Source organism: Pyrinomonas methylaliphatogenes (assembly GCF_000820845.2).
Classification (GTDB): domain Bacteria; phylum Acidobacteriota; class Blastocatellia; order Pyrinomonadales; family Pyrinomonadaceae; genus Pyrinomonas; species Pyrinomonas methylaliphatogenes.
Map to the genome: position 1 here is coordinate 65,001 of NZ_CBXV010000008.1, position 57,671 is coordinate 122,671.

Annotated in this window: 47 protein-coding genes (2 of these 47 cut by a window edge); 12 read left to right on the forward strand and 35 right to left on the reverse strand. The window is 60.8% G+C overall.

Annotated elements, in window-relative coordinates; all coding sequences use genetic code 11:
* From secD to der, 4 genes are all read right to left on the reverse strand, one after another.
* On the reverse strand, nt 1–999 hold the 5' portion of the coding sequence (gene secD, locus PYK22_RS11495) for a protein translocase subunit SecD (RefSeq protein WP_041977473.1). It extends 675 nt beyond the left edge of the window; only the first 999 of its 1,674 coding nucleotides appear in the window; it begins with the start codon at nt 997–999; its stop codon lies beyond the left edge, outside the window.
* A gap of 28 nt (nt 1,000–1,027) precedes the next feature.
* Entirely contained in the window at nt 1,028–1,357 is a 330-nt protein-coding gene (gene yajC, locus PYK22_RS11500; protein WP_041977477.1) for a preprotein translocase subunit YajC, read from the reverse strand.
* Between the two features lie 60 nt (nt 1,358–1,417).
* Nucleotides 1,418–2,596: a tRNA guanosine(34) transglycosylase Tgt gene (gene tgt / locus PYK22_RS11505; RefSeq protein WP_041977479.1), complete on the reverse strand. Its 1,179-nt coding sequence runs from the start codon at nt 2,594–2,596 to the stop codon at nt 1,418–1,420.
* Nucleotides 2,597–2,754: 158 nt separating this feature from the next.
* Complete coding sequence (gene der / locus PYK22_RS11510) at nt 2,755–4,134, reverse strand: ribosome biogenesis GTPase Der (protein WP_041977481.1); 1,380 nt, start codon at nt 4,132–4,134, stop codon at nt 2,755–2,757.
* Between the two features lie 182 nt (nt 4,135–4,316).
* Between der and PYK22_RS11515 the strand changes: the two genes are divergently transcribed.
* Nucleotides 4,317–4,847, forward strand: a complete 531-nt coding sequence (locus PYK22_RS11515; protein ID WP_211197687.1) for a YraN family protein — start codon at nt 4,317–4,319, stop codon at nt 4,845–4,847.
* A gap of 78 nt (nt 4,848–4,925) precedes the next feature.
* Here the strand turns inward: PYK22_RS11515 and dtd are convergent, their stop codons facing one another.
* The 4 genes from dtd to PYK22_RS11535 all read right to left on the reverse strand — a co-directional run bounded on the left by dtd (nt 4,926) and on the right by PYK22_RS11535 (nt 8,793).
* Nucleotides 4,926–5,375, reverse strand: coding sequence for a D-aminoacyl-tRNA deacylase (gene dtd / locus PYK22_RS11520; RefSeq protein WP_041977483.1), 450 nt, complete (start codon nt 5,373–5,375; stop codon nt 4,926–4,928).
* A gap of 4 nt (nt 5,376–5,379) precedes the next feature.
* Nucleotides 5,380–6,099, reverse strand: a complete 720-nt coding sequence (locus PYK22_RS11525; RefSeq protein ID WP_041977485.1) for an SDR family oxidoreductase — start codon at nt 6,097–6,099, stop codon at nt 5,380–5,382.
* A 173-nt stretch (nt 6,100–6,272) separates the two neighbouring features.
* A complete protein-coding gene (gene gatB, locus PYK22_RS11530) occupies nt 6,273–7,748 on the reverse strand; it encodes an Asp-tRNA(Asn)/Glu-tRNA(Gln) amidotransferase subunit GatB (protein WP_041977487.1) in 1,476 nt (491 codons plus the stop codon).
* A gap of 55 nt (nt 7,749–7,803) precedes the next feature.
* A complete protein-coding gene (locus tag PYK22_RS11535) occupies nt 7,804–8,793 on the reverse strand; it encodes a DUF4670 domain-containing protein (RefSeq protein ID WP_157770842.1) in 990 nt (329 codons plus the stop codon).
* Between the two features lie 271 nt (nt 8,794–9,064).
* On the opposite strand from PYK22_RS11535, the gene PYK22_RS11540 reads away from it, so the two are divergent.
* Together PYK22_RS11540 and mtnA are read left to right on the forward strand one after the other, a co-directional pair.
* Nucleotides 9,065–9,493, forward strand: a complete 429-nt coding sequence (locus tag PYK22_RS11540) for a DUF4383 domain-containing protein (RefSeq protein WP_157770843.1) — start codon at nt 9,065–9,067, stop codon at nt 9,491–9,493.
* 168 nt (nt 9,494–9,661) lie between these two features.
* On the forward strand, nt 9,662–10,711 hold the full coding sequence (gene mtnA / locus PYK22_RS11545) for an S-methyl-5-thioribose-1-phosphate isomerase (RefSeq protein WP_041977489.1): 1,050 nt from the start codon (nt 9,662–9,664) through the stop codon (nt 10,709–10,711).
* Between the two features lie 123 nt (nt 10,712–10,834).
* On the opposite strand, the gene PYK22_RS16795 is transcribed toward mtnA, so the two are convergent.
* The 10 genes from PYK22_RS16795 to PYK22_RS16805 all read right to left on the reverse strand — a co-directional run bounded on the left by PYK22_RS16795 (nt 10,835) and on the right by PYK22_RS16805 (nt 25,781).
* The gene (locus PYK22_RS16795; protein ID WP_060635599.1) at nt 10,835–13,816 is read right to left on the reverse strand and encodes a TonB-dependent receptor; all 2,982 of its coding nucleotides are present in this window, start codon (nt 13,814–13,816) and stop codon (nt 10,835–10,837) included.
* A 73-nt stretch (nt 13,817–13,889) separates the two neighbouring features.
* A complete protein-coding gene (locus tag PYK22_RS11555; RefSeq protein ID WP_041977491.1) occupies nt 13,890–15,119 on the reverse strand; it encodes a hypothetical protein in 1,230 nt (409 codons plus the stop codon).
* 290 nt (nt 15,120–15,409) lie between these two features.
* Nucleotides 15,410–16,858 carry a leucyl aminopeptidase gene (locus PYK22_RS11560; protein WP_041978785.1) on the reverse strand — a complete coding sequence of 483 codons (1,449 nt, stop codon included), beginning with the start codon at nt 16,856–16,858 and terminating at the stop codon, nt 15,410–15,412.
* 411 nt (nt 16,859–17,269) lie between these two features.
* Nucleotides 17,270–18,340 (reverse strand): recombinase RecA, encoded by a 1,071-nt coding sequence (gene recA, locus PYK22_RS11565; protein ID WP_041978787.1) that lies wholly within the window; start codon nt 18,338–18,340, stop codon nt 17,270–17,272.
* A 191-nt stretch (nt 18,341–18,531) separates the two neighbouring features.
* Entirely contained in the window at nt 18,532–18,846 is a 315-nt protein-coding gene (locus PYK22_RS11570) for a hypothetical protein (RefSeq protein ID WP_041977493.1), read from the reverse strand.
* 36 nt (nt 18,847–18,882) lie between these two features.
* Nucleotides 18,883–19,686 (reverse strand): tryptophan synthase subunit alpha, encoded by an 804-nt coding sequence (trpA, locus tag PYK22_RS11575; protein ID WP_041978789.1) that lies wholly within the window; start codon nt 19,684–19,686, stop codon nt 18,883–18,885.
* 80 nt (nt 19,687–19,766) lie between these two features.
* On the reverse strand, nt 19,767–20,981 hold the full coding sequence (gene trpB, locus PYK22_RS11580) for a tryptophan synthase subunit beta (RefSeq protein WP_041977494.1): 1,215 nt from the start codon (nt 20,979–20,981) through the stop codon (nt 19,767–19,769).
* Nucleotides 20,982–21,191: 210 nt separating this feature from the next.
* Nucleotides 21,192–22,145, reverse strand: coding sequence for a GGDEF domain-containing protein (locus PYK22_RS16800; protein ID WP_083437809.1), 954 nt, complete (start codon nt 22,143–22,145; stop codon nt 21,192–21,194).
* Nucleotides 22,146–22,268: 123 nt separating this feature from the next.
* Nucleotides 22,269–22,931 carry a phosphoribosylanthranilate isomerase gene (locus tag PYK22_RS11590; protein ID WP_041977496.1) on the reverse strand — a complete coding sequence of 221 codons (663 nt, stop codon included), beginning with the start codon at nt 22,929–22,931 and terminating at the stop codon, nt 22,269–22,271.
* A 102-nt stretch (nt 22,932–23,033) separates the two neighbouring features.
* Nucleotides 23,034–25,781: an ATP-binding protein gene (locus tag PYK22_RS16805; protein ID WP_060635602.1), complete on the reverse strand. Its 2,748-nt coding sequence runs from the start codon at nt 25,779–25,781 to the stop codon at nt 23,034–23,036.
* A 216-nt stretch (nt 25,782–25,997) separates the two neighbouring features.
* Here PYK22_RS16805 and PYK22_RS16810 point away from each other — a divergent pair, with 216 nt between their 5' ends.
* Complete coding sequence (locus PYK22_RS16810) at nt 25,998–26,903, forward strand: hypothetical protein (protein ID WP_060635603.1); 906 nt, start codon at nt 25,998–26,000, stop codon at nt 26,901–26,903.
* A 161-nt stretch (nt 26,904–27,064) separates the two neighbouring features.
* On the forward strand, nt 27,065–28,318 hold the full coding sequence (locus PYK22_RS11605; RefSeq protein WP_060635604.1) for a M20/M25/M40 family metallo-hydrolase: 1,254 nt from the start codon (nt 27,065–27,067) through the stop codon (nt 28,316–28,318).
* A 261-nt stretch (nt 28,319–28,579) separates the two neighbouring features.
* Here PYK22_RS11605 and tsaD read toward each other — a convergent pair whose 3' ends face one another.
* From tsaD to PYK22_RS11630, 5 genes are all read right to left on the reverse strand, one after another.
* Nucleotides 28,580–29,653, reverse strand: coding sequence for a tRNA (adenosine(37)-N6)-threonylcarbamoyltransferase complex transferase subunit TsaD (gene tsaD, locus PYK22_RS11610; RefSeq protein ID WP_041977499.1), 1,074 nt, complete (start codon nt 29,651–29,653; stop codon nt 28,580–28,582).
* Between the two features lie 77 nt (nt 29,654–29,730).
* Nucleotides 29,731–30,288, reverse strand: a complete 558-nt coding sequence (gene rsmD / locus PYK22_RS11615; protein ID WP_041977502.1) for a 16S rRNA (guanine(966)-N(2))-methyltransferase RsmD — start codon at nt 30,286–30,288, stop codon at nt 29,731–29,733.
* Between the two features lie 55 nt (nt 30,289–30,343).
* A complete protein-coding gene (locus tag PYK22_RS11620) occupies nt 30,344–33,394 on the reverse strand; it encodes an AAA family ATPase (RefSeq protein WP_041977504.1) in 3,051 nt (1,016 codons plus the stop codon).
* 75 nt (nt 33,395–33,469) lie between these two features.
* Nucleotides 33,470–35,275, reverse strand: a complete 1,806-nt coding sequence (gene lepA, locus PYK22_RS11625) for a translation elongation factor 4 (protein ID WP_041977506.1) — start codon at nt 35,273–35,275, stop codon at nt 33,470–33,472.
* A gap of 132 nt (nt 35,276–35,407) precedes the next feature.
* The gene (locus PYK22_RS11630; protein WP_041977508.1) at nt 35,408–36,361 is read right to left on the reverse strand and encodes an ROK family protein; all 954 of its coding nucleotides are present in this window, start codon (nt 36,359–36,361) and stop codon (nt 35,408–35,410) included.
* A gap of 234 nt (nt 36,362–36,595) precedes the next feature.
* Between PYK22_RS11630 and PYK22_RS11635 the strand changes: the two genes are divergently transcribed.
* From PYK22_RS11635 to PYK22_RS11645, 3 genes are all read left to right on the forward strand, one after another.
* A complete protein-coding gene (locus PYK22_RS11635) occupies nt 36,596–37,048 on the forward strand; it encodes a universal stress protein (protein ID WP_041977510.1) in 453 nt (150 codons plus the stop codon).
* 85 nt (nt 37,049–37,133) lie between these two features.
* On the forward strand, nt 37,134–37,898 hold the full coding sequence (locus PYK22_RS11640) for a DedA family protein (RefSeq protein WP_041977511.1): 765 nt from the start codon (nt 37,134–37,136) through the stop codon (nt 37,896–37,898).
* A 105-nt stretch (nt 37,899–38,003) separates the two neighbouring features.
* Nucleotides 38,004–39,008 (forward strand): GHMP family kinase ATP-binding protein, encoded by a 1,005-nt coding sequence (locus PYK22_RS11645; protein ID WP_060635605.1) that lies wholly within the window; start codon nt 38,004–38,006, stop codon nt 39,006–39,008.
* A gap of 121 nt (nt 39,009–39,129) precedes the next feature.
* On the opposite strand, the gene PYK22_RS11650 is transcribed toward PYK22_RS11645, so the two are convergent.
* The 7 genes from PYK22_RS11650 to pstS all read right to left on the reverse strand — a co-directional run bounded on the left by PYK22_RS11650 (nt 39,130) and on the right by pstS (nt 46,006).
* Entirely contained in the window at nt 39,130–40,431 is a 1,302-nt protein-coding gene (locus tag PYK22_RS11650; RefSeq protein ID WP_162199846.1) for a sensor histidine kinase, read from the reverse strand.
* A gap of 59 nt (nt 40,432–40,490) precedes the next feature.
* A complete protein-coding gene (locus tag PYK22_RS11655) occupies nt 40,491–41,201 on the reverse strand; it encodes a response regulator transcription factor (protein ID WP_041977513.1) in 711 nt (236 codons plus the stop codon).
* A 178-nt stretch (nt 41,202–41,379) separates the two neighbouring features.
* Nucleotides 41,380–42,039: a phosphate signaling complex protein PhoU gene (gene phoU / locus PYK22_RS11660; RefSeq protein ID WP_041977515.1), complete on the reverse strand. Its 660-nt coding sequence runs from the start codon at nt 42,037–42,039 to the stop codon at nt 41,380–41,382.
* 20 nt (nt 42,040–42,059) lie between these two features.
* A complete protein-coding gene (pstB, locus tag PYK22_RS11665; RefSeq protein ID WP_083437811.1) occupies nt 42,060–42,893 on the reverse strand; it encodes a phosphate ABC transporter ATP-binding protein PstB in 834 nt (277 codons plus the stop codon).
* A 61-nt stretch (nt 42,894–42,954) separates the two neighbouring features.
* Nucleotides 42,955–43,806 (reverse strand): phosphate ABC transporter permease PstA, encoded by an 852-nt coding sequence (gene pstA / locus PYK22_RS11670; RefSeq protein ID WP_041978804.1) that lies wholly within the window; start codon nt 43,804–43,806, stop codon nt 42,955–42,957.
* 25 nt (nt 43,807–43,831) lie between these two features.
* Nucleotides 43,832–44,827, reverse strand: a complete 996-nt coding sequence (pstC, locus tag PYK22_RS11675; protein ID WP_211197689.1) for a phosphate ABC transporter permease subunit PstC — start codon at nt 44,825–44,827, stop codon at nt 43,832–43,834.
* A gap of 90 nt (nt 44,828–44,917) precedes the next feature.
* Nucleotides 44,918–46,006 carry a phosphate ABC transporter substrate-binding protein PstS gene (gene pstS / locus PYK22_RS11680; RefSeq protein ID WP_041978808.1) on the reverse strand — a complete coding sequence of 363 codons (1,089 nt, stop codon included), beginning with the start codon at nt 46,004–46,006 and terminating at the stop codon, nt 44,918–44,920.
* Between the two features lie 111 nt (nt 46,007–46,117).
* Between pstS and PYK22_RS11685 the strand changes: the two genes are divergently transcribed.
* Complete coding sequence (locus PYK22_RS11685) at nt 46,118–47,041, forward strand: hydroxypyruvate isomerase family protein (protein WP_211197690.1); 924 nt, start codon at nt 46,118–46,120, stop codon at nt 47,039–47,041.
* Between the two features lie 71 nt (nt 47,042–47,112).
* On the opposite strand, the gene PYK22_RS11690 is transcribed toward PYK22_RS11685, so the two are convergent.
* Complete coding sequence (locus PYK22_RS11690) at nt 47,113–50,508, reverse strand: TonB-dependent receptor (RefSeq protein ID WP_041977520.1); 3,396 nt, start codon at nt 50,506–50,508, stop codon at nt 47,113–47,115.
* 299 nt (nt 50,509–50,807) lie between these two features.
* Between PYK22_RS11690 and PYK22_RS11695 the strand changes: the two genes are divergently transcribed.
* Entirely contained in the window at nt 50,808–51,638 is an 831-nt protein-coding gene (locus PYK22_RS11695; RefSeq protein WP_041977523.1) for a zinc ribbon domain-containing protein, read from the forward strand.
* A 15-nt stretch (nt 51,639–51,653) separates the two neighbouring features.
* Here PYK22_RS11695 and PYK22_RS11700 read toward each other — a convergent pair whose 3' ends face one another.
* Both PYK22_RS11700 and PYK22_RS11705 read right to left on the reverse strand, forming a co-directional pair.
* Nucleotides 51,654–53,402: a putative porin gene (locus PYK22_RS11700; protein ID WP_041977526.1), complete on the reverse strand. Its 1,749-nt coding sequence runs from the start codon at nt 53,400–53,402 to the stop codon at nt 51,654–51,656.
* Between the two features lie 111 nt (nt 53,403–53,513).
* The gene (locus PYK22_RS11705; protein ID WP_041977528.1) at nt 53,514–53,732 is read right to left on the reverse strand and encodes a hypothetical protein; all 219 of its coding nucleotides are present in this window, start codon (nt 53,730–53,732) and stop codon (nt 53,514–53,516) included.
* Between the two features lie 343 nt (nt 53,733–54,075).
* Between PYK22_RS11705 and mreB the strand changes: the two genes are divergently transcribed.
* Both mreB and PYK22_RS11715 read left to right on the forward strand, forming a co-directional pair.
* Entirely contained in the window at nt 54,076–55,188 is a 1,113-nt protein-coding gene (mreB, locus tag PYK22_RS11710; protein WP_083437813.1) for a rod shape-determining protein, read from the forward strand.
* 110 nt (nt 55,189–55,298) lie between these two features.
* Nucleotides 55,299–56,453: a site-2 protease family protein gene (locus PYK22_RS11715; protein ID WP_060635609.1), complete on the forward strand. Its 1,155-nt coding sequence runs from the start codon at nt 55,299–55,301 to the stop codon at nt 56,451–56,453.
* 125 nt (nt 56,454–56,578) lie between these two features.
* Here the strand turns inward: PYK22_RS11715 and PYK22_RS11720 are convergent, their stop codons facing one another.
* Complete coding sequence (locus PYK22_RS11720; RefSeq protein ID WP_083437814.1) at nt 56,579–57,328, reverse strand: DUF4388 domain-containing protein; 750 nt, start codon at nt 57,326–57,328, stop codon at nt 56,579–56,581.
* Nucleotides 57,329–57,415: 87 nt separating this feature from the next.
* A protein-coding gene (locus PYK22_RS16815) for a sigma-54-dependent Fis family transcriptional regulator (protein ID WP_162199847.1) crosses the window boundary here: on the reverse strand, nt 57,416–57,671 show its 3' end. 1,868 nt of this gene lie beyond the right edge of the window; 256 of the gene's 2,124 nt are visible here — the last part of the coding sequence; its start codon lies beyond the right edge, outside the window; its stop codon occupies nt 57,416–57,418.

The window sequence follows — 57,671 nt, forward strand, 5'->3', positions numbered from 1 at the left end:
GACTTCACCGTTCAGCACGACAGCCAGATACTGGTTGATATTCGCGCCGGTCCAGCGCGCGAACTTCTCCGCGCCTGAAGGTTTGAGAGTGAAAGCGACTTGGTAATCGTCGCTTCTCCCGGTGCGTGAAACGGCCTCGGCGTTACGCAACTCGCTCCCATCGATGATCGCCGGGGTTTCGACGATCACCCAACGTTGCGCCCGCTTCTCTCCCGTCGCAGTTGGCTCCTCGCGCTCGGTGTAAGGGAGGACCTGACGATTCGATGGGACCGTGCCGCCGAGCGCCTGAATCGCCTCCTCCTTGGTCGCGTATGTCTGTACGGGCGAAGGATTCGGCGGACTGATGACATGCATCAATTCCAGGCGCGATTCGCCGACCAAGATCGCCTTGATCCGCTCCGGGTCCTGCACGCCCGGCATCTGCAGAAGTATCTGGTGCGATTCGGGGGCGCCGTGCCGTTGCAGCGTCGGCTCGGTCACGCCGAGCAAGTTGATGCGGCTCTCGATGATGCGCAGCGCCTGTTCGACCGCTTGGTCGCTGAGCGTCCTTTTAGCCGCCGCCGTCAGCGTCCAAGTTACGGTGTTGCCGGAGACGGAAGCGGTCCAACCGTTCAAGTCGACCTTCCTCTCGATCTGCGAACGCGCATCGCTCGCCTTCGACGCATCCTCCAGTTCGAGCACGACGCGATAATCGTCGCCGTTCACCTCGGGGCGCACCTGTCGCACGCCGATGCCGGCATCCTTAGCGGCGTTCTGCACGCCGATCGCCGTGTTCTCGGTCAGACGCTTCAGATACTCCTCGGTCTTGACCTGCATGACGAGATGCGAGCCGCCGCGCAGGTCCAACCCGAGATGGATGTTCTCCGCCAGATTCTGCCTGATGCCCGCCAACGTGAAATCGCGCCACGTCGGACGATGGTGCGGGCCGAAGACGACGTAGATGGCGATGACGGTGATGATGGCGATGATGACGACGCGCTGTGTCAAATCCTTCCTCATGGCGAGAAGCGTACCTCGAGATGAACGATCACGATCGAGCTCTCTCTTCGTCGTTATGCAATCCGGCAACGGCTGAACGAGATATCTCCAGAATAGACTTCTCCGCCGTGCGCACGAGGAGCGTTTTATCGCGCACAGCGGTCACCGTGCCGATGATCCCGCCGGTCGTGACGATGCGATCGCCGACCTTCAGATTCGCGATGAGCTGTTGCAGCTCGCGGTATCGACGGCGCTGCGGCAAGATGATCAGCACGTAGAAGATGCCGAGGATGATGAAGAACGGGAGCAGCGAGATGAGGAAACCGCCCAGCCCGGGCTGTTGTCCTTGCTGCAAAAACAGAGCGAGATATGAGCTCATCAGAGTATGACCTTCTTCCGAACGGAATTCATCGCGACGAGTCAAGCGGCGGACGCGCCTTCAGTCCAGTCCCGCATTGAAGCGCTCTAGAAATTCTTGGCGAAAACGAGAGAAACAGCCTGATCGGATAGATTGCCTTACGCGCCGCATGGTGTCAAGGAAGAAGAACAGGTTGTGATGCGTCAAGAGGATCGCGGCGAGCATCTCGCCCGCAAGATAAAGATGCCGCAAATAAGCGCGCGAATGGCGACGACAGACTGCACATGCGCACTCTTCGTCAAGCGGCTTGGTGTCGCGCGCCCAACGCGCGTTCTTAACATTCAAGCGCCCGCGCGAAGTCCAAGCCAAACCGTTCCGTGCGGTGCGCGTCGGCAGGACGCAATCGAACATGTCGATGCCATGCGCTACGGCTTCCAATAGATCTTCGGGCGTCCCGACGCCCATCAAATAGCGCGGCCTATCCGCTGGCATGAGCGGCGCGATCTCAGCTAGCACTTCGTACATGGCGCCCTTCTCCTCGCCGACGCTCAATCCGCCGAGCGCGTACCCCTCGAATCCGATCTCGACCGTGCGCGCTAAGCTCTCGCGTCGCAGATCAAGATGGATGGCGCCCTGCACGATGCCGAACTGCGCTTGCGCCCCGCTCAAAAGATCTTGTTCTTGCGTGCGCCCCGCATCGGCCCCCTCGCGCTGCAATTCGAGGAAACGACGGCGCGAACGCTGCGCCCAACGCAGCGTCAACTCCATGCTGCGCCGCGCTTCTTCGAGGGAAGACTTGCCGGGCGGACACTCATCGAACGCCATGACGATCTCCGCGCCCAATGCCGCCTGCGCTTCCATCGCGATCTCGGGCGAAAGGAAACACTGGCTCCCATCGATGTGCGAACGGAATTCGACGCCCTCTTCCGTCACGCGGCGCAGCCCGCTCAGGCTCCAGACTTGAAAACCGCCGGAATCGGTCAGCATGGCGCGCTCCCAACCGATGAAGCGATGCAACCCGCCGCAAGCGCGGATCAATTCGACGCCGGGGCGCAAGTAAAGGTGATAGGTGTTGGCGAGGATGATGCGCGCATCGAGTTCCGTTTCGAGCGCCTCGAAACGGACGCCCTTGACCGAACCGAGCGTGCCGACGGGCATGAAGACGGGCGTCTCGATGGTCGCGCGGCGCGTTCGTAAGATGCCAGCGCGCGCGCCTTCATCCTGCGCCAACGTCTGCCAGATTATCGGTTGCGCGCTCATCTTGCGAAACACCGGTTGACGATCATGGGCCCGATCTCGTCAAACGCTTCAACTCGCGTTTGGAGATCCTCTATGCGCAGACTAGATCTGCCTTTTCGCCGAGCTCGTCAAACGCTTCAACCTCGCCAAAGTCGGATCGGCACGGTCCCGCGCAAGCCTCATCTTCTCTTCTTTCGCGCGCTGCGGTGGCGTTCGACGATGCGAATCGGCGTCGCGAAGAACTCCCACTCTTCGCGGATGCGGTTTTCGAGGTAACGTTCGTAGGAGAAGTGCAGACCGGGCCGTCCGCCTGCCGTGAAGACGACGAAGGTCGGCGGATTGACGCTCGCCTGCGTCACATACTGCACGCGCAGCCGACCGCCGCCACGCCCGCGCACGTCCGCGCCGAACGGCGCGATGTTGCGCTCGAAGAACTCGTTCAGTTGCGAGGTCGGGATGCGGAAGTGGCGCGCCTGCCACGCCCTTTCGGCCAAGGCCAAAAGACGTTCGACGCGTTGCCCCGTCAGAGCCGAAACCGTCACGACCGGCGCCCAATCGAGAAACTTCAGCCGCTCGCGCACGGCGCGTTCGAACTCCGCGGCTGTGCGCTCGGTTTTGTTCGGCACAGCATCCCATTTGTTGACGGCGATGATGATCGAGCAGCCGGATTCGTAGGCGTAACCGGCGATGTTGGCATCGAGCGCGACCGGCCCTTCCGTGGCATCTATGACTAGCACGGCGACATCGGCCCGTTCCAAACTCTTGCGCGCCATGATGACCGCAAGCGTTTCGGCCATCTCTTCGGTCTTTCCCTTCCGTCGTATGCCCGCCGTATCGATCAAACGAAAGCGCTGGCCATCGCGCTCGAGAAGCGTGTCTACAGCATCGCGCGTCGTCCCCGGCACGGGCGAGACGATGACGCGCTCTTCGCCGAGCAGGCGATTCAACAAAGAGGACTTACCGACATTGGGCCGCCCGATGATCGCCAAACGGATCTCTCTTCCGCGATCGCCCTCTTCCTCAGCCACAACCGCGAAGTCGAGCCGCGCGATCAGCGCATCGAGCAGTTCGCCCGTGCCCAACCCCTGCTCCGCCGAGACGGGGAAGACCTGCTCGAATCCGAAGCGCGTAAACTCCAGCGCTTCTGCATCGACCCGTTGCGCATCGGCCTTGTTGGCGGCGACGAAGACCGGTTTACCGGTCGCGCGCAACAGACGCGCCAGCTCCTCATCAAGCGGCGTGACGCCAGCGCGCACATCCACCACCCAGACGAGCGCATCGGCCTCGTTGATCGCCACATCCGCCTGCTTGAAGATGTTCGCCGGGATCACCGCATCGTCATCGGGCACGATGCCGCCCGTATCGACGACGGCGAACCGACGACCGGCCCACTCCGCTTCACCATAGATGCGGTCGCGCGTGATGCCGGGTTCGTCGCCGACGATGGCCCGCCGTTGACCGATCAAGCGATTAAAGAGCGTCGATTTCCCGACGTTCGGGCGCCCGATGATGGCGACAAGCGGCAACCCCCGACGCTCGATCTGCGTTTTCGCCGTCATCTTCCCAAAACACGGAAGTTTAGCCTGCCAAAAGAAGAAGAGACAAGGCGCGCGCTCTCGTTCCGATCCCGGCCATCCGCGAATCGGCTAAAATGAATAGCCGAATTAGAGCGAGCGAAACGATGAAACCTCGGCCCCCACAAAAGTCGGGATCGAATGCGTGGATCGCGCAAGTCATGAATATGCTGCGACGGATCTTGCAGCGCTCGCCGATGGAACGGAGGAGAATCGACGCGGAACCTTCCGACAAAGGACCGAACGAAAGGGCCGATCTCGGTCATTTGGACATCGGACGACGCGGCGAAGAGCTCGCCGCCGCGTATCTTGAGCGCATCGGCTACAGGCTCGTCGCTTCGAACTTCAAGCTCCCGGTCGGACGGAACAGGCGCGGCGCGCTCATCCACAACGAAATAGACCTCGTCGCTTACGACGGCAATACGCTCTGCTTCGTCGAAGTCAAAACGCGCGTCTCGGATCGCTTCGCCCCGCCCGAGGTGAACGTCGATCTGCGCAAAAGGCGACAGATCACGCGCGCGGCGCGCGTCTATCGAAGGCTGTTCGGCCTACAAGAAGCTAGCTACCGTTACGATGTCGTAACCGTCGTCTTGCGACCGGAAGGTTCCGCCGCGCCGCGCATCGAACTGCGCCGCGGTTTCTGGACCGAAGAGAGCCTACGCAAGAAGCGTTGGACCAGCGATGAGATGATCTGCTGATCGAGACCCGCGCGGAATATCGGTGACAGGTCGTTTGGAAGCGCCGCCCCCGCGGAGACGTGCCTGACCTTCAAGCGATCAGAAGAGCTTTCGGCTATCGAGCAGGATCGTCACGGGCCCATCGTTGACGAGTTCGACTTCCATCATCTGTCGGAAGCTCCCCGTCTCGACTCGCGGCAGGATCTTTCGCGCTTCGCTGACGAACCTTTCGTACAGCGGCTCGGCGATCTCGGGCGGCGCTGCTTCGCTCCACGAAGGGCGCTTGCCGCGGCGCACATCGCCATAGAGCGTAAATTGCGAGACGACCAAGAGCGCGCCGCCCGTCTCTTTGACCGAAAGATTCATGCGCCCTTCCGCATCATCGAAGATGCGCAGACCGATGATCTTTTCGACCATGTAATTGACGTCCGCTTCCGCGTCATCGCGCGCGACGGCCAGCAAGACGAGTAGACCTTGGCCGATCTCTCCGACTGTTCTCTCGCGGACGCGCACCGACGCGCGCTTGACGCGCTGGACCACCGCTCGCATACGGCTACTTCTTCGGCGGGCGGCTCGGGCGGATCTCGATTGCGCTCGGCAAGCTCCTTTCGTCGTGATGGAGCAGATCGATGACGACGCGCGCGATGTCTTCAGGCTGAAGCTGCCAGCTCTTCTCCGCGCTCGGCTGATCGCCGCCGAAATAGGTGTTGACCGAACCGGGCATGATGTAGCTCACTTTGATGCCATCGTGCCGTACCTCTTGCATCAAAGCTTCGCTGAATCCGTTTAGCCCGAACTTCGAAGCGTTGTATGTGGCCATCTGCGGATGCGCGTTCTTGCCCGCAAGCGACGAGATGTTGATGATGTAGCCGCCGCCGCGCCGCTTCATGTGCGGGATCGCTTCGCGGCAGCAGTAGAAAACGCCGAAGAGGTTCGTCTCCAAAACGGCGCGAAAATCCTCGGGCGAGGTCTCTTCGACGCGCGCGAAGTGCCCGATGCCAGCGTTGTTCACCAAGATATCGAGCCCGCCGAACTCTTCCACCGCGTGTGCGATCAAGGCTTTCACTTCTTCGTAGTCACGCACATCGCAAACGGCGCCGGTCACTCGCGCTTCTCCCATCTCGCTCAACTCGGCGACCGCGCGCTCGACCTCGTCGCCGTGCCGCGCGCTGACGCAGACGTTCACGCCCTCGCGCACCAACGCCTCGGCGATGGCGCGCCCGATTCCCTTAGTGCTTCCCGTGACGATTGCCGATTTACCCTGCAAACCCATGCTAGCCCCTTTCCCCCATAAAGCGTTAAATGCTCATTTGCGACTGAAATCGCTGCCCTTCAAACCGGCAGATGCTTGAAAGGTTGAGAGAACCGACGAACGAAGTCAACTGTGAGCAGGCGAATCCGTCCGATCCGTCGCCCACTGACTTAGCATCCGCCCCGGCGAAAGGATCATCCATTCAGCTTCGCGCGCAAAAGCTCGTTGACGATCTTGGGATTGGCTCTGCCCTGCGAAGCCTTCATCACTTGGCCGACGAAGAAACCGAGCAACCCCTCTTTGCCGGCACGGTACTGTTCGACCTGTTTCGGGTTGGCGGCGATGGCCTGCTCGACCAATCGTTCGATCTCGGCCACATCGCTCACCTGTTCGAGGCCGCGCTGGCGCACGATCTCTTCAGCCGATTTGCCGGTGGCGAACATCTCGGCGAAGACCTCTTTGCCCTGCTTGCCGCTGATACGCCCTTGGTCGATCAGACGGATGAGCGCGCCCAAGTTTTCGGGCGTGATCGGGCAGCTTTCGACCTCCGTCTTCGAAGCTTCGAGTTCGCGCAGCAGTTCCGTGCGCACCCAATTGGCCGCCGCGCGCGCGTTGTTTGCCGCTTGCGCCGCGCGCTCGAAGTAATCGGCCAGCGCGCGATCAGTCGTCAATTGCGCGGCATCGTTGAACGCAAGCCCATACTGGTCCATGAACCGCTGTCGGCGCGCGCTCGGCAGTTCCGGCATCTCGGCGCGCACGCGCGCGATGAACTCATCGGTAACGACGAGCGGCGGAAGATCCGGCTCCGGGAAGTAGCGGTAATCGTGCGCTTCTTCTTTCGAGCGCATCGGGCGCGTCTCGCCCGCGCGATCATCCCACAGTCGCGTTTCTTGTACGACACTGCCGCCACTTTCGAGCACGCCGATCTGCCGTTCGATCTCATACTCGATGGCGCGCTGCATGAAACGAACGGAGTTCAGGTTCTTCAACTCGACTTTGGTCCCGAACCGCTCTTCGCCTTTGCGCCTGACAGAGACGTTCGCTTCGCATCGCAGGTTGCCCTTCTCCATGTCGGCATCCGACGCCCCGATCCAGCGCAAGGTCTGGCGCACATGATTGACGTAATCGTAAGCCTCCCAAGAAGAGCGAAAATCGGGTTCGGTGACGATCTCGATGAGCGGCGTGCCCGCGCGATTCAAGTCAACGTAAGAGTAACGATCCGTGTCGGGCAAACCCTCGTGCATGTTCTTGCCCGCATCCTCTTCCAGATGAAGGCGCGTGATGCGAATCTTCTTGGGCCGCCATTCGCGCGCGTGCCCCTCGGCGTCGCGCACGGCGGTCATGATCTCAAGCTCGCCGTGCTCGGAGAAAGGCTGATCATACTGCGAAATCTGGTAGCCTTTCGGAAGATCCGGATAAAAGTAGTTCTTGCGCGCGAAGATGGACCGGCGATTGATCCGCAACCCGAGCGCGAGCGCCGCGCGCGCCGCCAACTCCACCGCCCGCCGGTTCAGCACGGGGAGCGCGCCCGGCAAGCCCAAGCAGACCGGGCACGTGTTCGCGTTCGGCTCGTCGCCGAAGCGCGTCGAACAACCGCAGAAGATCTTCGATTCGGTGCTAAGCTGCGCGTGAACCTCTAAACCGATGACCGCTTCCCAATCGTTTCTCACTTCTCACACCACCAAATTTCAATAAGGATCATTCCTCATGTCGAGCGCGATGACTTCAGCGCAGTGCGCCGGGCGGCACGCCAGCGCGCCGCGCCTCATCTTCGAGCACACGCCATTGCGCCGTCAACGCCGCGCGCATCGCCTCGAGCTGTTGAATGCGTGCGATGATGCTGGCGCGATCATAGTAGAAGGATTGATTGAAAGGCGCAACGACGGAGATGAAGGTTGGCACGATGATTCGATGCGCCGGAAACCTTATGAGCGGCGCGCCGAGCACGGGACTTATGGGCGTCAGAGACGGCGCTTGGGGAATGATCGCACGAGGCGGCGAAGGCGGGGCGGGGGCGATCGCTGGTCCAGTAGCGAAGCGAGGCATCGATGGACGTGGGGGCGTCACCGCTCCGCCGACGACCGGGAAAAGCGGGATCAAGGGGACGCCGACGACCGTCGTGACGCTGCCGATGATGCCTGAAGGGAGCGCCGGCAGTCCGTTCAAAAGCTCGATCCAGTAGCTGAGCTCCCCATCGATCGCCGCGATCTGTTCGCGTAGAGCGCGGGCGCGTTCGCGCCAGTACGCTTCCTGTTGCGCGCGCTCCTGATCGCGCCGCTCCGCTTCGGCCAACAAACGGCGCGCCTCAGCTTCGTTCTCTCGCTCTACATCCGAAAGCTGGGCCTCACTCCTTTCGATCGGCGCCTGTCCACGCGCTCGTCTGGCGCGATCGATCTCCTCATTGGTCAAAGTCTTCGCCGCACGCTGCGCGACCTTTGACGTTGATGACCCGCTCGATCTCGCGCGATGCAACAAGCTTCCAGCAGGCTCGCCGTTAGCTCGCTCCGTCGCCTCGATGTCGATGCTTGAAAGGAGCACGGTGACCTGAATGCCGGGACCAGCCTCATAGGTCAAAGCCGTCGCGGTGACGACGAAGCGGTCCGGGATCTCGATCCTTCGCCCATCGCGCATCACAATGGTGTAGGCTGCCGCGGTCGAGCAAAGGCTCACGCATAAAGTGAGCGACAGGGCCCATCTCAGCGCCGATCGAAACATGGCTCTCCCCTCTCCGATCACGCACATCGTTGTGAAAATTATAGCACCACCCATCTTGAGGCCAAATGAATTTGCCCGGGTAGCAGATCACCGTTTTGGTGCTAGAATGTAGCCGACCCCGTAAAGCGCCGTTTGACTTTCTGCCGCCTTCCTTGCGGAGGCTGGCAGCGAGAATCCGAACCGCAGTGCATCTACGTAATCTTTGAACGATGCACCGCATGCTGGCGATCCAGAAGCAGTAACAATCCCGTTACTGAGGAGGCTAAAACCTATGGCAAAGACGATCTCAAAGGTTCTCGGTGTGGTGTTCATCCTTGTCGGGCTGATCGGATTCGTCTCGCATGGATTTCTCGGCACACACCTGAGCCTAGCGCACAATCTCATCCACATCATCTCAGGCGCCATCGCCCTCTATTTCGGCTTCGGTGGGACGCTTTCGGGCGCACGGCTCTTCTGCCTCATCTTCGGGGCCATCTACTTGCTGCTCGGGCTGATAGGTTTCGCCTTGGGTGGTCCAGGCGTGCCGACGATCTCAGCGATGGCCGGCATGGGCCAAGATGCGCGCTTGTGGCGCGTTCTACCGGGCACGCTCGAACTCGGGGTGATGGACCATGTGGTCCACATCTTGCTTGGCATAGTCTTCCTGATCGGCGGTTTTTTAACCAAAGCTGAAGTGGGCCGCACGGCGGAAACGACATGAAGAATCAGACCGATTATTGGGCGAGCTGCGGCTCGCCCAATAATCGTCGCCTCTCTCCCCTTCTTCAAGAGGATCTCGCCCAAACCGTCGCCGCCTTCGATTTGCCCGCGCTTCGCGATTTTCGTTAAGATCGTAGCGCTCTGAACCTTCGTCCCGCGAGGAGTTGGAATGATCAAACCCGTCGAATGGGCAGCGGATGGCATCATCATGCTCGACCAGCGTCTGCTGCCCGCCGAAGAGAGATATCTGAAGCTTCGCTCTTACGAAGAAGTGGCCGATGCCATCCGTCAAATGGTCGTGCGCGGTGCGCCAGCGATCGGCATCGCAGCAGCGATGGGGATCGCGCTTGGTTTGAAACAATCGATCGGCACATCGGTCGCGGACCTGGAAGAGGATTTCGAGTATATCTGCGAAACCATGAGCAGAACGCGACCGACGGCAGTCAATCTCTTCTGGGCCATCGAGCGGATGCGCGCAGCGTTTCAAAAAGCCAAGAGCGAAACTTCCGATGTTGAAGAGATCAAACAGCGCCTGATCGCCGAAGCTCGCGCCATTCACGAAGAGGATCTGGCGGCCAATCGCGCCATCGGGCGTTTCGGGGCCGAGTTGATCCCCGATGGCGCTACCGTCCTCACACATTGCAACGCTGGAGCGCTAGCGACAGGTGGAGATTACGGGACGGCGCTCGGCGTGGTTCGCGGCGCGCGCGATGCGGGCAAGCGAGTCGCCGTCATCGCCGATGAGACGCGCCCCTTCTTGCAAGGAGCGCGCCTTACGGCTTGGGAACTGGCTAAAGATGGCATCCCCGTCACGCTCATCACGGATAACATGGCCGGCCACGTGATGAAACAGGGCAAGGTGAGCGCAGTCGTCGTTGGCGCCGATCGCATCGCGGCTAATGGCGACACGGCGAACAAGATCGGCACCTACATGGTCGCGGTGCTAGCCAAAGAGCACAACATCCCTTTCTACGTCGCCGCGCCCATCTCGACAATAGATCTATCGATCCCTTCGGGCGATCAGATCCCCATCGAAGAGCGCGACCCGAGCGAGGTCACACAACTGCGCGATCAACGAATCGCGCCCGAAGGGATCGACGTTTACAATCCGGCCTTTGACGTCACGCCGAATGAGCTTATAACCGCCATCATCACCGACAAAGGGGTGGCGCGCCCGCCTTACACGCAATCGCTGCGCGCCCTGGTCCAGGGAGCTTGACTGTCTCGAAAGGCGAGCCGACAACAAAAAGGCGCATCCCTCATGAGGGATGCGCCAAATTGAATAGCGATGAGCGTCGAGGCTGAGGATGCGCTCGCTCAAACGACGATGGGAGGTAGAGCGTCAGAAACTGAATCTCACTTGTAACTCCACGCGACGCGCGCCGCCCGGCCCACCGCCCGGACCGAATCCGAACCCGCCAGCGGAAGAGTTGGATTGCCCGAAAAGCGGCGAACTCAAGTTGCCGATCGGCGTCCCCTTATTGTTCGTGTTAAGGAGATTGCTTATAAAGACCGAGAAGGTTAAATTGTAACGCTTCTCTGTGCCTTCACCGCCAAAGACGCCACCCATGCCGCCGAACGGTCCGCCGAAGCGGCCCCCTCCGCGCCCGCCGCCACCACGCCGTTCACCGCCGCGCGGCTCGCCTCCCTGCCCCGCTCCGTTCTGCGCCGTTTCAGGCGCGGAGCCGAAGCCGAAGGTTTTGCTCAAGCGCAGATTGACCGTATAGAAAGCCGGCCCTTCGCCATAATTGCGTGGGATGATCGGTTGCCCCGGCAAAGGATCCAAATCGAACGCCCCATACGGCGTGATCCGCACGCTCGGACGCGATAGATCCGTCGCAAAAGCTGGGCGCTCCGTAAACAGTGTGTCGCCGTTCGTGTCCCGTCCGGTCGTGATGTTGAACGGCAAACCGGAACGTATGATGACGAACGGGCTGACGCGCACGTTCCACGGCAAGGTGAAATTCCCGAAGAACCTGAACTGATGACGGATGTCGAAACTCGCCCGCCCATACTCGCCGCTCAGATCATACTGATTCGCGGGAAACGAACCAGCCCCATCCGTGTCGCTCATCGCTTTGCCGAAGATGTATGAGGCGAAGAAGCTCACGCTGCGGCTGAAACGTTTCTGCAGATTGACGAACAACTGGTTCTGATTAAGCCGCCCGCTCGATTCATACTCGAAGATGTTCCCAACATCCCCAAAGGGCCGCAGGCCGCTTCCCGGCAACGGCGCGTTGATGTTCCGCGCCCGCAGCAAGTGCAGCGTTCGCGTCCCGATGTAGTTGACAACCAGCGTCAAACTATTCGTCAACTGCCGTTCAACGCCGATCGCCGCCTGCATCGTGTAAGGCGCTTCGATGTCATCCGCCACACGCCACACCGCCGTCTGCACGCGCGCTGACGTCAAATCGGTTATGGGCGGCACATTCGGATAGAAATCCGGATTGCGCACGATGTACTGTTGCTGGTTCACCCCGTTGAACCGCCGCGCCTGCAACACCAGATTCTCGCCGATCCGATCGTAGAAGATGCCGAACCCGCCGCGAATCACCGTCCGCGCGCGCCCGCTTTGATTCGCCCCAGGCGCCCACGCAAACGAAAACCGCGGCGCAAAATTCAAATTGTCATGGATGTTCGTCTGATTCTCGTAACGCAACCCGAAGCTCAACGTCAGATCGGGCCGCACCCGCCAGTCGTCCTGAATGAAAGCTCCAAGCGTCGTCTGGCTGACGCTCGCTTCGGGATTGCCAGCTGACAAAGTGAACTGCGACGCGCCGCCGCCGAGCGCCCGTATCTGCGCTGGCGTGTAACCCAAACGCTGGAACAGAAGGGTCCGCCGATACTGCTCAAGCGACGAGATCGGGACGATGACCGGTTGACCGTCCGGCCCAAGCACGATTTGATTGTTGGCATCGAGCTCAGGGCCGAAGCCGCCCGTGAAGGTGAAGGTCCCGCCGAAATTCTGCGGCGATATATCATCGATCATCACATGGCGGATCTGTGCTCCGGCCTTGAGCGCATGACGTCCCCAAGCCCACGAGGTGTAGTTTTGCAATTCCCATCTATTCTGAACGTTAGAGGCTTGGCCGACCTGCGATCCGCCGCCGATGAATGATCCCAACACATTGATCGTCGGAACGGAGTTATCTCCCAATTGTCGTTGGTCTTCGCGGATGAACTGGAAACGTGTCTCATTGACCACCTTCTGATTGATGACCGCCGTTTCGGTTAGCTGCAGCGTATGCTCGGTGTTCTCCGAAGTGAAGGCGCGCGAAGGGAGGCTGAATCCCCCGATGCCTCGGTTCTTACTGCTCGCTTGTTCGAAAGTGTAGCGCGCGACGAGAGTGTTCGATTGATTCAACTGGTAATCGATCCGCGGGCTGAAGGTCGTCCGCCGTTGCGGAGCCAATAAACTCTGCGCGAAGAGCGTTGGCGCGAGCGTCGTCGGATCGAGCACGGTCGCGTTGATGACCTCATTGTCATCGATCTCGCGCCGCTCGAAATCGAAGAAGTAGGAAGCTCTCTTGGCGATGAGCGGCCCGCTGACGTTCCCGCCATACTGACGCCGTTGATACGGCGGGCGATTCTGCGCGAACGGATTGCGCGCGTTCAAACTCTCGTCGTTGAAGTTGAAGAAGGCTTGCCCGCGGAGATGATCGGTCCCCGGTTTCGTCAAGATCTCTATCCGCCCGAACCCGAGGCGATCGAACTCGGCGGAGAATGGGTTCTGATTGATCCTGATCTCGCGGATCGATTCTTTGGGAGGCAAGCGCCCGCCCAAGAAGCCATCGACGAATATTTGCCCGCCATTCGGCCCCGCGGCTGGACCAGCGAGCGCTTGCAGCGCTTCGGCCAGCTCATCCGGATCATCCGGCAACGACTCTAGGTCTTGCCCCCGCAAGACGATCGCGCCCGCGTTATTCTCCGGCTCAGTGCTGATCGGAGCCTCTGCCGTGACGTTGACCTGCTGCTGCGCGAGCGAGACGCTCAACTTCACGTTCAGCTCCACGCGCTGGCCCGGCCCGATCTCAACGGCATCGTTCTGATATGGGTTGAAACCCTGTGCTATCACCATCACCGTGTACCGCCCTGGGGGCAACCCAGCGACGGTATACTGCCCTTCATCGTTAGTCGTCGCCGTCTTGATCGCGCCGTTGGCATCCGTCACTGTCACGGTGGCGCCGACGATCACGGCGCCGAGTTCATCTAGCACCTGACCGTGCAACGCGCCCGTCCGTTGCTGCGCGAAGACGAGAGGTTGAAAGAGCAAGGATAAGACTAGGATTAAAACGACTCGCTGAGACAAAACCGAACGATACATGATGACCTAACTCTCAAAAAAGTATTTCCGCAAGATTTTTAATTGACGAGGTTCGATGACCCGACACCTGCCGCTACGGCAAGCCGATGCCGAAATCCAACAATCCGCCCGGCAGACCGAGATCCATTCCGGATCCGAGCCTTCCGGACGCAGCCCGATTCTGCAAAGTAGGCAACAGGGCATCCAATCCGGCGACGACCGTCACCGCCGTCAGCCGCGATGGATCGTTCCCCTTAGTGCTCGAAACGACGATCAGATCGCCCGGTTTCAACTCCGAAACTTCGAGCGCGGGCAAACGCTCGAGCATGTCTTGGATGTCCATCCCCCCGCGCATCATGCGAGGGCCACCGCCTGGCCCGCCTTGCCCGCCCTGTTGCGGTGGACCAGCCATGCCCTCGCGCGGCGGGCGCGCGCCCTCAGGTCTATTCCGCCACTGGCCCATCCCACCGCCAGCTTGACCGTTGGCGCGCTGCGCGAGGAAATTAGCGAACTCGGGCGGGATGCGCCGCAACAAAGCGTCTTTGCTCGTCACGACCGTCAGGACCTGCTGCGACTGTAGATCCTTGATCTTGATCTCCTTGCTCGTCTGATCTACGGAGACGACCGTTCCGAACACCGTGCGGAAAGAGCCCGTAACGACCTCTTCAGCTTTGAATCGCGTTCCATCGGGACTGCGGTCGCCCTTGGCGCGCAATTGATCGCCGACTTGGATCTCTTCAAACGCGCTCGGTTTGGCATCGTCGAACTTCACCGAATCGGGGGCGTACCGGCGGAACTTCACCGTTGGTCCAGCTTCGATGACCACCGTCTGCGGACCACCGAAGGATCGCGCTTGAATCGTGATCTCGCGCTTGGCCGGATCGATCGCCGTCACAGTCCCGACGATCCCTCGCTGGCGCCACTCGGCACGTTCCCGCTCCCTCTTCTCCGCGATATCGGCTTTGGTCATGACGATGACGGCACGCGCCGGAACCGATTTGCGATCATCCGCGACGCGCCCACGCGCCCAGACGCGATCGCCGATGCTGATATCGGCCAATGTGATCGCGGTCGCCCCTTCGAGCGTCGTCGCGCCGGGCCGCGTGCGCACAAATCTCGTCGCATCATCGAGCAAGACTGTGACCAATTCCCCTGTCCCATCGGCGCGCACGATCAGTTTCTTGCCGACAGCATCCACCGCTTGCACCTCGCCGATGACGCCGTTAGGCGTGATGCCGCTGACGACCTTCGGCTGCGCCTGCTGTGCCCAAGCCGCACTCACAAGCGCGGATAAAGCCAAAACGATGGCGAACGTTCGTCTCATCGCCTCCCTCGCCCCCGAATCGCGGTCAAAGAATACCCCTCGTTGAATAGTTTTCCGATCAGCGATCTTGAAAGTTCCACCTTTTAGGACCCTCTCGCCGTAAGCTCACTGGATTAAGACGCGCCGCGAGCTTCGCCGGTTACAGAAAAAAGTCTTGACCGCCAATCGAGCGAATCAGGATGCAAAGCGGTCTAGATCGAGTTGCCCCAGAGAACCTCAACTCGAACCGCCACTCTTTAAAAACGAATTAAAAGCGAAGTTAACTCTGTAGCGATGCAGGCAGGAAGATGCTAACTGTCCGCAGATTGGGCCGCCAACTCGACTAACGTGCGCACCCCGGCGCCGGTCGCTCCCTTCGAGGCGAAAGGTTCGTCCTCATCGAGCCAAGCCGTCCCCGCAATATCCAAATGCGCCCACGGCGTTCGGTCGGCGAATCTGCTCAGCAGCAGCGCCGCCACCGTCGCATCAGGACGTCCGCCGTAGTTCTTGAAGTCGGCGATGCTGCTCTCGAGCCTCTTTTTGTAGTCTTCATCCAAAGGCATTCTCCAGACCGGTTCGCCAGCTCTTTCCGCCGCCTCCGCGATCTCCCTTGCCCAGTCATCATCGTTGCTGAACAATCCGGCGCGCACATCGCCCAAAGCGACGATGATCGAACCGGTGAGCGTCGCAAGATCGATGATGCGATGCGCGCCGAGCTGCCGCGCATGGGCGATCGCGTCGGCGAGGATCAGCCTCCCTTCCGCATCCGTGTCGGTGACTTCGATGGTGTAACCAGCTAGCGTCTTGATGACATCGCCCGGCTTCAGCGCGCGTCCCGAAGGCATGTTCTCCGCCGCAGGGATGATTCCGACGATGCGGCGCGGCAGGCGAAGTCGCGCGATGGCGCACAACGCACCCAGAACCGCGGCACCGCCAGCCATGTCAGCTTTCATCTCTTCCATCCCCTGCCAAGGCTTAAGGCAGATGCCCCCAGCGTCGAAAGTCATCCCCTTCCCGACAAAGGCCCATAATTCACCGGAAACCTCTTCAGGTTCGTAACGAACGACGATCAGCGCGGGCGGCTCATCAGATCCTTTGCCGACGCTCCACAAACCGCCCCATCCACGCGCCCTGATCTCCTCGCCCAGCCAAACCTCGACGCGCAGACCGACCGCTGCGCACATCTCCACCGCGCGGCGCGCGAACTCCCGCGGCGGCAGAAGATTGGCCGGCTCATCGGCCAACGCACGCGCCCAATTCGTCGCTTCGGCGATCACCCGCCCGCGTTCGACCTCAGCCTCTAAGTCCTCGCCGCCGCGTGAAACGGCGATCCGCAAACGCTCCACACCGTTGCGCCCATCTTCGTCCCGACGATAGAAGCGGTTCTCATAGCGCCCCAACAAGGCGCCTTCGACGGCCTGACGCACGCTTCTTCGCCGATCATCAGGCAGTAGCAATCGCAAAGCGCGCCATCCCCTTTCGCGCGCCCGACGCATGGCAACAGCGGACGCCCGCCGTAGCACTTCGTCGGCGAACTCAGCGCGCTTCCCGAGACCGACCAGAAGCGCCGACCTTATCCCTTCGCGAGTCGCCACGTAGCCCGATGAAGTTTCGTAACGCTCGGCTTTGAAGGATTCGCCGATCGGCCCCAATAGTTCAGCGAACTGCCGATCCGATCGTTCCTCATCGGCGAAGATGAACTGGACCAGCGCCTCGCCCTCGGCGAGCGCGTCGTCAACGGCGACAAGTTCGATCTTCAAAGCCGATCTCGAATCCATGCCAACGACGGACGATATTAAAGGCGCTGTTAGTTAAAATTCTTACAGATTCGTTGACAACTTTCGGCAGAGGGATATAATTTCAGTCGCTCGAAGGCGCTGCTGCTCCTAAGGCAGCAGTCCCACAATAGCCTTGAGATTGCCCGCCCGTGCCGGCTCGGATGCCGATACTGTCCCCCAGCGTCGCTCCACCCGAGCCGGCATCAAACTTTCCGATGCGGTCCACACGAGCGCCCCAAAGGTCATCCCCATCGGGCTTCAACCTTCGCTAAGATGGCGCAATATCTCAACGCCCCACGCCGCGTAACCTCCCGTAACCTCCGCAGAGGCCTTCCGCTAGGATGCAACATCCCTTCGGGGCCGTTTGGCAAAGCGCTTACGTGTTGCGCCGCCTCATCTTTTGCTCTCAGCCTTGGCAGAACCTTTTTCCGCGCCCCTGTCGTTTTTGGCTTCCGTCTCGTGCGCAGGCAGTTTGAGCGCGGCGCGCACGTCCATCTCGATCCTATGCAGCAGTTCGGAGTTCTCCTTAAGCATCTGTTTGACGTTCTCGCGCCCTTGCCCGAGACGCTCGCCCTTGTATGAGAACCAGGCTCCGCTCTTTTCGATGATCTTGTTCGCAACGGCGAGATCGATTACGTCGCCAATGCGCGAAATGCCTTCATTGTAGATGATGTCGAACTCGCACTCGCGAAACGGCGGAGCGACCTTGTTCTTGACGATCTTGACCTTGGTGCGGCTGCCGATGGTCCGCTCGCCATCCTTGACCGATCCGATGCGACGGATCTCTATGCGCAAACTGGCGTAGAATTTGAGGGCGCGTCCGCCAGTCGTGGTCTCCGGCGAGCCGAACATGACGCCGATCTTCTCGCGTATCTGGTTGATGAAGATCAAACATGTGTTAGTAGAAGCGACGATCCCAGTCAGCTTGCGCAAAGCTTGCGACATCAAGCGCGCCTGCAGCCCGACATGCGAATCTCCCATCTCGCCATCGAGTTCAGCGCGCGGCACGAGCGCGGCTACGGAATCGACGACGATGACGTCGACGCCATTTGACCGGACCAGCGCCTCGACGATCTCCAACGCCTGTTCGCCCGAATCCGGCTGCGAGACCAGAAGATCATTCACGTTGACGCCGAGCAATGCGGCGTACTCTGGATCGAGCGCGTGTTCGGCGTCGATGTAAGCGGCCACGCCACCTTGCCGCTGCGCTTCGGCGACGATGTGCAGCGCGAGCGTCGTCTTACCGGAGCTTTCGGGCCCGAAGATCTCCGTGATGCGCCCGCGCGGGATGCCGCCGACGCCGATGGCCGCATCCAAACTGAGCGAGGTCGTCGAGATGACCTTGACATCGCCCAACGGGCGCTCGCCCAAACGCATGATCGCGCCTTTGCCGAACCGCTTCTCGATATTGAGCAGGGCGGCCTCGATCGCTTTGCTTCGCTCGTTCGATTTCGTCTCTGCCATTGCCATCACCACCTTATCGCCGTCTCCCTTCCGTCATGCCTCGATTTCGATCCGGTGAGAGTCTACCACATCTTGGCGCAGAAGAGAAACGGAGTTTTATACATGAAACACAAGCCCCCTTGCCGCTTCAGCCGCGCGCGTGAGGCTTCTCGATTCTTTCGATCCCATCGTCACCGTTCCTTTCCAGAGAGTCACTGCCCTTCGTCGCCGAGGAACTCACGGACGCTTCTTCCGACGCTGGCTTCGAACCGTTCGGTGAGCGAAGGCACGTCGCCCGAGCGTTCATCATGCAGAATGCGCTCGACGCGCCAGAGCGGGAAGAAGACATCGGTGAAACCGAGAAAAGGTTCGTTCGACCGAAGCGCTTTCAACCAATCGTCGAAAGCCGTGAGATCTATTCCACGCAAATGTACACCAGCGGCACTTATTCGGTCGAGCCGTCCCCAGCACTTTTCGCGCGGGCTGTGAAGCACGACGATGACCATCTCGCCACGTTTGATTCCCATCGCATCCCCTTCGCCATCCCGAACGGGTTTTCAATCTCATCTCGGTAGTTCGCTAGTCGGCAAGAGAGAGCGCGCGAAGGCTCCGACGCGGCGCACCAGATCCGGCGCACCCGTTAGACGCGCGATCTCGGCGACGACCGAGGAGCCAACCACGGCAGCATCCGCATACTGCCAAACTTCGGCGACGTGCTCGGCGCGCGAGATGCCGAAGCCGACGGCGATCGGAAGGTCCGTAAGACGGCGAAGTCGCGCGACGAGGCGCGCGGCCTGCGCGCTCACTTCAGCGCGTTCGCCCGTCACTCCGGTGCGCGAGACGGCGTAGATGAAACCGCTCGTTTTCGCGGCGATCAAGCGCAATCGTTCATCGGTCGAGGTCGGCGCGGCGAGGAAGATCGAGTCGAGTTCGTGCGCGTGCAGCACTTCGATCCACTCGGCAGCCTCTTCGGGCACGAGGTCGGTGACGAGCACGCCGTCGATGCCGGCGGCGCGCGCGTCTTGGGCCAATCGCTCGAGGCCGTATTGTAACAAAGGGTTGTAATAACTGAAGAGCACGATCGGGAGATCAGTCTCTTTTCGCGCCCGCGCTACGGCTTGCAGAACCTCGTCAACGCCCACGCCTTGAGCGAGCGCGCGTTCCGAAGCGCGTTGGATGACCGGACCATCGGCGACCGGGTCGCTAAACGGCACGCCCAGTTCAATGCAGGTCGCGCCAGCGCGCGCGAGTTCGACGATCAATTCGCCGGTCGTCCCGATGTCTGGATCGCCGGCGGTAATGAACGGGATGAAACCGCGCCTTCTCTCGCGCCGTAATCGCGCGAAGCTTTCTGCGATGCGAGTCACGCTCTCTTTCTGCGCTCCCGAAATGAATGCTTCGATCGACCCTTCGCCTCGGGACTTTAAAGGGGCCATCCGGCGAAGGATCAGGCTATTTTCTGGCCCAGCTCGTGGGCCACCGTATGCACATCCTTGTCGCCGCGTCCCGAAAGGTTGACGATGATGATGCGATCGCGTCCCATCTCGCGCGCCAGCTTGAGCGCATGAGCGATGGCGTGCGCCGATTCGAGCGCTGGCAGGATGCCTTCCAATTTGGAGAGAAGCTGAAAAGCTTCGAGCGCTTCCGCATCCGAAGCCGAGACGTATTCGACGCGCCCCGCATCATGAAGGTAAGCGTGTTCGGGGCCGATCGCCGGATAATCCAGTCCCGCCGAGATCGAATGGGTCGAGGCTATCTGTCCGCGCTCATCCTGCAACACATAACTCATCGTCCCTTGCAAAACGCCCGGCCTTCCTCCGCCCTTCGCGTTGAAGCGCGCCGCATGCTGGCCCAGTTCATCGCCACGCCCGCCCGCCTCGACGCCGACCATGCGCACGCGCTCATCGTTCAGGAATGGGTGGAAGAGGCCGATCGAATTCGATCCGCCGCCGACGCAAGCGATCAAGCAATCCGGCAAACGCCCCTCCCGTTCGAGGATCTGCGCGCGCGCCTCGCGTCCGATGATGCTTTGGAACTCGCGCACGATCAACGGATATGGATGCGGCCCGAGCGCGCTTCCGAGCAGGTAGTATGTATCTTCGACGTTCGTCACCCAATCGCGCAATGCTTCGTTGATCGCCTCTTTCAAGGTGCGCGAACCGAGATCGACTTCGCGCACTTCGGCGCCGAGCAAACGCATACGAAAGACGTTCAATGCCTGTCGGCGCATATCCTCGGCGCCCATGTAGATGACACAAGCGAAACCGAAGAGCGCGCAGACGGTCGCCGTCGCCACGCCGTGCTGTCCGGCTCCGGTTTCGGCGATGATGCGTCGTTTGCCCATCCGGCGCGCGAGCAGAGCCTGTCCGATGGCATTATTGATCTTGTGCGAACCAGTATGCGAGAGGTCTTCGCGTTTCAAGTAGATGCGCGCGCCGCCAACGTACTCGGTTAAACGCGCGGCGTAAAAGAGCGGCGTAGGGCGTCCCGAGTAATCGCGAAGCAGCGATTCGAACTCGCGCTGAAAAGATGGATCGCGCCGCGCTCGATCGTAAGCTTGCGTCAACTCTTCGAGCGGGGCCATGAGCGTTTCGGGGACGAAGCGCCCGCCGTAACGCCCCCAATGACCTCTGACATCCGGTTGGACCGATCCTTTGATCATACCGTAAAAGCGAGCGCCTCAGCGCGCCGAAGACGGCGCCTTGGCAGAGGCATCGCAGAGAGTTTCGCCCATTGTACACTAACACGCGCAAGGCTCGCACGGCGTTGCTCACGGGTTTTCCTATGATCACGTGTAACTACACCCGTCGTTCTCCACGCCAGCGAAAATCTCATCGCCCGTGTAACCAGCGCGAAGCTCGCACTCTCCACTTCATCCATGCGCTTTCGCATCTCGCGCTGCGGCCTTTTCAGCCAAACAGACGCGATTGCGACCAGCGTTCTTGGCGCGGTAGAGAGCGCCATCGGCAGCGGCGTAAAGCTCGCGTTCCGATTGCGCATGTGCGGGGCAGGAGGCGACGCCGACGCTTACGGTCGCGGCACCGACTTTTTCGATCGCGACCGAAGCGATCGCGTTGCGCAATCGTTCGGCGACGATCCACGCCTTCTCGTCGCCCGTGCCCGCCAGCAAGAGGGCGAACTCTTCGCCACCGAGCCGCGCCGCCGTATCGTTGTCGCGCGAGAAGTCCTTGAGCGTGCGCGCGACGTGACGGATCACGACATCGCCGCCCGAATGCCCATGCGTATCGTTGATCGTTTTCAGATGGTCGATATCGAGCAGAAGCAAGGAGCACGGGATGCCGTAGCGACGCCAGCGTTCGACCTCATGCCCGAGCGCGACGCGAAAGCGGCGCCGATTCGCCAGCCCGGTCAAATAGTCCTTATCCGCTTCGGCGCGCAATTTATCGATCGTCAATTGAATTTGCGCCAACTGCCTCACCCGCGCCACGAACAACGAGAGTTCGGCAGGCAAACTGAAATAATCGAAAGCGCCGAGCGCGAGAGCTCCGCCCCTTCGCTCAAGCGTCGCCTCATCGGTTCCGACGAAGATCAACGGGAGCCCCTCTTGCAAACGCGCGAGCGCGCGCGTCAACTCTGCCGCCTTGAGATCGGTTAGATCATTCGCGGCAACGACGATATGTGGCCGCTCGCGTTGCAGAGAGACGATAGCCGCCATGCCACACGAAGCGCTCGCGACATAGATATCGACCTCTTCGAGCGCTCGGCGACAGAGTTCGCCCAGCGCGCCGTTCATCACCAGAAGAACGCGACCGCGATCGCGCTCGCCTATTCTTCGCTTGTCCACCGCAAGAGATGTAAGGCCCATCGCTTCGACCTCGATCGATGCCAGACTGGTTGTGAGGATCTCTTCCGGCGAGGAGATCGAGAATTCACATTGGCGGAGAGGATAACCGATCCCACGCCTTCAGCTCAAGAAGAATCGTCCGACTCAGATCAAACGCTCCCGCCCTTCCACCATCCGCACCGCCCGCACGAAGGCTTCCAAAGCCTGGCGATCCTTCTTCCCGGGCGCGCTCTCCAAAGAGCTACAGACATCCACCCAATCCGGCTGGACCTGTGCGATCGCGCGCCCGACGGATGCGGGGGTTAACCCTCCGGCCAGAAAGAGTTCACGCACGAATCTCTTGGCGCGCCGCGCCACATCCCAATCGAACGAGCGCCCCGTTCCGCCATAAGCTTCGGGCGAAGCCGCATCCAACAAGATCGCATCCGCGCGATAATGCGCGATCTGATCCGGATGAAAGCCATCGCCCACGCGCAACGCTTTGATGAGCTTAACCGGTCTGCCGCTGTCCGACGAGTTCACCCGAAGCGCCGCGCAATATTCCGGCGTCTCGTCGCCATGCAACTGCACGGCTTGCAATCTAGCTTCGGAGACGATCTCCCAAACGCGCGCGATATCTTCGTTGACGAAGACCCCAACGCGCAAGACCCTGTCCGGAAGGGCTTGCGCGATGCGCTGCGCCTCTTCCGGCTCGATGTAGCGCGGACTTTTCGGATAGAAATTGAACCCGATCGCATCGGCGCCAATGCGCGCGGCGGCGAGCGCATCATCGATGTTGGTGATGCCGCAGATCTTGATGCGCACCATCTCTAATCATGCTAGCACGGCGAGGTTTCGCTTCCCAACTGCGAGGCCGAACGCAAGCCCTCAAGCTCGTGGTCCCGAAGCGCCCTCACGCCGCCGCAACTCTCATTGCCCTTGTAGCTTAAGCATCAAGCTCCGGATCGCTCTGACCAGATCTTCAGGAGAGACGGGCTTGGCGATATGAGCCTGAAAGCCAGATGCGAGCGCCTGATCGCGATCCGCTTCGCGCACATAAGCCGTCAAAGCCACTGCCGGAATGCCGAGGCCGCGCTCGTGCAGCCGCCTGATCAGATCGTAACCATCCTCTTCCGGCATCCCTATATCGCTGATGATCAGATCGACCGGTTGCCAATCGACGGCGCGCAAAGCTTCGGCTGCCGTGGCGACCGTTTCCACGCGAGCGCCATATCGCCCGAGCACCTCGGCGATCATCTCGCGCGTATCTTGATCATCGTCGATGACCAAGATGCGAACGCCATCGAGCGATAGATCATCCCCCTGCGGCTCTCCCGGCCCATTTTCGCGCTCGACCGATCGCCAGCGCTCTCCTTTGCTCACTTGCAACGCCAGCAACGGCAACTGGATGAAGAAGGTCGCGCCCCGACCTTTGCCTTGGCTCTCGGCGCCGACTCTGCCGCCGTGCAATTCGACGATGTGGCGCACGATCGACAGGCCGATCCCTAAACCGCCATGCGTTCTCCGCGTCGAACTATCGGCCTGTCGCAAGCGCTCGAAGACGAAGGGGAGGAACTCCGGGCTGATGCCTTCTCCGGTGTCGCTGATGCGGATTTCGACGTGCGAATCGACGCGCCGCAATTCGACCGTAACACGCCCGCCGCGTGGGGTGAATTTCACCGCATTCGACAGGAGGTTCCAGATGGCCTGTCGCAACCGGTCCGGATTCCCCATGACCGGTCCAGCCGATTCATCGAGCCTAGTCTCGATGTCGATCCGCTTCGCCTCAGCGGCGGGCTTGATCGAATCGAGCGCCGATTCGATGACCGGCACGAGACCGATCGGCATCACTTCAAACTGGAATTTGCCCGTGATGATGCGCGAGATGTCGAGCAGATCTTCGATCAAGCGCATCTGCGCTTGCGCGTTGCGATAGATGGCATCGAGCGCGCGCGACGTCGCCGCTTCGTCCAATTTGCCTTCGCGCAACAGGTGCATCCATCCGAGGATCGCCGTCATCGGCGTGCGCAGTTCGTGCGATAGCGTGGCGAGGAACTCATCCTTCAAACGATTGTTCTCTTCCGAAAGCTGATACAGACGATGGTTCTCGATGGCGACCGAAGCGATCTGGGCGATCTGCATGAGCAACGCTTCGTCCTCTGCGGTGAACTCGCCCTCGTACTTATCCGAAAGTTGAATCAACCCGAGGTTCTGGCCGTTGCGCCCGATGAGCGGCGCGGCGAGCCAGCCGCGCAGAGGCGGATGTTTGCCCGCTTCTTTGCCGAACCCGCGCCACGCCGGATGACGTTCCAGCTCTTCTTGCGTCAAACGCATCGGCTGATTCGTCCGACAGACCAGCGAATAGATCCCCGAACCATCGGGTTGCGCATCGTAGTCACGCCATGCCGCATATTTATCCGAAAGCGAGACGGCGTTGATCGCCTGCGCCCAGTTGTCATCAATCGTCAGACTGGCGACGGCTTGATGCGCGCCGATGATCGCGCGCGCGCGTTCGGTGAGAGTTTTCAGCATCTCATCGAGCGAGCGACTGACGTTGATAAGGACGGAGAGATCCGCCAGTTGACGAAGTTGCTCGACTCTTCTCTCCTCATACGCCAAGCGCAATGCGCGCTCCTCTTCGGCGCGAAGCTGGGCCGTCGCATCGCGCGTCAATTTGACGTAACCGCGCAACTTCCCGTCGGGATCGCGCACCGGCGTGACCACGCCGGTGGCCCAGAATCGGCTTCCATCTTTGCGCACGCGCCATCCGGTATGCTCCGCGTAACCATCGTTAGCTGCGCGCTGCAGCTCCGCGTGGGGAACTCGCTGCGCGACATCCTCGGGCGTGAACAGAAGCGAGAAATGCTTGCCGACGATCTCTTCCGCGCCGTAACCGAAGAGCCGTTCGGCGCCGCGATTCCAGCTCGCCACGCGCCCATCCGCGTCGAGCATGTAGATGGCGTAATCTCGCGCCTCTTCGACCAGCAGGCGATACCGCTCCTCCACCTCGCGCGAAGAGGCGAGCGCCGCGGCGTAACTGCGCGAAATGGCCAACAATTCGCGTCGCGTGAAGATGGCCAAGATCCCCGCCCACAAGAGCATCAAGGCGACCGCGCTGAAGATGACCGACTGGCCCGTGCCTCTCAATTCCTCAAGCCTCGCACGCCGCGCCGCGCTCTCGCTTTCGACGAGCGACAAGAGGCGCTCGCGCACGCTATCGACTATCGCCTTTCCCTGGATCAACGCTCGATCTAAATCCGCACCTCTGCCTTCCTCTCGAAGCGCGATCAGTTGGGCGGCTAGATCGTGCCAGCGCTTCTCCGCATCGCGCACGTCGTCGACCTGTCGCTCGCGCTCGGGATCGACGGCGACCAAACGGGCCAATTCTTCGATCTCTTGATCGATCATGGCTTCGGCGCGCGTGTATGGCTCTAAGAATTCCGGCGAGCCGGTGATGAGATACCCGCGCACTCCGGTCTCCATATCGACGACGAGCCGTTCGACATAGCGCGCCTGGGCCACTATCTGATTAGAGTGGTCCACCCATCTCATGTCGGCGTTCAGGCGCTCGATCTGCCACACGAGCACGACCGCCAGGAAAGCCATCGAAAGGAAAGGGATGATTACGGCCCAGGTGAGCGTGCGTTTTAACCTTCTCTCATCTATCTTGCCGCCCATCTTCCCACCACCGCCGGTCGTGAGGTCGCGCCTTATGCCGGGCTGTTTTGCCTGAGATTTTAACCCGAGGGCGCGCACGCGCGAAACGTTTTTTGAACCGCCCTCGACCTCACCTCAAATCAGAATGATCGCTCTCGCCGGCATCTAAGTTAAAATCGGACTTTCACGAACGGCACGAGAGCGACCGAAGCCTTATGCCATTTCAGGAGGAAGGCGATGCGAACACAACCGACCTTCGGATCGGATCGGTTTCCGGCCCACGGCTACGTTGGTTTATTCATCATCTCCTTCGCCGAAGCCTCGCTTTTCGCTGGCAATGATCTCATCGGGAGATGGTTCACGCCCATCGTCTGGACCGGTTACGTGCTCTTCGCCGACGCTTGGGTCTTTCATCTGAAGAGACGCTCGCCGCTCGTCTCAGACCGGCTAGCGTTTCTCGTCATCATCATCACTTCGATCCTCACCTGGTGGATGTTCGAGTTCTACAATGCGCCGCGCTTCTGGCGCTCCGATCTCGAACTCTGGTGGCACTATCACAACCTCGAACCGAACCCGTTCTTGCGCCGCGTCGGATACGATTGGGCTTTCGCCACGATCTTCCCCGGGCTCTTCTTGACGGCGGAGATCTTCAGCGCGACCGTCTTTCGGCAGTCGCCGCGCACGCGCCCGATGCAGATCTCGCGTGCGGCGATGATCGGTTGCCTCATCATCGGGGCGGCGCTGGCGTCTCTACCGCTAGCGATCGTCTCGGCGTGGTTTGCACCGCTCGTCTGGCTCGCCTTCATCCTTTTGGTCGATCCGCTCAACGCTCTGCGCGGCTGGCCTTCGATCTGCGGCGACCTTGCGCGCGGCGATTGGCGTCGCCTCTGTTCGCTGCTGGCGAGCGGCCTGGTCTGCGGCGTGCTGTGGGAGTTCTGGAACTACTGGGCCATCTCGCGCTGGACCTACACGGTCCCCTACTTCGGCGACATAAAGATCTTCGAGATGCCGGTGCTCGGTTACCTTGGCTTCCCGCCTTTCGCCGTCGAATGCTGGGCCATTTATATCTTCTGTCGCTCGCTCCTCGCGCCGCCTAGCCGGATGGATGAAACCGATATCTGGATGCGAACGCGCGACGATTGACTCTAAACGAGCGAGGACAGTTAAAATGTCTTGCGCGTGCGCCTTCGACAAGCGAACGATCGAGCAAACGGGCGAGAACGGTTAAAGCGCCATCCCGGCTTCGCCATCGCTCGCGACGCGAAGCGACCGATCCTTATAAGATCGTTGAGAACGGTTGAAGAATGAGGAAGCTACTTCTCGCGCTGACGCTACTGAACGCCCTCGCGCCGCTTGTGCGCGCTGGCGATGACGCGCGCGCTCGACTTCTGGCCGAAATCAAAGCCTTGCTTGCGCGCCCTTCGCTCAACGCTGCCTTCAACTACATCGATCGCAGTCGCGATGCGATCTTGCGCGAGTGGATCGCCATCACTGAAATCAACGCGCCCTCGGGCAAAGAGCGCGAACGCGCCGAATTCGTCAAACGGCTGCTGAGCGGATACAAACTCGATCAAGTCTACTATGACCGCACGGGCAATCTCGTCGCCGTGCGCAAAGGCACGGGCGGTGGACCGACGGTCGTCATCGACGCGCATCTCGATACGGTCTTTCAAGAAGGCTTGAAGATCAAGGCCGAAGTGCGCGATGGGCGCGTCTATGCGCCCGGCATCGGCGACGATACGCGCAACATCGAAGCGATGCTCGCCGCGCTGCGCGCGCTCGATGCGGCCAACGTCAGGACCAAAGGTGATCTCATCTTTCTCTTCACGGTCGAAGAGGAGACGGCGCTTCGCGGCGCGCGCGAATTTATCAAAGACAACAAAGAGAGGATCAACTACTACATCGCGCTCGATGGCGGTTACGAGGGGTTCACCTATGGCGGCATCGGCATCAAGTGGTTCCGCCATCACTTCATCGGACCGGGCGGGCATACGCGCTCGCGCACGCCGCCCTATTCGGCGACGCTGCCGCTAGCGCGCGCCGTGGCGCGCATCTATGAACTTCCGCTTCCGTCCGATCCGCCGACCCATCTGAATATCGGCATGCTCGGCGGATCCGAAGTCGTCAACGCGAAGGCCGCCGATGCATGGTTTACGGTCGATCTGCGCTCGACGAGCAATGAGGTGATCGCCGATCTCGAACGGAAGATCGCGGCGATCATCGCGGAAGAAGCGCAACGCGCCGCGATGCAGGCCCGAACTGAACTCCTATCGAACACGCCCGCCGCGCAGATTCCGGGGATGAGGCAATCGCCGCTCGTCTTGACGGCAGAAGCGGTCCATCTCGCGCTAGGGTTCGAAAATCCGCCGATCACGCCGACCGCATCGAATAACTCGAATGCTGCGCTCTTGGCCGGGTTGCCAGCGATCTCCACGGGCGCGGCGCCGTGCGGCGACGCTCACGCGCTGACCGAATGGTGCGAGATCGAGCCGATCTACAAGGGGATCAAGAAGGTGATCGCGCTGGCGGTGGCGCTGGCCCAGTTGGATGAAAGGTGAACTCCCTCGTCAAGGAAGGGACCAAGAAGATGCTCGCGCTAGTGGCAGCCTAGTGCGAAATCGCTCGCCCCTATTATCATCGCCATCGATCATCGTCATAGTGGTAGCCTAGTGCGAAATCGCTCGCCCTCGTTCCGCGCGCTTTCCGGTGGCACGGGTGCGAGCCCGACGAACATCTCGCTCCCGTTCCGAGCCTGCCGCGAGATGTCGGGTGCGAACGCCGCTCGCCTTTGCCGCTTGCGTGCCGGTCGCTCCGTCCCGTCACAAGCGGTATCGCACGCGGCGGCGCAGTTCGTCGTCTTCGACCTCGATGTTCTGTAAACGCAATGAAACGTCGGCGTTCAGGTCCAGCCCGGCGCGCTCTCCAGCGGCCAGCTTGACGCTGCCGGCAGCGGCGATCATCGCCGCGTTGTCGGTCGAAAGGTGGCGCGACGGGAAATAGACGGGGATGCCCAAGCGTTCCGCCATCGCGCTCATCGCCTCGCGCAGGGCCATGTTGCACGCCACGCCGCCGGCGACGATCAGCGTCTTCGGTTGATGCTCCGCGGCGACGCGCTCGGTGGTCGAAACGAGCGAACGGATGACGACATCCTGAAAGCTCGCGGCCAGATCTTTGATCGCCTGCGATGGGGTTTCGCCTTCCTTTACGGGCTGCAATCCGGTCTCGCGCACGTATTTCGAGACGGCGGTCTTCAATCCGCTGAAGCTGAAATCGGGCCGCCGATCGCTGATCTTCGGCAGACTGAAGCGCACGGCGCGCGGATCGCCCTCGCGCGCGAGCCGCTCGATGATCGGGCCGCCCGGATAACCGAGGCCGAGCATCTTCGCCACCTTATCGTAAGCTTCGCCGGCGGCGTCATCGCGCGTGCGCGCGACAATCTTGTACTGGCCCGGTCGCGGCACGTAGAACATGTGCGTGTGGCCGCCCGAAACGATCAAGGCGAGCGCCGGATGTTCGACGGGCGGATTGTCGAAGACGACCGAATAGATGTGACCTTCGAGATGGTTGACGCCGACGATCGGTCTTCCGAGCGCGTAAGCCAATCCCTTTGCGTAACAGAGCCCGACTAGAAGCGAGCCGATCAATCCAGGCCCGACCGTGACGGCGATACCGTCTATTTCGTCGAAGCCGACTTGCGCCCGGCCCATTGCCTCTTCGACGATCGGTTCAATCCTTTCGAGATGTTCGCGCGAAGCCAGCTCCGGCACCACGCCGCCGAAACGTTTATGGACATCCGTTTGCGACGAGATGACGGAAGAGACCAACTCCTTGCAGTCGCGCACGACCGCCGCCGCCGTTTCATCGCACGAAGTTTCGATGCCGAGAACGAGCATGATCCTGCCTTTCGATCAAGCTAGATTTTTCCCACAGATCAATTTACTCGAATCTTCATCCGAAACCAAGGGGAGGTCTAATCGCGCTGGTAGAAGCTCAGCGCGGCATCGCCCTGCCGCAGGAGGCGCCAGCGGCGAAGCGTGCCGACCGCATCGGGGAGGCTCTTCTTGTGATGGTGTTCGACGATGATGACGCCGTCTGCGCACAACAGCGACTCGTGCTCGCCGAGCAGATTGAGCACCGGCAAGTAATCATCCGCATACGGCGGGTCGAAGAAGATCACATCCCAACACCTGTAACCGTTCGCGACGGCGCGGCGCAAAAATTCAGCCGCCTCGCTCATGAAGACCTCCGTCTCGTCCTCCGGCACGCCGCATAGATCGAGATTCGTCTCGATCAACGCGCACATGCGACGCGACCGGTCGACGAACGTGGCGAAGGCGGCGCCGCGCGAGAGGGCCTCGATGCCGACCGCGCCCGAGCCGGCGCACAGGTCAAGGAAGCGTACACCCTCGATGCGCGGCGCGAGCACATTGAAAAGCGTTTCACGCAACCGATCTGATGTTGGACGCGCGCGCAATGAAGGAGGGCTTTTCAAACGCCGCCCGCGATATATCCCGCCGATGACTCTCAACGTAATCCCACACCTCCCTCGTTACCGGACTCCTGGCGACCGGAACACGACGAAATCACTCGCCGTTTTGCCCTTCGACCATCACGACGTGATCGACCGTCTGCTCGAAGGTATCATCGTGCGAGATGACGAAGAGTTGATCGAAGTGGCGCACTTGACCGATGATTTGCGCCAAACGCTCACGCCGCTCCGCGTCCATGTTCACCGTCGGCTCATCGAAGAAGGCGAGGCGAATATCTGAGAGCTCCTTGAGCAACGCCAGACGCACGGCCAACGCTGCCGCCATCTGTTCGCCTCCGGAGAGGTTCTGGAATGAACGCTCGTGACCATCTTCTTCGAGAATGATCTCGTAATCGCGCGACCATCGCAGCGATTGATCGGGATTGCCGATCATCTCGCGGAAGAGATGGTTGGCTTCGAGCGAGACGTTGCAAAGATAGCTTTCGGCTACGAGCGGGCCGGCCTCGCGCAACTTATCGCGGATAAACTCTATAGCTTCATCCAAACGGCTCAAACGCTCCCGTTGCTGAAGCTCGCGTTCCATCTGGCGTCTTACGTCATCGAGTTGGTCCAACTCGCGTTTCAACGAGGAGGCGCGCTCTCGCTGCCATTCGAGCTGCGCGCGGATCGCCGCGACCCGCTCGCGAGATGCGAACAACTGTGAACGCGCCCTCTCATGAGCGGCGGCATCATAAGCTGCTACCGCCCGCTCGTGCTGTCGTCGCGCTTCGTCGAGCGCGCGTTGCGCTTCAGCCGCTTCGCTTTCGGCCCGCTCCAGCTCCTTCAGGCGATCCGGCAGCCGCTCGGCGATGCCCGAACAGGCGAGATATTCGCGGTAAGATTCTGCCGTTCGATCGCGCTCGGCGATAGCCTCAGACAAGCGCGTTTCAAGCGTCGCGAAGTCGCGCAGACGCGCTTTCAATTCCTGCGACCTGCGCATCAGGTCGAGGTGACGGTTCCGCTTCTCTTCGAATTCGCGCTTGAGAGCCTCTTCCTGTTCAGCTTCGGCGCGCAACGCTTTAGCGCGACCGCGCGGATCGTTCAAGTCGGCCAACTCCTTCTCCGTTCTCGTCAGATCCTCTCGAACCGATGGCAAACTATTGGCGATCGCTTCTGCTTCCACACGCTCCTCACTCAGACGTTTGCCGTTCTCTTCGATCTCGCGCAACCGCGCTTTCCAACTATCGAGTTCGGCAAATCGCATCGCTTCGCGTTGTTTCAGCTTCAGCTCGGCATCCAGCCCGACCAACTGCGCCTGCAAGTCTTTGACTCGTTGTGCGTCGGCGTGCGCGAATTTGCCGATCTCAGCATTCAATTGGGCGAGCGATGTGCGCTTCTTACTCAGCGCCATCTCCTCGTGCGCCACCTGCTGTCGGACCTTCTCGAGTTGCGCGGCGGCGAGTTGCGCTTCGTGCGCCAGATGCAGTCTGGCGCTCAACTGTACCAACTCATTTTGGAGCGCTTCGAGCCGCGCGCGGTTTAGGTCGAGATTCTTTCTGAAATAGCCTTCGAGCGTCTCGCCCTCCTTCAGATTCAAGCATCGCTCGGACAAGATCGGGCACAGACCGCCTTTGACCTCGCGCTCCATCCGCTCGTCCCGTTCGATCGAAGCGCGCAACCTCATGATCTCATCCTTTATGCTGGCGACTTTCGCCTCGAGCGCGGGAAGCTCCGCGGCGGCGATAGCGCGCGCTTCGAGCCGTCGGACTTCCGCGCGCAGCTCATTCAACAAGGATTCGATCTGTTCGATCTCGCGCTGCTCCTCGCGCCATCGCCCTTCAAGTAGTTGCCGCGCGCTGAGCGCTTCGCGCAACGCCGCCAGTTCGTTTTCGACTCCGATCCTCTCGCTCTCGATCTCCCGGACGCGATCTTGCGCGCGGCGCGCCGCTTCCGCCTGACGGATGCGTTCGCGCGTCTCGACGTGCTGCGCGCGCAAGCGCTGAAGCTCTTGGTCCAATTTGGGCAGCTTCCCGCGCGCCATCTCGGCCTGAGTCTGCAAATCGCGCAGCCGATCGCGCTCGCGCTCCAGCGCCTCCTGCCGTTCGATCTCGGGTTGGATCTCGACGAGCTGCTCGCGCGCCCGCGACGCAGAGCGCACCCTCTCTTCGAGCAGCCGCATCTCGCCTTCGACGCGCAGGGATTCGCGGGTGAGCTTTTCGCTCTCGTCCCTTATCCGATCGCGCTCTCGACGCTCAGCCTCCAAAGCGCTGATCGTTTCGAGGGCGCGCTTGTGCGCCTTGTAATCCTCTTCGGTCTCCCGCTGCCGCCTGACGGCCCGCTCGGTTTCGACCAATCTCTGCCGCGCCTCGGCGAGTCTGGCTCCAGCGTTTTCGTGGATCGCGAGCCGCTGCTGCAGGATCATCTGCGTCTCGGCCTTCGCCCGCTCGGCGCGCTCCCAATAGGCGACGCGCTCTTCGGCGGCGGCAGCCTCCCTTTCCGCCTCACCGAGGGCGCCTTCTAGCTCCTCGACGCGGCGCGCCGTCTCGGTCGCCTCGCGTTGCAGATCGGCGTATCCGGCCAATCTTCCCCGCGCGTGCTCGATCCGTTTATCGAATTCGACCAAACGATCGCGGACCAGTTTCGCCGTATCGAGCAGACGGTCGCTGCTCTCACGATACTCTTCGACCTTCAACAGGCGATCGAAAGCCGCTTTACGTTGCGCTGGCGCCAGCAGAAACTCCGTTGTGAAAGCCCCTTGCGGCACGCCGATGGCTGAACGGAACAGTGCTTTGATATCGGTGCCGGGTTCGATGCCCAAGTGCTGACGGATGAAGGCGAGGACATCAGCCCGCTTCTCGACGACGCGCACGTTCAAGAGCGGATCGTAGACGTAGTAGGTCTGCCCCGTGTCGCGGTAGACGACGTACTGTCGCTGGTCCAGATCGCTCTCGAAGACGACGCGCACCCAGCCCTTTTTTGCGCCGCGCCGCAAGAAATCTTCTCTCTTGTATTCGAGCACATCGAAGAGCGCCCACGCGATCGCTTCGAGGATGGTCGTCTTCCCTGCGCCATTGCGCCCGACGATCGCCGTCGTCCCGCGTTCAAACGTGAAAGAGGCCCGCGCGTAGGATTTGATGTTCTCCAGTTCGACCTGTCTGATCTGCATGCGCACGCTCCGCAAAAGGGATCTACCGCATCAGCAATGATGCGGCAAGGCGCTACCAGCGCGCAGCGCGAATGCTCACTTCGACTCGCCGACTTTGAGCACGGCGAGGAAAGCTTCTTGCGGGATTTCGACGCGCCCGACCTTTTTCATACGTTTTTTCCCTTCCTTCTGCTTCTCGAGGAGCTTGCGTTTGCGCGTCACATCGCCGCCATAGCACTTTGCCAGCACGTTCTTGCCCATCGCGCGGATGGTCTCGCGCGCGATGACGCGGCTCCCGATCGCCGCTTGGATCGGCACTTCGAAAAGCTGCCGCGGGATCAATTCCTTCATCTTCTCGACGAGCGCGCGCCCGCGCGCTTGCGCGTTGCTGCGGTGAACGATCAGCGAGAGCGCATCCACGGGTTCGCCTGCGACCAGAATGTCCAGTTTGACGAGATCGCTTTCACGATACCCGGCGAAATGATAATCGAGCGACGCATAGCCGCGCGAGACCGACTTCAAACGGTCATAGAATTCGAGCACAACTTCGTTGAGCGGCAGCTCATAGGTGAGCATCACGCGCCCCGGGCCGATGTATTCGAAACCGCGCTGCTCGCCGCGCTTCTCTTCAAGAAGTGACAGGATGCCGCCCAAGTATTCGTCCGGAGTTAGGATCGTCGCCGTGATGACCGGTTCCTCGATCTTTTCGATCTTGCCCGGATCGGGCATCTTCGCCGGAGAGTCGACTTCGATCACTTCGCCGTTGGTCAACGTCACGCGATAGCGAACGCTCGGCGCGGTCGTGATCAGATCGAGATTGAATTCGCGCTCTAATCTCTCCTGCACGATCTCCATGTGAAGCAGACCGAGGAAACCGCAGCGGAAGCCGAAGCCGAGCGCGACCGATGTCTCCGGCTCGTAGAAGAGCGATGCGTCGTTCAAACGGAGCTTATCGAGCGCGTCGCGCAGCTCCTCGTACTGGCTCGCATCGACCGGATAGAGTCCGGCAAAGACCATCGGCTTGATCTGTTGGAAGCCCGGAAAAGGTTCGGCGGTCGGACGTGCCGCCTCGGTGATCGTATCGCCGATCTGCACATCGGCGACCGTTTTGATCGAAGCGGTCAAGAATCCGACTTCGCCGACGCTCAGCTCATCTATAGGCGTCGGGCGCGGACGATTGACGCCGAGGGTTTCAACCGTGTATTCGCGCCCGGTGTTGAAGAAACGGATCTTCAGGCCGGGCCGCACCGTCCCTTCGATGACGCGGAAGAGCACGACGACGCCGCGGTACGGATCGTACCATGAATCGAAGATCAAGGCTTTGAGCGGCGCTTCCGGATCGCCTTTGGGCGGCGGGATGTCGCGCACGATCGCCTCTAGCACCTCTTCGACGTTCTGCCCGGTCTTGGCGCTCACCATCAGCGCGTTGTGCGTCGGAAGACCGATGATGTGTTCGATCTGCTCGAGCACCTTTTCCGGCTCCGCGCCGGGAAGGTCTATCTTGTTGATGACCGGGATCAGTTCGAGATTGTGTTCGATGGCGAGATAGGTGTTCGCTAGCGTCTGCGCTTCGACGCCTTGTGACGCATCGACGACGAGAAGCGCCCCTTCGCACGCCGAGAGCGAACGCGAGACTTCGTAAGAGAAGTCCACGTGACCGGGCGTATCGATCAAGTTGAGCACGTACTCATGCCCATCGCGCGCGCGATAGTTGAGCCGCACGGCGTGCGCTTTGATCGTGATGCCGCGCTCGCGCTCCAAATCCATCGCGTCGAGCACCTGCTCGGTCATCTCGCGCTCGCTCAAAGCGCCGGTCAGTTCGAGCAAGCGATCGGCCAAGGTCGATTTGCCGTGATCGATATGTGCGATGATGGAAAAGTTTCTGATCCGTTCAGGGTTCATTTCGACTTCGTTAGAATCCCGATCGAGCGGGCTAAAGGTTCCGATTTTACCCCACGACCAAACTGACGGAAAGCCGCACTTATGCGAGACGCCGCTTGATGAAGCGCTTAATCGTCGTTCGACGTAGGTGATCTAGGCTCCAGCTTTTTGTGCGGCGAGCAGGGCGGCACCGATGAGGACGCTATCGAGCCCCAATTGTGCGGCGACGATCTGGGTCGTCTCAAAACAGGGTTGGAATGAGCGTCGGCGCGCTTCGCGGATGATCGGATCGAGCAGCAGTTCGCCCGCTTCCATGACGATGCCGCCCAAGATGATCCGCTCGACGTTGAGCAGATTGATGATCGCGGCGATCGCCGTGCCGATGTAACGCCCGGTGCGCTCGATCATGAGGAGCGCAAAATCGTCGCCGTTGCGCGCTTCGCGCGTGATGTCGCTCACGGTGAAGTCGCGATTGACGGCCAATTTTGAGAGCGAAGAGGTGCTATCGCGGAACAATCTCTCGTGCGTGCGTCGGACGATGTTCGGTGCAGAGGCGACCGTCTCCAGACAACCGACATTGCCGCAAGCGCATTGAATGCCGTCGGGATCGATCGTGATATGCCCGAATTCGCCGGCGAAGCCGGAAGCTCCGCGCCAGATCTGACCATCGAAGATGAGCGCGCCGCCGATGCCGTAACCGAGCATGACGTAGAAGATGCTCTGACTAGCGCGCCCGGCTCCCAAAACGTACTCACCATAAGCCGCCGCGTTAGCGTCGTTCTCAAGCAAAAGCGGAAGCCCGGTCGCGCCCGCTAGATCGGCGTAGAACTCCTCTCGCAAGGGGAGATCGGTCGAAAAGTGCACGCGCCCGGTGCGCGGATCGACCAACCCGGGCAATCCCACTCCGAGCGCTTCTACGCTGGTCCCACCGCGAAGATCGGCGACGACGCGCGCGATCTGCTCGACCAATTGCTCGCGCTCCAGCGGCGCTTCGAGCACGCGCGCCACTTCTCCAGCGGCGGAGACGAGCGCGGCGCGCAGCGTCGGCCCCGATAGATCGACTCCGATGTAACTTTTTTCCGCTTGATTCGGGCCATCTGCCTGCATCGTTACGGCCCTCCAACGGGAGATCTCAACGGTGCGCACATGCGGGAGCAGGATGCTGCGAACTTTAACAGAGCCCGCCAAAGGCTGTCAAACTTCCTTTCCGAAGTGTAGAATGAGCGGCAAGATCGAGATGGCAGGGCGATAAGGTCAGCTTGAGTCGCGCCGTTCGACCGCCTCTACGTCGCTCCTCCTCGTACTCGGCGGCGGTCATCGAACGGCGAAGCGAGGGCATAAATGAAGATCGAGACGCTATTGCTGCCGACGGACTTCAGTGAATGCGCTGAACATGCGCTTCCCTACGCCGCATGGTTGGCGCATCTTACAGGCGCGCGCGTCATCTGCCTGCACGTCATCGAACCCGTCGTGCCAGTCACGGGCTACACGGGCCTGATCGAATCGGCACCGCTCACCGATCTGAGCGAACAACTCGAAGAATCGGCCGCACGCGAACTGCCGAAGATCGCCGAGCGCGAGGAGTTCGCTGGACTCGAGACGGAAGAGATGATCGTTTACGGCGAAGCGGCGACCGAGATCGTGCGTGTGGCCAAAGAGCGGCAGGTCGATATGATCGTCATCTCATCGCATGGGCGCACGGGACTCGGGCGCATCATCTTCGGCTCGACCGCGGAATCGGTCGCGCGTCATGCGCCGTGTCCGGTGCTCATCGTCAAACCGCGAGCGGGATGATGCGGCGAACAGCCGAGCCCATTTTGCATTTGCCGCGTTCGCCGTTAAAATCGCGCGTCGTTCGCTGAAGGCGAGAGCGTTTCGCATGGATAGCCAATTCTTCTACGACCTGGTGGGCCTTTACGGCCTTTACGCGATCTTCCTCCTCACGATGATCGAGGGGGATATCACGCTGTTATTGGCGGGCGTGCTAGCCCACACGGGTTTCTTTGGCGAATACGGCTTCGCCAAAGTGCTGCTCGTCGGCACCCTCGGCGGCTCGACCGGCGACGCTTTGGCCTACATCGCGGGGCGCGGTTTCTGCACGAGCGTGCGCGATTTCCGTTTCTACCGCGCGGCGCGTCCGCGCATCGAGCGTTTGACGGAAAAGTTCGGCCCCCTTTCGATCCTCCTTTCGAAGTACATCTACGGCTTGCGCACGGCTTCATGCGTCTTCTACGGCGTGGGGCGAATGCCGCCCAGGCGTTTTCTTCCGCTCTCGCTCATCAGTTGTTTTCTGTGGGTCTTCATCTTGAGCGGCACGGGTTATTTCTTCAGCGGCGCCGTGACGAGTTTGATCGGCGATTTTCATCAGATCGGCTTGGCGCTCCTCGTCATCGTCGCTTCAGGCATCCTCGGTTTCTATCTGATCGAGCGCTACTGGTTGGCGAAGAAGGTCGAAGAGGTCGATCCGCAAACGGTCCACAAACTCGAGCTGACGGCTCACGAAAAGCTTCAAGAGATCGAGCAAGTGGCCCAGGAGCGCTTACATGAACTGAGCCACGAGATCCAAGAGCATCTCGCGCGACGGCGCGAATCGAAACGCGAGGTCGAACGCCTCGCGCACCAAAAGAGGAAGGAAGGCAAATGACCGATAAGGCGGCAAACCCTCGCTCAACCCGCGCCTTCTCAGAGGCGGCGCCAGTTTTAAGATCGGCTGAGGCCGAAAGCTCATCCATCTAACATAAACGGACCGATGATCATCGAAGCGACAGCCCCAACACGCATCGACCTAGCTGGCGGCACGATCGACATCTGGCCGCTCTATCTCTTCCATCCCGGAGCTGTGACGGTCAATTTCGCCATCTCGCTTCAAGCCCGATGCCGCATCGAAACGCGCACGGACGCGCGCATCATCATCGAATCGCGCGACCGCGCCATCGCCTTCGAAACCGATCTTCGTCAGATAGAGGAGTTGGCGCACGAACCTCGCCTTGAACTGCTTTCGAAGCTCGTCCACTTCTTTCGGCCTGAAACCGGCTTTCACCTGATCGCCGAAAGTCTCTCCCCACCCGGAGCTGGGCTCGGCGCATCCTCTTCGCTCGCCATCGCCTGCATCGGCGCGCTCAATCACCTTGTCGGCGGACGCTACCACCCGGATCAATTCATTCAAATCGCCACCAACATCGAGACGACGGTGATCCGCGTGCCTGCCGGGGTGCAGGATTACTACGCCGCTTTTTACGGCGGGGCGAACTGCCTGCACTTCCGCCCCGATGGGATCGTGCGCGAGGAACTGAAGGTTGACGCCGCGGAGTTAGAGCGCCGTCTGCTCCTCTGTTATACGGGGGAGCCACACGTTTCCGGGATTAACAACTGGGAAGTCTTCAAACGCCACATCGATGGCGACGCGCGCCTCTTCGACCTCTTCGAAGGGATCAGAGATTCGGCCCGCCAAATGCGCGCGGCGTTGCTGGCAAACGACTGGACCGCCGTGCGCGAGACGATGCGCGCCTATTACCCTAAACGCAAACAGCTCGCGCCGAACATCACAACACCGCACATGGACCAGCTTGTCGAAAAGGCTCTTGCTCATGGAGCGGAAGCGGCCAAGGTCTGCGGCGCAGGCGGCGGCGGATGCATCGTCTTTCTCTGCGGCGAAGGTCGCAAAGAGCGCGTCGCCGAGGCGCTGCGCGAAGGCGGAGCCAGCCTTCTCGCTTGGAGGTTCAGCGCCGAAGGCCTCACCGTGCGCGAGCTTTGAACGCAGGAACGAAAGCGACTTGAGCCGCGTCGGCGCGCTCAGCTACGTATGATCAGCGAGCTTTGAGCGCAGGAACGAAAGCGACGCCCAGTCAGAAACAGACCGCTCGGGAATCTCTCTCTCATGTTCCGCGCGCGATGGGTTTGAACAAAACGTCTGCTCGGGAATCATCTCTCTCTGCGTTGCGAGCTTCGCTTCCGATCGGCAGCTCGATGATGAAGGTCGAACCTTGACCGGGTATCGAACTCGCGCTCGCTTCGCCGCCGTGCGCGCGCGCCAGATGTTTGACGATCGCGAGCCCCAGACCGGTCCCGCCCTGCTCGCGCGAACGCGCGCGATCGACGCGGTAGAACCTCTCGAAGATGCGACTGAGATGCTCCGGCGCGATCCCTTCGCCCGTATCTTCGACCATGATTCGATCATGGTCCGCGCATCGTTCATGCCGCACCGTCACGCGACCGCCATCGCGATTGAATTTGATCGCATTGTCGACCAGATTCGTCAACATCTGCTCCAACCGCCGCGCATCGGCTCGAACCATCGCTTGCTCGCTGACTTCGTTCCTCAATTCGATGTCGCGCAGCGCCGCCTGTCGCGCGAGCGCGGCGAAGACTTCCTGCACGATCGAACGCAGGTTGACCGTAGAGATCTCGACGCGCACATTGCCCGACTCGATCGCCGAAAGCTCCAGAATATCATCGATCAAATTGCGCATGCGCTCGGCGTTTTTGCGGATCACGCCGAGGAAGCGGCGATTGTTCAACGGATCATCGATCGCGCCTTCTTCGAGCGTTTCGACGAAGGCGAGGATCGAGGTCAAAGGGGTGCGCAGTTCATGCGAGACGTTCGAGAGGAACTCTTGACGCACGCGCTCCAGACGTTCGAGTCGGGTGATGTCGAAAAAGACGCCGAGGGCCTCGCGCGCCCCTTCTGGTCTTTGCAAAGGAGCGACGCGCAGATCGAAGACGCGGCGCTCTCCGCCATATGTCTCGACCTTGACCTCGGCGCGCGCCGCCTCCTCCAAAGCGAGGCGGAAGGCCTCGTGAATTTCGGGATTGCGCGTCAACTCGCTCAAACGCTTTCCCGCCGGATCCCTCCCGTTCGCCCTGAAGAGATCGAGCGCGGCGCGATTGGCCGCCACAATCCGCCTCTCACGGTCGACGACGACGACCCCTTCGCGCAAGCTCTGCATCGTCGCATCGAACAGCGCGCTCGCCATCCGATCGGCCTCGTCTCGCCTCTCCTCCGTTCCCGGGCTGGCTTTCGTTGGACCAGCCGTCCGCTCGTCGCGCCACAAGAGAGAGAGCGAGATCCCGAGCGCGACGCCGAGCAGCAGAGACAACGCCAAACGCGGATTGACCGCAAACAGCGCGAGACTGGCCGCGCCGAAGAGGAGGATGACGAGCGTGCGACGATTCGGCATAAAGGCTCCCATCTGGCTATCGCCTCGCCCGCTCGACCACAATCAGCATGACAGGGAGTTTAATCTTCGAGCCTACTTTCATCGCCCTTCGAGCAACCGACGAAACGATATCCGACGCCGATCACCGTCTCGATGCAATCGCCGCAAGGGCCCAACTTCTGCCGCAGACGACGGATATGCACGTCGAGCGTGCGCGTATCGCCGTAATATTCGTATCCCCAAACCTCATCGAGGAGTCGCTGTCTTGTCGCGACGCGCCCGGCACTGCGTGCCAGAGTGGCCAGCAGATTGAACTCCTTTCGCGTCAGTTTCACCGGACGACCTTCGCAGGTGACGCGCATGTCATCGTAGTCGATCGTAAGGCGCGCATCCTCATACTGCGCGGAACTCATCTCATCCGCGCGCCGCAACACGGCGCGCACCCGGGCCAGAAGCTCGCGAACCGAGAACGGCTTCGTGATGTAATCGTCAGCTCCAAGGTCCAATCCGGCGACGCGATCCGTCTCCGACGAACGCGCCGTCAGCATGATGATCGGCGTGCGCCGGGTTGCCGGCTCGCGTCGCAAGCGACGACACAGCTCCATGCCGCTCATCCCCGGCAGCATCAAATCGAGGATGATGAGCGCGGGCGGGCGCGTCGGATCGAGCGCGGCCATCAACCCCCGCTCTCCTGTCGAAGCGACGCGCACTTCCAAACCCTCGCGCTCGAGGTTGTAACGCAAACTCTCGGCGATGTCGGCATCGTCTTCGATGACTAAGACTGGTCGCATAGCTCAACTGGTGGAGTTAGGTTTCACAAACGTCGGACTTCGCCTCACCGCCTTTCGACTCCGCCAAATCTCTCCGGCGCAAGCCTCGTCCCGTCTTCGGATCGCGTCCATCACGATGCTGCCCCCGCGCCTCTTGCAGTTTCAACCTCCGCGATGCATCGGGCGAAGCCCTGCCGCCTCAATTGCTATGTTTGATTACCGCCGCTTCGGCCATGTACACGGTAAGTTCGCAGATGTCCGTGACGTAGTCAGCGATCCGTTCGAGATGTTTGGCGACGAAGAGCAGACGCGCGGCCCGTCCGGTCGTCGTCGGATCTTGGGCCATCAATTCGATCAGATCGTGAAAGATGCGATTGTAGAGTTCGTCGATCTCATCGTCGCGTGTGATCACGGCGCGCGCCGCCATCGCGTCGCCCGAAGTGAAAGCGTCGAGCGCGGCGCGCAACATTTGCGAAGCGAGATCGGCCATCCGCGGAAGATCCACATATGGCTTGAGCTGCGGTTCATCATTCAGATCGATCGCCACGCGCGCGATGTTACAGGCATGATCGGCGATCCGTTCGAGGATCGGCGTGATCTTCGCCACCGAGATGACGAATCGAAGATCGCGCGCCGCCGGTTGTTTGAGCGCGAGGATGTCGATGCACAGGCGGTCTATCTCCAATTCGAGCCGGTCTATCTCATCATCGTTTTCGAGCACCTCGCGCGCGGCATCCGAATCGCGCTCGACGAGCGCATACATCGCGCGCTGCAACGCGGCCTCCGTCTTGCCGCCGAGCAGCAGAACGCGATCGCGCAGAAGATCGAGCGCACGATCGAGTGAACGGTGGATCTCCATCGTAAACCTCCTTGACGATTTCAGCCGAACCGGCCCGTGATGTAATCCTCCGTCAGCTTCTGGTCCGGGTTGGTGAACATCTTTTCGGTCGTGTTGACTTCGATTAGCCTCCCCATCCAGAAGAAAGCCGTGAAGTCCGACACCCGCGCCGCCTGTTGCATGTTGTGCGTGACGATGACGATCGTGTATTGCTTTTTGAGTTCGACGATCAACTCTTCGATCTTCTGCGTCGCGATCGGATCGAGCGCCGACGCCGGTTCATCCATCAAAAGGACTTCCGGCCTGACGGCCAACGCGCGCGCGATGCAAAGGCGCTGCTGCTGTCCGCCCGAAAGGCCGAGCGCCGAGGATTTCAACCTATCTTTGACCTCTTCCCACAGCGCGGCATCGCGCAGCGCCTGCTCGACGCGCGCTTCGAGCTCCGCGCGGTCGCGCACCAACCGGTTGATGCGCAATCCGTAGGCGACGTTCTCGAAGATCGATTTCGGGAAGGGGTTCGATTTTTGGAAGACCATGCCGACCTTTCGGCGCAACTCGACGACATCCGTGCCGGGCGCGTAGATATCGCGCCCATCGATCAGCACGCGCCCTTCGACGCGCGTGTTCGGGATGATGTCGTTCATGCGATTGAGCGTGCGCAAAAAAGTGGATTTGCCGCATCCGGAGGGCCCGATGAAGGCCATCACCACGCGCTCCGGGATGTCGAGCGAGATGTCATGTAACGCCTGCGTGCGGCCATAGAAAAAGTTCAACCCCTCAACCCTGATCTTCGGCGCGGTCACGACCGGCGTGAAGAGGTTCAGATTGCCGGCACGCTCCGTTGCAACCTTGATTTTCGGCAGTGCTGTTGACATCTCCCGATCCTCATCGAATGGCGCTTTATGATCTGCGGCGCCATCGCGCTAAGCGACCGCGCTAGTACCGGCGGCGCGTGAAGAAACGAACCGTGACGTTGATCGCCAAGATCAATGCCATCAGGACGAGCGTCGCCGCCCACGCTTGCGCATGCCATTCATCGTAGGGCGAAATGGCGTAATTGTAAATCTGCACCGTCAGCGATGCGATCGGCTGATCCAAGTAGAGGCTGAAGAAGCGGCTGCCGAACGCGGTGAACAACAGCGGCGCCGTCTCACCCGAGATGCGCGCGATTGCCAGCATCGCGCCCGTCGCGATCCCCGATGCGGCTGCCGGAAGCACGATGTCGAGCGTCGCACGCCACTGCGGCGCGCCTAAAGCGAGCGCCGCTTCGCGCAGATTGGTCGGGACCAACCGGATCATCTCCTCGGTCGTGCGGGCGACGATCGGGATCATGATGATCGCCAGCGCGACTCCGCCCGCGAAAGCCGAGAATCGTTCCATCGGCAAGACGATCGCCGAATAGGCGAAGACGCCGACGACGATCGACGGCACGCCCGTCAGCGTGTCGGCGATGAAACGCACGAACTTCCCGAAACGGTTGTCGCCATACTCGGCCAAGTAGATGCCGGTCGCGATCCCCAAAGGGATCCCCATCACGGAAGCGAGCGCGATGAGCAAGAGCGAACCGACGATGGCGTTGCCGATGCCGCCGCCTTCGCCCACAGGCTTCGGCGTTTCGATCAAGAAGCGCCAGTTGAGCGCCCCGACGCCGCGCCAGACGATATAGCCGAGAATTATGAGCAAGACGGCAACGGCAGAAAGCGCGCATAGCGCCGTCAGGATCGTCATCAAGCCGCTCAACGCTCTCCTTCTCTTATCCGCCCGCCCACTCGCTTTGGCATCGCTCATCTGATGATCCATCGGTGCGTCGAAATTAAACTCGCGCCGGTTGCGTTCGCCGCGCCACGCTCCAAACGAGCAAACGCGCCAGCGCGTTGATGATGAACGTGACAAGGAACAGGATGAGTCCGAGTTCGATCAGCGCGCTCAGATAAAGGTCGCCGGTCGCTTCCGTAAACTCATTGGCGATGACCGAGGCGATCGTGTATGCCGGATCGAAGAGCGAAAGGCTGATCTGCGGACGGTTGCCGATGACCATCGTGACGGCCATCGTCTCGCCGATGGCGCGCCCCAATCCCAAGATCACGGCCCCGAGGATTCCGGGCGCCCCGTTGGCCAGCACGACGCGCGTCGTCTCCCATTTGGTCGCGCCGAGCGCGAGCGCCGCCTCGCGTTGGGCCATCGGCACGGCAGCGAGCACATCGCGCACGACCGCCGAGATGATCGGCGTGATCATGATCGCGAGGATGATCCCGCCGGTGAGCATCCCGATGCCGGTGATCGTCCCGCGAAAGAATGGCGTCCAGCCGAAAAGTCCCTGCAAGGGCGGCCCCAACTCCTCGCGCACGAACGGCGCCAGCACGAAGATGCCCCACAAGCCATAAACGACCGATGGGATCGCCGCCAACAGATCGACGAGGAAGGCGATCGGACGCGCGATACCCTTTGGCGCCTGTTCGACCAGAAAGATGGCGATGCCGAGCGATAATGGGACGCTGAGGATGAGGGCGATCAAAGACGAGACAACCGTGCCATAGATGAACGGCAACGCGCCGAACTCGCCTTCGACCGGATTCCACGACCTGCCCCACAGGAAATCGAATCCGAATTGGGCGAAGGATGGCCGCGCGCGATATGCCATCGCTGCGATCATCGCCGCCAACAGCAGAACGATCAACAACGCACAACAGAACAGAAGACTGCGGAAGATGGCATCGCCCGCGTCGCCCGTCGGCGAGAGCATGCGCGGCCAGCGAAAAACGCCATGTGCGACGACGGTCGTTCGCGTTCCGGTTGAGGTCTCCTTCATGCGACGCTGCCCTCGAAATTCAGCTTGAGCCTTCCGCTCGCGCACTGGCAGAGCAAGCTCCGGCAAGAAGTCATCGCTCGATACCCGAACTCATCCGCCATCCTTCGCTTCCGCCCGTAAAGGTCTTCCGCCAGCGGTTATCGAATTGAGCTTCGTTTCAACGCGCCGGACCACCTCTTCCGGCAGCGGCGCGTACTGTAGACTCGGCGCAAAACGCTGTCCATCATGCACGGCCCACCAGAGGAAATCGACCAGCGCCTTCCCCTTCGCCGCATCGCGCTGCTCTTTGTACACGAGGATGTAGGTGTAGCTCGAGATCGGATAGGCGCCATCGCCAGGCGCATCCGTTATCGAGACGCGCAGATCATCGGGCATCTTCGCCGCGCTCGCGGCAGCCGCCATCTTGATCGCATCGAGCGTCGGTTCGACGTAATTCCCGGCTCGATTTTTGATCGCCGCAACCGGCAGCTTATTCTGCACGGCATAGGCCAATTCAACATAACCGATGGTGTTCGGCGTCTGCTTGATCTGCCCGGTGACACCCTCATTCCCTTTCGCGCCGATCCCCAAAGGCCAATTGACCGAAGTGCCGGTCCCCACTCGCTCTTTCCATTCAGAGCTGATCTTGACGAGATAGTCGGTGAAGACGGCGGTCGTGCCGCTGCCATCCGAACGATGGACCACCGTGATGTCTGCTGAAGGGAGCGCCGCGTTCGGATTATCGGCTTTGATACGAGCATCGTCCCAACGTTTGATCTTGCCGAGGAAGATATCCGCGATCACTTCGGGCGAGAAACGCAAGGGCGCTTTGATCTGCGGAAGATTGTAGGTGAGCACCACGGCCCCGAGCGCGGTCGGTATATGCAGTATCTCGCGCGGGAAGTTCTTCAACTCCTCGTCACTGACGGGGATATCGGTCGCCCCGAAATCTATCGTCTGCGCTTCGATCTGTTTGATGCCGCCGCCCGATCCGATCGATTGATAATCGATGCGCACGTTCGGATCGATCTTCGAATATTCGCTCAACCACTTTTGATAGAGCGGATTCGGGAAGGTAGCGCCAGCGCCCTGCAACCTCACGGCGCCGCCCGCTGGTCCACCGCGCCGCCCGCTGCAAGCCTGCCAAACGAGCGTAAGCGACAACAAAATGAGGCATGCGCTCCTGACGCGCCAAGACATCTTCACCATCACCTCGCAAGAGATTATCATCGAACGAACCCTTGAACGATAAAGGCGGGATGTTACATCTTTCTGAACTGCGGTTGAAGCTAAAGCGGAAGGGGGCGTCGAATGATCATCGACAGACGCGAAGTTGATCGAGTGCGGTTGGATCGAAATGGCCGTCCGCATGGGCGTCAAATGCCCATCAACAGACGCGAAGCCATGCGGATGAGCGCGGCCTTCGTAGCCACCTTGCTCAACCCGTTCGACCGAATCCGCCCGGCGATCAGAAAAGGGCGGCTTAAACAGTCGGTTTCGCGTTGGCCCTACAACCGCCTTCGACTCGAAGATTTCGCGCGCGCCGTAGCGGAGATGGGGCTGACGGCGATCGATCTGCTGCGCGAAGAAGAATGGCCCATCGTTCGGCGTTACGGTTTGATCTGCTCGATGGGCTATCCGGCGGTGGGCGCCGAGATCACGCGAGGTCTCAATGATCGCGCCAACCACGATCTGATCGCGAAAGGGTTTCAACAGAGCATCCCCGTGGCGGCGAAGATGGGCGTGCCGAACCTGATCGCCTTTTTCGGCAACCGGCGCAACATGAGCGATGCGGAAGCGATCGAAAACTGCGTCATCGGACTCAACCGCATCAAGAAGATGGCTGAAGATTACGGCGTCACGATCTGCATCGAACTTCTCAACAGCAAAGTGGACCACAAAGACTATCAAGGGGACCGCACGAGCTTCGGCGTACAGGTGGTCAAAGCCGTCGCGTCGCCGCGCGTCAAACTCCTTTACGACATCTACCACATGCAAATCATGGAGGGCGACATCATCCGCACGATCCGCGAAAATCACCAGCACATCGCGCACTACCACACGGGCGGCGTGCCCGGACGGCACGAACTGGACGACACGCAAGAATTGAATTGGCCCGCCATCTGCCGCGCCATCGTGGAGACGGGCTTCACCGGCTATCTCGCGCACGAATTCATCCCGACGCGCGATCCGCTCACATCGCTACGCGAAGCGATCGCCCTGTGCGATGTCTGAAAGGGATTTCGGCGGCGGATGGTCGAAATGAACTAATCCGCCGCCCATTTCGGTCACGTTCTCGCTTCGGTTCAGAAGTTGAATCTCACGGCCAATTGGATTTGACGGTTGGTGCCTAGTCCGACCGTTCTTTCAACCGTGCGATTCAGGATGCCGAAGACGCCCGCCGCGGCCTGTGTGAAAGGCTGGCCCGGTTGCAACGTATTGGTCTCCGCGAGCGAGTTGTTCGGCAGCGCGTTCGGCAGCGTCACGGGCGGATTGGCGAAGTTGGTCGTGTTGAAGAGGTTGAAGAATTCGGCGCGCAACTCGATGTTGCTCTTCTCGGTGATCGGCAATCTTTTGGCGATCATCAGATCGAACTGTTTGAAGTTCGGCCCGCGCAACAACCCGCGCGGCAAGTTGCCGAACTTTCCCGGCGCGGGGATGGCAAATGCCGCCGGATTGAGGAATCGTCGATCAGCGTCGAGGTAAGGATTGACGCCAGGGACGAGGTCAGGGCGCCGCACGTTACGCGACGCGCCGCCGCCGGGCGTGTTGATCACGGCGCGGCGGTCCGGCGCCGGATTATTGAAGACATTGCCGTTGGCGTCCACGTAGACGATGTCCGGGCGGACGACACGGATGTCGAGCGGCAGCCCGCTCCGCGCGTTGAAGATGGCGGCCACCTCCCAGTTTCCGACCAGCGCTTGCCCGACACCGCCCACGTCGCGCAAGAAGGCTTGCCCGCGACCGAACGGAAGCGCATAAACGGCGCTCAGGTTGAAGCTGTGGCGGATGTCGAAAGCGTTGTAGCCGCGATCGTAGTTGTAATCGAACGGATTACCGGCGGTGAGCGCTTCGTTCGAGCCGCTCGAATTGCCGTAGCTGCGACCCAGCGTGTACTGCGAGTTGAGCGTCAGGCCGGAGGTCAAACGTCGGCTGAGCGCCAGTTGCAGCGCATTGTAACTGTCGCTGCCGCCGCTCGTCTTGAAATCTATCTCGGCATACGGGCGCAAGACCCTGTTCCCCTGCACGATGTCGAACTGGCGCACGACGACGGCGCGCACGAGATTGCCCGCAGCATCGACTTCGTTGATGATGCCGACGCCAGTCGGATAGTTCGCGCCCGTGAGCACAGTCGCCGAACCGGGCAAGATGCGATTGGCGAAGTTGCGAAGGAAGAGGTTGCGCCCTTGACTGCCGACGTAAGCCGCCGTCAACACGAGCTTATACGGAAGTTCCTGTTGCAGCGAGACGCTGTACTGGTAGACGCGCTCCGGGATCTCATATTCGGGCGCGTAAGCGCGCGGTTGAAACTGGCGATTGAGCGGGTTGTTGATGAAGTTCGCGGTCAACACCGCCGGATCCTGCGGAAAAGCGTTGGCGACGTTGCTCAGCGTGGAACTGACGCGATCGCTCTCGATGGGCTGGATCTGATCCTCAGTCTGGCCCGGTCCATAGTAGATGCCGAACCCAGCCCGCAAGACCGTGCGCCCGCCGCCGACAAGGCCGCGCCCGTTCGGTTTCGGCGTCCACGCGAGCGCGAGGCGCGGGCCGAAGTTGGTTTTGCTCGATTTGAAGTAGGGTCTATCGGGCGGAAGCAACGTCCCGTTGTTTATGTCGAAGACGACGGCCAGATTGCGCGCTTCTCTGAGCGGCGTGTAGTACTCGTAGCGAAGACCGTAGTTGAGAGTTAAGTTAGGCCGGATGCGCCACTCATCCTGCGCGTAGGCGATGTAGTACTCCTGTTTGGCGAATCGCTCGCCGGTCGCGCCGTTGTTGAAGACGCTCGGCGCGCTCAGATCGCCGAGAAACTGGACCGATTGTGCCGTGTTCGCTAAAAACGCATTCAGATTTTGGTAGGTGTAAGTGGTCCCGCCGAGCCGATCCGTGTACATGCGAACGAGGCGCACCTCGCCGCCGATCTTGATCGCGTGATTGCCCCGCGTGTGGTTCAGGTTGTCGATGAACGAGATCGAGTAGGGGGTGTATGGCGCGCCACGCCCGTTGGTCGCGCTGTTCTGGCGTAAGAGTCCGCCCGGCACGGCGACGCCCGATGAAGCCCCCTGTCCGGCGATGCCGACGTTGGCGACGCTGCCCGTAATGTTGATCGTGATGCGCGATAGATCAATACCGTTGACCGTCGGGGCGATGCCGTTGACGCGCGTCAAAGCTTCGTTGAAGCCGATCTTGGTCTCGTTGATCGTCTTCGGCGTCAACACTTGCTGGAACGAGAGGACGGCGTTTTGCGGCACAGCGCGGACGAAGGCCCGACGCCCCGTGACGCCTTCCGGTTGATCGTTCGTCCCTTGATCGCGATAGTAGCGGAAGAACATCGAATAGCGATCGTTGAACTTGTAGTCGAAACGCGCGCCGACGGCGTTTTCATCCACGCGCGCGACCGATTGCAATTGCGCGATCTCGAAATCGGGGTTGGCCGAAGCGCCCGGCAAGATCACCGCTCCTGGACCGAGGAAAGCGTCGAGCAGAGGCGCAATCGCCGGGACGGCGCGCGCTCGCACGCGCGATGACGGCACGGCTTCGATCGAGTTGATGCCCGAACGGAGCCTGTAACCTTCGTAACTCAAGAAAAAGAAGAACCGGTTCTTGATGATGGGGCCGCCGATGGAGCCGCCGAATTGATTCATGCGGAGCGGCGACTTTCTGCTGAGATCGAAGAAGTTGCGCGCATCGAGCGCGTCGTTGCGCAAGTATTCGAAAGCCGAACCGTGAAATTCATTCGAACCGGACTTGCTGATGACGGTGATCTGTCCGCCCGTGCCCGTGCCGTACTCTGCCGGATAGCTGTTCGATTCGACGCGGAACTCTTGAACGCTCTCCAAGCTCGTCTGCAAGCGGAACGGCGAGGGGATTTCGCCGTTCAAGTTCCCGGGCGAAGCGTCGATGATCGCCGTCCCTTCAACGCCATCCAGACGGATGATGTTCTGCTCGACGGCGCGCCCAGAAAAGCGGATGTCGCCGTAGGTGCCGGAGCCGCTGTTGATCGAACCCGGCGCTTGTAAATAGAGCTGCGATAGCTGCCGCCCGTTGATCGGAAGCAGTTGCATCTCGCGCTGATTGACGTTTGCGCCGATGCGCGCCGAACTCATGTCGATCGCCGCTTCGTCCGCGCTGACGACGTTGACCGAAGCCACGACGCCTGTCGGCTGCAACGTCACGCTCAAGTTGAGCTCTTGCCCGACGGCGAGCGCGATGCCGGCCAGTTGCGCCGGAGCGAAATCGGGGGCGTTGACGGTGATCGTATAAGATGATGGTTTAAGCGAGGTCACCAGATAAATTCCGTCCTGATTGGTCGTGACGGTGCGTTCTTCGCCCGTCCGTTCGTTTCGAACGACGACGGTTGCTCCGGCGATGACGGCGCCGTTCGTGTCACGCACCGTGCCCGTGATGCGCCCTTGATCGATCTGCGCAAACGAGCTGAGACTCGAAGATAAGCAAAAAAAGATGATAGAGAGTTTCTTAAACATTCTTTCCCCTCCTGCGGGATCGAAAGATAGAGCTTCACGTTTCTCTCTTGCCACAGCGAACCTACCCCTGAGCTATTAATAGCTGTTGAATAGAGGCTTAAATCTCGGTTAATTTAAGGGCGGGCGGCTTGGCTAGTTGGCCCCGCTGATGGATGGGCGTAAAAGCCCCGTCAAGCTCGAACTGAGCGTGCGCGACTGACCTCAATCGGCGCCGCGATTTGAAACAAGCGGCGCGCCTCTCTCGTAGAGAGATATTCTCGACTCTCTCCACAACGACGAACGCTGAGGAGCGGGAACCGATGATGAATTTGGAAGGGAAGAGCGAACACAGCTTCTCGCTCAACATGGTCGGAGATGAAGAGGCTCTGCGCTCGAGTTTGAGCAGGGCGGTGGAACAGTTTGGCTACACCGTAACGAGCGATCTGCCGCTAATTGCGCGGCGCAACGCACGCCGCTGGGGGCGGTGGGGATTGTCATGGGATCCGTTCGAATACGCCGCCAAGTTGACCATCACGCTGCGAAGACAGCGCCAGAACCTCTTCTCCGTAACCTTCGATTATGAGATCAACGATCCGTATTTGATGCGTAGCGACAGAAAGCTGCTGGAGAAGGAGGCCGAAGCCATCGCCGCGCTCGCTGCCCAAGGGAGCTTCGAACTCCTCTGCCCCTCTTGTCACACGATCGCCACTGACGATTCGCGTTTCTGTCGCCGCTGCGGCGCGGCGTTGAAATTGCTCACTGCCCCCGCAGAGGTGGATCTAGTGCGCGCAATGGGCCGAGCGCGCAGCGCCCTCCGACAGTCGGCGGTAAGCCTCGTCATGCTGCTCGGCTTTCTGTGTATGCTCCTGGCCTTCTTTACGACCGGCAACCTGAAGATCCTCACGATCGGCTTCTGGATGAGCAGCATCGGTCTGCTTTTTCTCGTCTCGAGCTTTTGGAGCAACTATCGCACGTTGAAACTGACGGAAGGGGCGCAGCGCTCGAAGTTGCTCTGCCTCCGTGGGGAACAGGTGCCGTTGCTTGCGCCTCCTCCCGCCGTCATCTCCGCCAGTCAACCTTATGCGTCTGTGACCGAACGGACCACGGAGCTTTTGGATGGCGCGCCGCAAGAGACGGACCCTTTAAGATGAGCTTACGAACTGATCTCAGAAACGAAAAGTCGTATCCATCTGCAAGCGCGTCGTCGGGTGATTGAGCGACCCCGGAGGAGTATTGCCGAAAGCGCCTAGCAACCCATTCATCCGTTGCGTGACGATTCCGGTCAGACTCAGAACGACGCGCTGATCGACCGCATAAGCGAAGCTAAAGCGGTGCGCACGCACATCCGACTGCCTTTCGATATCGGAGAAGTTAAAAGGCGTCAGCACCGCATCCTTTTCGATGCGCATCAGCGTATAACCTAACTGGAGATCCCCGCGCTCGCGCGTCTTCCCGATCTGTACCTCGGCCCAGTAGCCCGCGTTCTCGCCGTTCGGCAAACGCACGTCCTGTCCGTTCGGGCCGGCGACGATGACCGGATGCGCTTGCGTATTGATGACCGAGTTGAAGATCAGCGTGACGGGGAAACGGCGACTATGCGTGAGTTCCAACTTGCCGATGAGATCGATCAGATTGAAGCCCGAGGCGAGCCTTCCATCGCGGTTGACGGCATTGTTCGTCGCCATCGAGAGGCCCAGATTGGCATTGCCGGAGACGAACCAATCGCGCGGGATGGTAAGCTGCGCCGTCACCGTTTGAGCCGGCGTCGTGCCATTCGCCGGGATCTTTACCGCAACGGGCAACTGAACATCGCTGCCGAAGAATCGCGCGGGCGTGATAAACTGCGTGCCCATAAAATAGATCTCCGCCGCTGAAACGGTCAGAGCGGCCTTGTCGCCCAAAGCGAAGCGCGCGCGCGCTTGTCCGCCGAAAAGCGCCAGATCTCGACCCGCGCGCCTCGATTCGTCGGCGAGCAGTTTTCCGTTCTGGTCAAGGATGAAGGCGGCGTTGCGCTCGAGAAACGGCAGCTGCCAGGCGACCAAGGTCAGATTGCGCAGCGCTCCGACCTTGAAATCGCGCGCGTATGATTGGCTGAACCCCTCAAACTGTAGGTCGTCGTCGAAGGTCATCTCCGTATGCAACCACGGCGCCTCGAACTTTCCTCCCTGCAACCGCAATCCCGGAACCCTCTTCGGCGTCCACGCGACGAACGCTTGATCGAGCGAGAACGGTTTGCGGTTGAAGAAATCGGTCAGCGTCTGGTTGGTCGAAATGTCGTCAGCATAACTTCCCGTCGCAAGCCGCAACCCCCACGCGAGGTCGCGTCCGATGGAACCGCGTATCGCCAAGCGCGCGCGCACGCGAAAACGCTGGCGCGAAGTCAAATCGTTGCCGACGATGCTCGGGTTCGAAGCGTTCGGTAGCGCATTGACTTGCCCGTAGAAACTCTCGTAACGCAACCGCAGGTCGCCGCTGAAGCTGATCGAACCGAGCTGTTTCTGGGCCGCCTCGCCAGCCTCTCCGGCTCTCCTTTCGACGCGCGCTAAACGCCCTTCGACCTTCGCTTCGCCGCCGATGTGATCGGCCATCCGGCCAGTCGCAGGGCGATCCCCTTCGAGGCGGGCGCCCGTCGGCTCCACCATCTTATCGCGCCCCGCGACACGATCTTCCAACCGAAGGCGCAACTCCTCGATGAGGCGCGCTTGTTCCATCAACATGGCGCGTAGCCGTTCTATCTCTTCGCGTTGCTCGCGCAGTTGACGATCGAGCCGCTCGAGGTCAAATGCTTCTGCGGACCTGTCTTCGACGGGCGCGCGCGCCGGCGCCGAAACGCCCTTCTCTTGGGCGAAAGCGCAGATGGCCGTAAGCGGCATCGCTAGGATGAGCAAGACGAACTTCAAGGATTGCCGCGACATGCGCAAAAGCTCCTTTTAACTGAATGAAGACGCGCTGGCCCGGATGACACCGGGCCGCGAGAACCGGCTCCCTGCGTCACGATGAAGAGGTGGTTGGCGTTACATTGATCTTCAATGACTGCCGGGCGTTGCCGCGCTGGACCGCTCGCCCTCTTGACGCATCATCAGCTTAGCGCACCTTCGACGCCGCGACTCGATGGAGATCGACCGCAACGCCGAGTAGACCGTCAATAGAACGTCGGCCACATCCTTCGCCGATCGAAACGAACCCTCGCCTTTGACGAGCATCGCGATGGCGATCTCACTGCTCAACTCGTTGACGATTGACACGGGTCGACCGACTCCTCATCAAAGGGCTTTCTCGGAAGCGCCGCGAGTATAACGCGATCGCGCCGAGCGATTCCAACCGATCCGTGTTAACGAGACGTTACAAGAGCGTTAACTTCGACCCTCCCGCTCCGCGCGCCGCCGACCCCGATTTTGATCTTTGGTGATGTCGCGTCGTTCGAGTTAAACTTGACGGGCGCGCGGGGCGATCCTGCCGGCGATGCGCTTGGCAAAGACAGGCACGTTAAGGCCCGTAGAAGCGCTGCCAGACGTTTCGCTTCCTGCAAGCTTGCGCCAGATCGCGCCCGAGCCGTATTGGGCCTAGTCGAACGGATGATGGGTTGATATGTCTTCGTACTCGTTCATGCAAAAGACGCGCTCTTTCATGCGCTTCAACCGTCTGCGCGACCTCGTCTCGGACTCGATGGCCATCGACATGGGATCGGCTTCGACCATCATCGCCGTGCGGGGTCGCGGCATCGTCGTTGACGAACCCTCGGTCGTCGCCGTCAACAAAATCACTGGCGAGGTGGTCGCCATCGGGCGCGAAGCCCAGGAGATGTTGGGGCGCGAAGCGCGCGATGTGGCTCTGATCGCACCGCTGGTCGATGGCGTCGTCGCCGACTTCGAACGGACGCAGCAGATGCTCGATTACTTCGTGCGCAAAGCGCGCAGCGGATTTTCGCAGTTCAGCCGGCGCGCCATCATGAGCGTGCTGTCGGGAGTCACGCAGGTCGAACAACGGGCGCTGCTGGCCGCTGCCGAACACGCGCACATCGGGCGCGTCTACATGGTCGAAGAGGGGCTCGCCGCCGCCATCGGGGCCGGCATCCGCGTCGATGATCCGCACGCGGCGGCGGTGGTCGATATCGGCGCGAGCACGACCAACGTTGCGGTGGTCGCGCGCGGCACCATCATTCAATCCCACGCCGAGCGCATCGGCAGCTTCGATATCGATATGGCGATCATCGATCGACTGCGCCGCTATCGTGGATTGATCATCGGCGAACCGACCGCCGAGAGGTTGAAGATCGAACTCGGCTCGGCCATCGAACCTAAGGACCCGGAACGACGCCTCAACGTTCGCGGACGCGACGTGCAGACCGGCAGGCCCGGGGCGATCGATGTGACGGCAAGCGAGATCTACATCGTCACGCAGGCCATCGTGCGCAAGATCGCCGATGAAGTGCGCACCTCGCTCGCCGAACTGCAACCCGAGGTCGCCGCCGACATCTACGACCGCGGCATCATCTTAACGGGCGGCGGCGCGCTGCTCGAAGGGATGGCGCAGTACCTGCAAAAGGAGACGCAACTTGTCACGCGCATCGCCGACGAGCCGCGTTACGCGATCGTGCGCGGACTGGCCCAGTTATTCGATGAACCGCTCCTGCTGCGGCGCGTGACGCGCAACGAACCGTTCCCGCTCCTCGGAGCTCAACCGAGCCCGATGGAGAGTTAGCCTTTCAACTGGTTGGGTGAAACCGGTCGAAAGCGCGCAGCCCGTTCCAGTAGCTGGACGAGTTAGCCTTTCAACCGATGGGGTGAAACCTTTCGATCATTGCCGAAAGCTTGGCAATCTTAACGCTTGATCGGCTCTCAACTGATGTGGTGAAAACTTTCGATCTGCTCAGCAGAAAGCTTCAGGTGGCGAGCGTGCGCGGGATACCCGTGCGCATCGACGGGCGCTGGCTCATCGTCTTCGCTTTGAGCGTCGTCGTCGTCGCCCTGAACTTCATGCGCGGGACGACGACGACGCGACTGGTGCGCGTCGATGAAATGGCCGCTTGGGCGATCGGGATCTTTACGACCTTCATCCTCTTCCTTTCGATCTTCGGACACGAACTGGCCCATGCCTTGGTCGCGCGCGCCGAAGGGATCGAAATCGAGGAGATCATGCTCCATCCGTTTGGCGGGCTGGCGCGCCTGCGCCATGAGCCCGATGAACCTGCGGCAGAATTTCGCATCGCCATCGCTGGTCCAGCGTCGAATTTCCTCTTCGCGCTGCTCGCCTTCGGCGCGATGAGCGTCGCGGCCATTGGCCGCTTTTATGTCGCCGCCGCCGTCTTCTTCATCATCGGATGGTGGAATCTGCTGATCGCGGTCTTCAACCTTTTGCCCGGATACCCGCTCGATGGCGGGCGCCTGCTGCGCGCCTTCCTCTGGCAGCGCACCGGTCACTTGCACGAAGCCACACGCACGGCTTGTCTTGCCGGACAACTCATCGCCGCGGTCCTCGTCATCTTCGGCCTCTATTTCTATCTCCGCTTCGGCGACCCTTTCATGGGACTCTGGGCGATATTGGTCGGCCTCTTCCTCTGGGACGCTGCGCGCGCGGTGCTTCGAGGCCGACTCAATGCGCAAACTGTGGCCGACGTCATGAGGCCGCCTTTGGCCATCGGTCCCGACCTTTCGATCAGCCAGTTCGTCGATCAGGTCCTGCCGTTTCATCGGCAGACGATCTTTCCCGTCGCGCGCGGCGGTTCCCTTTACGGGATGCTCGTCCTCGAAGATCTCAAGGGCTTGCCGCGCGAAAGCTGGCCACGGACGCGCGTCCGCGAAGCGATGCGCCCAGTTGAAGAGAAGCTCTTCATCGAAGCCTCTGCCCCGTTGTGGCGCGCCGCAGAGATCATGCGGCGGAACGGCATCGGCGCGCTCGCCGTCATCGATGCCGATGGACATCTCGTCGGCTTCCTGGACCACACCCAGCGCAGAAAGCCCGATTAAAATTTGATCGGATCGCGGTGCGAATATTTCGGCAGCTTCAGCGCTGCGTCGAGCAGAAACTCGATTAGAATTTGATCAAACCGGCCCCGCCGCGCTTCGATCGCGAAGGGACCGATCGGAGGCTCTCAAGGGAAGGCGTCTCCGCCCATCTCTCGCCGGAACTCCGCATCCTTTCGCTCCTCGTCCAACTGGCGCAAAGCGTCGAGGATGAGATTGGTGTTGCTCGCCGCGCTGATCGTCACGGGGAAAGGATCGGCGGATTGCTCGAAGCTGAAGGCGCCACTCGTCGCCTCGATCAACGCGCGGAAAGCTTCTTCCCCCTGCTTAGCAGCGTGCTCAGCGCCGACGATCTGCCCATCATTGAAGAGGATCCTCCCTTCGCGCTCGCCGCCGACGATTTTGAGCACGCCGGTCAAGCGCGCGTTCTCGAGCACCTGCACGACATCGAAGATGCTGATGAGCGACAGATCTCCGGCAAACACCGCCGCGGGCACCGCAACTGATGAAGCGGTGATCGGTCTCGATTGCTCGGGTCGGCGCGCGCGCCGAATGGCCTCCAATCCGGCGGCGATCGAGATGCGCGGCTCGTGTTGTTTTGCTTCGAGCAAACGTTCGTGAGCCGCATCGAAATTCTCCCGCTCGATATAAAGACGGGCCAGCATCAAACACTGCCGCGCCGCTTCGCCCGGCAACTTCAACATGATCGCCACTTCGCGCAATCGCTCGCGCAACTCGATTGAATGAGGATAGCGAGCGATCGCTTGCTGAAGACGATTGATCGCCCGCTGCATCGCGCCATACTTGACGAATAGATCGGCGTCGAGCAATGCCGATTCGATCTCCGAGTCGAGCCCCTTGTACGATTCACCCATCATCGTTTTACAGGTGGGGCGAGTTTAGCATAAAAGCTCGCTCGCTGAGCTGAACCGTTCGCCATGCTGAGCAACATGGCCACGGCTATCTTACCTGCCTCGCGAATCGGCGAGCGCGAGTTCATAGCGTTGCAGTTTGCGGTAGAGCGTCTTCCGCCCGATGCCGAGCAGGCGTGCGGCGCGCGTCTTATCGCCTTGCGTATAATTGAGCGTCGCTTCGATAGCGCGCCGTTCGATCTCGTCCATCGACATGGGGACTTCCAATTCCAACTTCACTGCTGGGCCATCGGCGAGAGAGCGCGCGCGGCGGGCTTGACGCCGATGCTCAAGCCAATGGCGACAGATC

Bases quoted from the DNA above. Each gene is read 5' to 3' on its own strand.
- recA (WP_041978787.1), bottom strand. From the start codon at position 18,340: ATGGCAGAGACGAAATCGAACGAGCGAAGCAAAGCGATCGAGGCCGCC.
- PYK22_RS16795 (WP_060635599.1), bottom strand. From the start codon at position 13,816: ATGTATCGTTCGGTTTTGTCTCAGCGAGTCGTTTTAATCCTAGTCTTA.
- der (WP_041977481.1), bottom strand. From the start codon at position 4,134: ATGACGGCGAAAACGCAGATCGAGCGTCGGGGGTTGCCGCTTGTCGCC.
- PYK22_RS11645 (WP_060635605.1), top strand. From the start codon at position 38,004: ATGATCATCGAAGCGACAGCCCCAACACGCATCGACCTAGCTGGCGGC.
- tsaD (WP_041977499.1), bottom strand. From the start codon at position 29,653: ATGCTCGTTCTCGGCATCGAAACTTCGTGCGATGAAACGGCGGCGGCG.
- pstB (WP_083437811.1), bottom strand. From the start codon at position 42,893: ATGTCAACAGCACTGCCGAAAATCAAGGTTGCAACGGAGCGTGCCGGC.
- PYK22_RS11685 (WP_211197690.1), top strand. From the start codon at position 46,118: ATGATCATCGACAGACGCGAAGTTGATCGAGTGCGGTTGGATCGAAAT.
- PYK22_RS11525 (WP_041977485.1), bottom strand. From the start codon at position 6,099: ATGGGTTTGCAGGGTAAATCGGCAATCGTCACGGGAAGCACTAAGGGA.
- PYK22_RS11540 (WP_157770843.1), top strand. From the start codon at position 9,065: ATGGCAAAGACGATCTCAAAGGTTCTCGGTGTGGTGTTCATCCTTGTC.
- lepA (WP_041977506.1), bottom strand. From the start codon at position 35,275: ATGAACCCTGAACGGATCAGAAACTTTTCCATCATCGCACATATCGAT.
- PYK22_RS11640 (WP_041977511.1), top strand. From the start codon at position 37,134: ATGGATAGCCAATTCTTCTACGACCTGGTGGGCCTTTACGGCCTTTAC.
- PYK22_RS16800 (WP_083437809.1), bottom strand. From the start codon at position 22,145: ATGGGCCTTACATCTCTTGCGGTGGACAAGCGAAGAATAGGCGAGCGC.
- PYK22_RS11570 (WP_041977493.1), bottom strand. From the start codon at position 18,846: ATGGGAATCAAACGTGGCGAGATGGTCATCGTCGTGCTTCACAGCCCG.
- tgt (WP_041977479.1), bottom strand. From the start codon at position 2,596: ATGAGCGCGCAACCGATAATCTGGCAGACGTTGGCGCAGGATGAAGGC.
- mreB (WP_083437813.1), top strand. From the start codon at position 54,076: ATGTCTTCGTACTCGTTCATGCAAAAGACGCGCTCTTTCATGCGCTTC.
- PYK22_RS16810 (WP_060635603.1), top strand. From the start codon at position 25,998: ATGCGAACACAACCGACCTTCGGATCGGATCGGTTTCCGGCCCACGGC.
- pstA (WP_041978804.1), bottom strand. From the start codon at position 43,806: ATGAGCGATGCCAAAGCGAGTGGGCGGGCGGATAAGAGAAGGAGAGCG.
- PYK22_RS11605 (WP_060635604.1), top strand. From the start codon at position 27,065: ATGAGGAAGCTACTTCTCGCGCTGACGCTACTGAACGCCCTCGCGCCG.
- PYK22_RS11590 (WP_041977496.1), bottom strand. From the start codon at position 22,931: ATGGTGCGCATCAAGATCTGCGGCATCACCAACATCGATGATGCGCTC.
- PYK22_RS11695 (WP_041977523.1), top strand. From the start codon at position 50,808: ATGATGAATTTGGAAGGGAAGAGCGAACACAGCTTCTCGCTCAACATG.
- PYK22_RS11655 (WP_041977513.1), bottom strand. From the start codon at position 41,201: ATGCGACCAGTCTTAGTCATCGAAGACGATGCCGACATCGCCGAGAGT.
- PYK22_RS11620 (WP_041977504.1), bottom strand. From the start codon at position 33,394: ATGCAGATCAGACAGGTCGAACTGGAGAACATCAAATCCTACGCGCGG.
- phoU (WP_041977515.1), bottom strand. From the start codon at position 42,039: ATGGAGATCCACCGTTCACTCGATCGTGCGCTCGATCTTCTGCGCGAT.
- PYK22_RS11555 (WP_041977491.1), bottom strand. From the start codon at position 15,119: ATGAGACGAACGTTCGCCATCGTTTTGGCTTTATCCGCGCTTGTGAGT.
- PYK22_RS11700 (WP_041977526.1), bottom strand. From the start codon at position 53,402: ATGTCGCGGCAATCCTTGAAGTTCGTCTTGCTCATCCTAGCGATGCCG.
- PYK22_RS11635 (WP_041977510.1), top strand. From the start codon at position 36,596: ATGAAGATCGAGACGCTATTGCTGCCGACGGACTTCAGTGAATGCGCT.
- PYK22_RS16805 (WP_060635602.1), bottom strand. From the start codon at position 25,781: ATGGGCGGCAAGATAGATGAGAGAAGGTTAAAACGCACGCTCACCTGG.
- yajC (WP_041977477.1), bottom strand. From the start codon at position 1,357: ATGAGCTCATATCTCGCTCTGTTTTTGCAGCAAGGACAACAGCCCGGG.
- PYK22_RS11535 (WP_157770842.1), bottom strand. From the start codon at position 8,793: ATGTTTCGATCGGCGCTGAGATGGGCCCTGTCGCTCACTTTATGCGTG.
- PYK22_RS11515 (WP_211197687.1), top strand. From the start codon at position 4,317: ATGCTGCGACGGATCTTGCAGCGCTCGCCGATGGAACGGAGGAGAATC.
- PYK22_RS11650 (WP_162199846.1), bottom strand. From the start codon at position 40,431: ATGCCGAATCGTCGCACGCTCGTCATCCTCCTCTTCGGCGCGGCCAGT.
- mtnA (WP_041977489.1), top strand. From the start codon at position 9,662: ATGATCAAACCCGTCGAATGGGCAGCGGATGGCATCATCATGCTCGAC.
- PYK22_RS11630 (WP_041977508.1), bottom strand. From the start codon at position 36,361: ATGCAGGCAGATGGCCCGAATCAAGCGGAAAAAAGTTACATCGGAGTC.
- dtd (WP_041977483.1), bottom strand. From the start codon at position 5,375: ATGCGAGCGGTGGTCCAGCGCGTCAAGCGCGCGTCGGTGCGCGTCCGC.
- pstC (WP_211197689.1), bottom strand. From the start codon at position 44,827: ATGAAGGAGACCTCAACCGGAACGCGAACGACCGTCGTCGCACATGGC.
- PYK22_RS11690 (WP_041977520.1), bottom strand. From the start codon at position 50,508: ATGTTTAAGAAACTCTCTATCATCTTTTTTTGCTTATCTTCGAGTCTC.
- pstS (WP_041978808.1), bottom strand. From the start codon at position 46,006: ATGTCTTGGCGCGTCAGGAGCGCATGCCTCATTTTGTTGTCGCTTACG.
- trpB (WP_041977494.1), bottom strand. From the start codon at position 20,981: ATGATCAAAGGATCGGTCCAACCGGATGTCAGAGGTCATTGGGGGCGT.
- PYK22_RS11720 (WP_083437814.1), bottom strand. From the start codon at position 57,328: ATGATGGGTGAATCGTACAAGGGGCTCGACTCGGAGATCGAATCGGCA.